The following is a 57,671-nucleotide window of genomic DNA, read 5'->3' on the forward strand; positions in this document are numbered from 1 at the left end:
TATCTTACATTTTTACAGTAGATGTCTTCAATGAGGGGATTGATATTCCTAAAGTAAACCAGGTCATTATGCTTAGAAATACGAAATCGAATATTATTTTTATTCAACAATTAGGACGTGGTTTGAGAAAGCATCACTCAAAAGAGTTTGTGACGGTAATTGATTTTATCGGAAATTATCAGAATAACTATATGATTCCCATGGCGCTAACAGGGGATAGTTCGCGTAATAAAAATAGTCTAAGACGTGATACGTTTGAATCGAATTTTATGTCTGGTGTTTCGTCGATTAATTTCGAAGCGATTGCGAAAGAACGTGTGTATAAATCAATAGATAAAGCGTCGTTAGACTCAATGGTAGAACTACGCAAATCGTTCGAAGAGTTAAAAAATAGATTAGGTAGAACGCCATATTTAGTAGATTTTCAACAAAGTGGGGTGTTAGAGCCTCTTGTTGCAGCAAAAAAATACGGTAGCTATTACGACTTCTTATTAAAAGTAAAAGAAGAGGTTCCAGTTTTAGACAGTCAAAGTTTGGCGTATTTAAAAATGGCATCGAATGAATTTCTACCGGGTCATCGTTTACATGAACAAGTTTTATTGACTCGCTTAATTGAAAAAGATGAACTGACTAATAGTGAAATAGTCGAGTTATTTAAATCAAAAGGAATAGCTTATGATGATAAAACAATTCGTTCTGTTAAGAGCGTGTTAGATGTTAGCTTCTTTGCAGGTTCGAATGCCTCTACTTATAAATCAAGTAGCTTTATAGAAGTAACCGAGGACGGTATTTGTTTAACAACCAGCTTTAAAGACTGCTACGAAAATACTTATTTTGCTAAGTTATTAACGGATATTTTTGAAACCGCACTGCTTAAAAATAACAGTTATCATACAGATAAACCGTTAACACTTCATGAAAAGTATACAAGAAAAGAAGTGTTAAAATTATTGAATTGGGAAAAAGAAATGGTACCATTGAATATCGGTGGTTACACTTATAAAGATGGAGAGTTCGTTATTTTTGTGACCTTGAAAAAAGGAGAAGAATTTAAAGGAGCTCAAGTTGCTTACCGAGACAGATTCTTAAGTTCAAGTAGAATGAAGTTATATTCTAAAACAGGTAGAAGCCTAACTTCTAATGAAGTTAAAATTTTACAATCTCCAGATGACTGGACGATTAGACTATTCATCCAAAAATCGAATGACGAAGGTAAGGATTTCTATTATATGGGAGAGGTCAAGCCAATAGCTGATTCTATTATAGAAGTCGAAGAGCCTATTGAAAGCGGTGAGGTTAAGAGTCTTGTTGAGTATGATGTTCAGTTAGTCGATGGTGTAGATGATTCCTTGTATCGTTATTTATTAAGTGGGGATGAGTAGATTTTGTGTGATAATCATTATAAATTGAATACTAAAGCTGCTAAATAGCTACAGAAAATATAATTTTTTGAAGTTATTTAGCAGCTTTTTGTTGTTTTAACAGAGCGTAGACCATAATAAAATTAATGATAAGAACACTAATAATAGATAAAGAGCTTAGGGTAATAAAAAGTTTGCTAATGGCAATGGGGTGTTGGCTTAAAATATCTTCTAAAGGGAAAATCAATTGACTCCCTATTATTATTTTTCTTAGTAAGAAAGAGGAAAGTAATAGACTTCCCGCATAAGTAATAGGCAAGAAAAAATACTCTTCTATAAAAAATTGGCAGGTGACGATAAGTGACGTTTCGCCTGTCAGTTGATTTATCTTTAAATTATTCTTTTGTACAAGGTATTTTTGGTAAGTCGAGACAGTAAATTGAAAAATTCCGAATAAACATAGACCTATAAATATGAATAGAAAGCCATAAGTTAGGCTAGATAATAGGGTATAGAGAAAAGGTTTAGTATCAACAGCTTGCAGATTGAGAGTAGTTTCGACTCTTTGTGAGTGGTAATTAAGAATAACGTTAAATAAAGAGAAACTGTAATAGGCTAGAATAGTGAATGTAAAATATAGAATCTGGCTAATACTTCCTCTCAAACTATTAATTTTATTTCGCTTGTGATGATTGAATGCATTAGAAATCAAATAGTAAAGTTTTATCATAAGGGTCACTTCCTTCTAAAGAAAGCGTATCATATTTCTAAATTAAGTACGTTACAAGGTAATATCAACTAACTTACAATTTACTTGTCTTAAAGTGTGAGGGACAAATTATGGCAAAGATTACTATAAATTTAGAACGTTATTTATTTGAAAGAGAGTTAGCAATTAATTATTTAATGTATGATTATGCTAAACAAGAGGCCTTAATTCCTGAAGGTAAAGTAACGATGTTGTCATCAAATGATGGTCCTTATTTCCCGTCACCAGGACGATTTTATTTTTATAATCAAGACGGTGAATTGTACTTAATGGATAAACCTGTTGAAGAATTTGAGGAGAAATTACCTAAGTTGTTGGCTAAATTACCAGCATCTTTAACATTTGATGTAGAAGACCTTGGTGGTACTATCGCCCTAGTTAAGCAGGCTCAGGAAAAAGGCTTTAGTATAAATGGTTATCATCAGAAACTTGTTGATACATGGGATGTTATTGATCCGATTAGCTTATCTGAGCATACATTTAAAAAAATAGAACTAGGTGAGAAACTTGATCCGATGAGTTATTTCACAGCTAGTCAAGATGAAAAACGTCTTACATTAGTGGATAGTTCAGGCAATAGACTCTTACGTGAATCAGATGAAAAGAAAACGCGATTTGCGCTAGAAAATTCATATTTTGAAGTGGTAGATTCAATGGGCCGATGTCAGTTGAAGCAAATTCCACTGGAAGACTTAGCAGCGGTTCTTTATAGCTTACTAAACGGTATGACTGTTTCAGAAGTGAAGGACATGTTTCTTAATCCTTATAATATGACACGTGATCAAGTAGAAGAGTGTCTGTTAGTATACGACCGTTACAGTATATCTGAAAAACGTAAAATTGAAAGTCTGTCTGATTTAAATGAATTAGATAAATTACCACTAGATAGAGAGTATCAAGAGTATTACGATGAATATAGTTATTGGTTGGTGGAAGAATGTATCCGTATTAGCCGCTCAATTGATTGGTGTAATGGACTTACCTCTTGTTTTTGCTGTATTGAATAGGGAAGAGCAAATAATTCCTATTGATAAAGGAGCAAGTAAGGTATCGGATAAATTGTTATCAGAAGCTTTGGATTTAGATCTCTTCCTATTTAGAGATGACCGTATTCAAACAAGGGTCTGTGATACATCTGAACTGGAATATGAAGAGGGGAAGATTGTGAATTTTATTTATAAAGAACGGAAAAATAAGATTAGTTTATCAACGTTCAGAGAAATACTCTTTACAGGGCTTAACCAAGAAACTTAGAAAGAAGAATTTAATGAGTTGACCTTTAGCCAAACTGTGGCCCGAATAGTGGTACTACAACTGGAAAATGTTTAAATAAAAAGTAGGCCTGTTAGTTAACTAACAGGCCTACTTTTTTGATTGGTGAAGGATTAGCTGTCATTAATCGTTTTATAAACTTTAAGTCCAGACTTAATTCCCACAACCATACCAATGATAGAAATAATTGCCATTGGAACATTAGAGAATGTTTGACTCCAGCTGCTGACATATAGGCGTCATTGGAAGTTTCAGGAATAATTAGATACGAAATACTATCAAAAATACTTGATAAATTAAAGAGTAGAACAATCGTGAAGATTAAGGCTAGAACTAACCAAAAAATAACAAAGAAAATTTTTTTCATCATGGAGCACCACACTTTCTTTGTATTTTTATTATACCATAATAAATATTTAATTAGATAATTTATTCAACTAAGCCAAATTGACTTTGTTTTTCGTTATATTTAGCAGTAATAAAATTAAGTAATAAATTGATGGAATCTTTTGATTCAGCATCAACTAGTAAAAAGAAAGAAGTATTAGTTTTTTTTTTGATGAGATAGTCACAAACAAATAGATCAGCCTCGTCCGAATTATTAGTGATCTGTACACTATCAGTTGAAAACAGACGAGAAATTAGTTTAATGATGTATTGTTTGCGTGAGGATTGATACTTAATATTAATAAATAATTTAAGAGTCTCACTTTTAAGTGGTAAGCAATTTTTGATATCAGTTGCAATATCATAACTATCTGTTTTTAACATGTCTCGTGTCAGAGGCATAAGGTGATCATCTTCTATTAAATCAGAAATGAAGTGATCGATGTCATTAGTAGAAAGTGAAATTTTCTTCTTGATAAAGTTTGGTGTGAAATCAAGTAGTTTTTCAAAATTATATTGGAAAAGATGAAAATTAATTACTTTTAATGCAATCAAATAAATAATATCTAATTTAAATTTAGAAAATGAACGACCCGAAGAATCAAATATCTCACAAGTTTTTTCAGAGATATAGATAATATCATTTAATATGGGATTGGTCGGATCAGATTTCTGACTCTCCAACAGTGCTAAGCTGATCAACGCGCGGTGTTCATCAGTATCTATCTGGTTAGATGACAATCGTGTCAGAAGGTTAATCGTCAGGTTAACTTGTTCAGAGGAAAACTCTTCAAGTGTATTATGGTTAACATCATTAATTTGTATAAATAGATTTAATAGTTGAATAAGATTATTATCGCTTATGTAGTCCCCTTTTGAATGATTATGAGCTAAGAGACACTTAGTTAAAATGTTAGATTTATTTTGTTCGAATTTATTTAGAAAGAAATTAAAAGGTATATTTAACTCGGAAACAACTTCAGGAGAAGGGGAAAAGAGTAAGATAAAACATTGTATTACATAATCAACATATAGTTTTTCTAGTAAAGGACCTGTGTAAAATAATTTCCCTTTTCGGGTGATTAATTTAACAGATGTAGGGGCTAAAAAGGTATTGATATTGGCCATTATTTTGGCCAGATAACTTTGAGAAATTCGAGCTTGTTCACTAACTTCATATTTATCTAAAACAGCATCATAAGACATAAGATTTAAAATTGTATAAAAAATTGATTTTTGGACGTAATCACTAGTGATATCAAATAATAAGTTGTTATAAATGTCTTCTTTTTTGCCCTCAAGTGCAACTCTACTTGTTTTTGAACGTATTTTTATATTTGTGTGACCTAAGTGTGAAAAACTTTCATTTAATTGTCTTAGATTGTGTTGGATGCTACTTTTTTTAACTAGGAGATGATTGTTAACAAAATTTAATGATGTGTCTAAGTTATATATGGTTGAACCTAAAATATCCAAGTTTTCAATTTCATTCTTTTTTAAAAATAAATGGAACATAATAACCTCCCTAAGATTTGATTTTACAAAATAACTAATAAATAGTATTAGTTATTTTGTTATTTTTTGTTGGTTAATAAATATTAAGTACCGTTTCTACTTCTATACCACACTAAACTAACAAAGAAAATAAAAATTGGAACTTTAGAGATGATTAAGATCCTGATTTTATCAGCTGAAATGTAGCTTATATGTGATATTTATTTGGAATAATGGGAATCAGAGTATTATCAAGAATATTTAAGTAAGTAAAAAATTATGATAATGGTGAACTGCACCGAAGTTATAGATATTCTCTATCTTCAGTGTTAAAGCCTGTTAAAAGTGTCATATTAAATAATATGTTAATAAATTGGAGATAAATACTTTAAATGATTTCTTTAAAATATTTTATCAATATATATATTAGACACAAGTGTTGTTAACTTTTTAATAGTTTGTTTTGATGTAATATCATTTAAATAAAATATATTTTTAGAAAAATTAGTATTTAAGTATTCATTCACTATTATTAAATCAGCTTCGGAAGGAAGTGAAACAAAATCAATCATGTTTTTATTAAAAATATTAGTTAACCTTCTTTTTATTAAAAATTTTTGGTGATCGTTAGAATGAAAGTGAAGATAAATACTAACTTTTGCTTTAATATCTGTTTTTAAAAGGGTATAACAAATCTCTCGGATAGAAGAAATATAAAATATGTATTCTGATTGAGTGATTGAGAAGTCTGAAAAAATTTGTTTTGTTTTATCACAAGTTAAAAATGTATCGATATCTCTTTGATATTTATTAGGGGAGTTTAATTCTTCTGAAATCTCAGTACAAACGTAATTAAATAGTAGATTAAAATCATATTTCAATAAAGTTGATAAAGTTATACGGATGGATAAAAAGTAAGTATAAATTTCAATGTTATCTGAAAGGTAAGTACTGTCCATCACGTATGGTTCAAAATAATTAGATAATTCTGATAATAGTTCATAAGAAAACATAGATTTGGATGTATTAGTATAACTAATAGAATTTAAAAAATTATTAGCATTAAATTTTTCTTCATCAAAAGGAGACGTAAGTAAATATAAAAGATTTAAAAATTTGTTAGCATTAATATTTTTATCTTCAAATGAATATGAAAAATAAGAGTTTAATAATTGATCTAATTGATTAATTTCTTCTTTGGAAAATAAAGGTATTTTTTTTGTTATCAAGGAGGAGTATTTTATATTATTTAATAAGAAAAAGTTCATATTTTTCTTAAAGTTGAGCTCTTTTTTATAAGGCTTGTATTTTTGATATCTCTCAATTAAGGAACGTGATGGGAATTTATATTGGAATTGATAGATATAAAAAACTGTATTTTGATAGCTACCACCCAATCTAATATTTCTGTTATGTTTTTCTAATTTAACTTTAAATTTAGAAAGATGATTATTTATTTTTTTCAATAGGGCAGCTAAATAGGTAGTTGAGATATTTAAATGCTCACATAAGCGGAATTCATGAGTGATTTCATCACAGATAATAGCCTGAACTAGTTGGAATTTAATGGAATGCTCTAAATAATAGTTATGAATTTTATCGCAAATAAAAAGAGGGTCTGTTTGTTTTTGTGTAGTGATAACATATTCTTTATGAATTTTTTCAATAGTTGTTTGGTCATCAAGTTCATTGATTAGACTAGATAAATTCGCAAGACTTCTGCGCATATTAGAATAAGGGGTATTAAAGCGGTTGCAAAGTGATTCCATCGTATTATTTTTACAAAGTACTAAAGAGGATGCGATACATAGGTTTAATAATTCATTATTTTTTAAATAAAATGAAAGCATAAGCAAATCTCCTTTGATGATTCTAGATGTTTTAATTGTGCTTAATTTTATAATAAATACAGGGTATTTATAAATCGATTTTTGTCAAAAAAAGGCTAAAAAAAAGTATGCGAAAATGTTATTTTTTCACAAAACTAGATTACTTTTTTTATAGACGTTTTTTATTTGATTTTACAATACTTTTGGTTAAAACGCACTTTTTTGACATTTTTCTTACAAAACTGTTTGTAACGTTTTATGTATTTGCTTCTAAAATTTGAGATATTTACGTTTTTCATAAACGTATATTAAAAAAGTCTAGATGTATTAAATTAGTAAATAATACTAAATTATATCCAGATGAATTTTAATATAAGTTAGTTGAAGGGCGGATAGGTAAATGCTAAATATTAATAAGAACAGTATTACGAAAGTGCTAATTGCTACAGTTTTATTAGGGACGGGTTCTACAGGGATTGCACAAAGAAGTTATAGTGAAACAAAGCATACGATTGCTGATGAGAGTAAGATTTCTAGCAATTTGTTTGATTATAATGTTTTTTTAAGTGGTTATCATTCAGCAGATTCAGCAGATATTGAAGGACCGTTAGCAGTTGTTAAGGATTCTAGTTTTGGAAAAGAGCTTGAAACATACAGCTATGCAGCGATGTTTTCAGAAAATGCTAATACTGTGGGAACACCTTTGGATTTCGACATTCAAAAAACTGCAATATTAATAGGAGGAAATATTAATAATTACTCTGATACGATTCAACCAGTAGTTGAATCAAGAAATTATAAATCAGAGAAGATAGGCTGGTTAGATTCAGATCATGCAAATGATAAGGGATATTTTAAAAAAGTAAGCATAAATGAAGTTCAAAAAAAATTACTGACTGAGGAATTTGAATCTTCAACTTTAACTAAAATGACAGCTGAAATGAAAAGTTTAACTAGTGATTTAGACAGTAAATCAGTAATGGGTAAGAAATCAGGGAAAACTTTAGGAGAATGGTCAGACGGTAAATTATTAGAATATGATTATTATCAGAGTGCTAGTGATTCTGATATTTTAGTTCTAAATATACCACCGAAAGAAATTGATGGTGAATTAGTCGCAGTTGTTCAGAGTTTCGGTTTTGACTACGAGTCAGTTATTGATAACGAAAGCATAAAAAATATTATTGTGACATCCCAGGATGAAGCAGGAAATAAAGCAGATAAAGTTATTTTCAAAGGTAATTATTTAGCGAATCATTCAGGGACGAATGCAGTATTGGAATTGACTGATGTTAAAGCATCTGAAAATGCTAAAAAGGTTATTTATAATTTTAGTAAAGCCAATCAAGTAAGTAATTTTTTTGATCGTTCTAGTCAAAATGCAGAAATAAAACCACCAAAAGATATTATTCAAATGGATAAAGGGGTATTGGATTCTGGAGATGAGCGTTATGGAAAATCTTATTTAAAACAATATGCGACAGCAAGTGGGACTAATGGATCAGCTGAATATGGTGGTGGGACAGCAGTTATTGGTAGTATAGTTGCTCCATTAGCTACAGTAGTTTTTTCATCAGGGAATATTAATGGGTATTTGTTTGCAACAGATTTACATCAAAGAAATCATATGGAAGTTCATAATTTTTGGAATCAATGGCCAAAAGAACCCACTGAGCCAAAATTTGGAACAATTGAAGTAATTAAGCACGACAGTGGGGATAAAGAAAAACTATTATCAGGAGCAGAGTTTGATGTTATTAATGAAGCAGGTGAAACAGTAGATCATATTGTTATTGGAAAAGATGGACATGGAAAAACAACAAAAGATCTAGATTTTGGAAAGTATACATTAGTAGAAACAAAGGCCCCCGAAGGGTACGAATTAGACGGAACGCCACATGAAGTGGATGTGACAGAAGGTAAAGAAACTAATGTGGTTACAGTAGAAATAGGAAATAGTCAATTACCAGGAGAGCCAATTATTCCAAGTTTACCAGGAAAAGGAACAATTGAAGTAATTAAGCACGACAGTGGGGATAAAGAAAAACTATTATCAGGAGCAGAGTTTGATGTTATTAATGAAGCAGGTGAAACAGTAGATCATATTGTTATTGGAAAAGATGGACATGGAAAAACAACAAAAGATCTAGATTTTGGAAAGTATACATTAGTAGAAACAAAGGCCCCCGAAGGGTACGAATTAGACGGAACGCCACATGAAGTGGATGTGACAGAAGGTAAAGAAACTAATGTGGTTACAGTAGAAATAGGAAATAGTCAATTACCAGGAGAGCCAACAGAGCCAACAGAGCCAATAAAACCAACAGAACCAATAAAACCAACAGAGCCAACAGAACCAATAAAACCAACAGAGCCAACAGAACCAATAAAACCAACAGAGCCAAAGAAGTCAAAGAGTACCCTAAAATTACAATTACCTCAAACTGGTGAAGTCCGTAATAATTTATTGGTTGGGATAGGCTTAGTTGCAGTAAGTGGTATTTGTATATTAGGATATTATAGAAATAAAAAATAAACTAATAAAGTTGGAATTAAGTATAAAAAAGTACTTTTTTATTTGAACTGTCCCTTAGGTAGAGACTAATATAAAAACACCCCCTTTGAATTCATATAAAATGAAGAAAAATGGGGTGTTTTTTGCTATGAAAAAAGTTGCTTATCGACTTGCAGTAAAAGAAGCGGTTATTTAAATAAAATTAGAATGGAAAATGACTCGTAAAATTAAGGATATTCTAAGCGTTAAGTTTTAGACTTAGGCTAAAATTGGATAGAAATGATATTGAAATGGAGAATCTTAGCTCACAAGAAGATTAGAACAAGAAAATAAGTATTTAAGACAGGAAATTGCTGTTAAAAAAAATACAAAGACTTGGAAAAGATGTGAAAAAAGAAACATTTGTTTAGTTAATCGCTTTATTTAAAACAAATTGTCTATCACATAGCGTTTGATTACTTTGATATAGCTCGGATCATCTATTATTGATGGACTAAAATTTGTAATCAAAAAGATGACTGAATGGAACAAAACAAAGACTTGTATAAAGAGACTCTTATTAAGAAGAGGGTTAATATGTCATTTGATAAGATATCAGCAAAAGATGCCGCATTTAAACAATTGAGAGAAAATATTTTGAAGAGTATAATAATTTTAAAAATTATGCACAACTATTAACAGACAAGGCAGGAAATGCAGAAAAAAATAGTGGTAAAGCAGTTTCTTATGCAAACTATTTAATTAGGTTAGTAATGATTTATGAAAAAAGTACTAAAAATAAAATAGAAAAATTAGTATGTATTGAAACGATGAGTGAATTAAAAAAATTTTTAAAATGTAATGAAGAAAGGTACATAGAATATAATATCTCCGAAGGAAGATTTCCTAATGGAGCTTTAGAATGTTATTATTCGTATGTATTTTATTTAATGAATGAATTAGAAGAAATGAAAGACGATAAACTCAACCATGAATTATCACAGAAAAGTAATTTAAGCGACATTAGCTCAAAGGGTTTAATAGATGGGCCAAGTCCAAAAAAAGAAAAAGAAAATAGTAGTATAGGCAAGGTATATCCTCGTAATAGCAGTGAGGCTATCCAAGCTAAGATAAAGAGTGACTGGTTATGCAAAGCAGACAGAAAACATTTAACTTTTAAAAGTTAAAATGGTAAAAATTATGTAGAAGCGCATCATCTAATCCCAATGTCAGCTCAAGATGATTTTGAAAATACTATCGATTTTGCAGATAATATCATCAGTTTGTGTCCAAATTGTCACAGAAAAATTCACTATGCGGATAAAGAAACACGTAGAGATCTTATTAAGAAATTATTTCTTAATAGAGAAGAAATATACAGTAAATATGAAATTACGATAACATTGAATAAACTATTTGAGTACTATAATATAGACAAAAGTAAAAAAGACTAGCCTAAAAGGGGGTAGTCTTTTTTTACGATTCCTTGAGAAATCTACTTAGTACACATCAAGAACTTTCCAACAAAGATTTTGAGACGCCTAATCCACATGCTGCAATAGCACCATTAACATCATGATAGTCTTTAACTACAACATTTAATGGGATTTCAGTACTAAGCAAGGCACTATTTTTATTTAATAGATCATTTACCAAGGTAATAAGCTGTGGCTCTTTAAATAACTCACCATGAAGTATGATTCTAGTAGTATCTAGCATAAGAGAAAGGTTATTTATAGTTATAGCTAGGTATTTAATAGCGTTATGAAGAATAGTAATAATGCCTTCATCTCCTAATTGATACGCTTTTAATATTTTTTCAATCGTTAATTCTTCTTTCGTTTCGCAGAGTTGTTTTAAGAAAGTTATGTTGAATTCTTCAAGTAGAAAGGCCAGTGATGTAGAAAGTAGGTTTAACAATAGGCTTCAAATAGTGCAAAATCATTTGTTTAAATCTATTATATTTGACAGTAGTAAAGCATTTTCTAATTTGAAATCTATCTGCAATAACGACCGTATTGCTATTTGTTTTGCTGATTTAGGCACGCCATCACAGTAAAGTTTGAGTGGAAACTCCAACGGACTACTGCGTAAAGATGTTTATCTATGAAAAAGATTTCAAAAAGAAATAACATCCAAAAAAATTTGAATTACCGAATACCGTTGGAAGCATTTTGAGTTTACGTAAACAAAGCTGATTTGTCTAGCTGAATTTGATAAATATTAATATAATAAAACCGATTTTTCTAAAAAGATAGTGGAACTATGATTAATCAACTAGTATAATGAGGAGTTAGTAGTAGACTCTTTATCGTGTGAATGTATCTTTTATCAATAGAATATATAGGTTTAGTTTTAATAAACTAGGTAATTATTATTTATATGGGATCGAATAAGGGATGTGTTTAAGATATTATTAGAAATAAAGGGTTAATAAAAGATATCAGGAGAATCAAATATGACGAGACAAGAAGGATATAGTAATAGAATGGATCGAAATAAATCTACAATTAATTTAGGAATAGTAGTTAGTGGAGTAGTGTTGTCAACCGTTATTTTTTTCACCCTACTTCTCTTTTCAGCAATGACTTATCAAAGAGTGAACGGCGTAAGTTGGGTTATTGGATTAATCGGAGCATACTTTATTTTTCAGAAAAAGATATCTCGGGATACAGCGATTAAACCAAGTAAATCAGCATTTAGGTGTTGGTTAGGCTTGTTAGTTTTACTTTGGGGAGTAGATTGGTGTGTGATGTTTGGAAGTGTTGCTCTAATTGGTGCAAATCCTATTGTTTCTAAAATGCTTTCTTTTTTGATAATGAGTATGATAGGGTATTGTTTATCGAAAATTTTTGAAAATAGTTCATTTCAAAAGAAAAAAGGGTTAGTCCCTCTTTATTATAGTATTTTATTTATTATGGTGGCAATTATTTCATTTTTTGCATTTTTCTTCGGAGACTATGCGTTAGTATATAACGGAGATGGGTACAGTCAGCATTATACATTGTTTAAAAATTTTAGAGAAGAATTATTAGCTCTAATTAGAACAGGTGCATTTCCACCTATGTGGGATTGGTCATACGGAATTGGTTCTAGTTGGTTTTCTAAGTATGTTTACTACAATTTAGGCGATGTTTTTAGTTACCTGTCAATATTATCTCCGACAAAATATTTAGCACAGTGGTTTAGTTTTCTAGTGCTATTTCGTGCCTACTTGGCCGGTTTAGCTTATTATAGCTACGCCAAAAGAAAGTTAACGAGTCGTACAGCACTGATTGTTACTTCACTAACATATGCATTCTCACCCCTTGTGATAATGAATATCACTCGTCATCCTTTTTTTATCAATGTCATGATTATTTTTCCTTTATTATTATTGGGAATAGACAAAGTAATGAAAGAGAAAAAGATAGCCTGGTTTATTATGGTGACTATATGGGCTATTGTTAATAATTTTTATTTTGCCTGGTTGTTAGCAATTGGTGGTTTTGTTTACCTTATATTAAACTATATTTATGTTTATAGATTTAAAGAATCTGTAGTCTCATTCTTCAAGCCATTCCTAATAGGTTTAGTATTGATTGTTGGTTTGATTTCCATTTATATCATTCCTGTTTTAATTAATGTTAAAATGATGAGTCGTGGTGAAGATATCTTTGCAAACGACATGATAACGTATAATTTACGTTATTATTTACGTTTACCTTTAGATTTGATTAATATGAATGGTGGCAGACCTTATCGTTTATTTGGTGGCTATAGTGTCGTATTTGTTCTGGCATTGGTTTACTTAATTCGAAGAAGAAAGAACTATAGCATTTTGTTGATGAGCCTAGTATTAGGTGGGGGGATTTTGATAAGTCCACCACTTGCTAGTGTAATGAGTGGTTTTGGTTCTCCTATTCATCGTTGGATGTTATTACTTAATTTACCAGTAGCCTTGGCTATAGGTTACTTAATTGAGAATATAAGAAAAATTGACGCAAGAGATATTTTAAGTTCTGTTTATATATATGGGCTAGCAATTGGTTTATCTGTAATTGGAGAAAATTTTAAGACAGCTAATTTTAATTTAACCATCCCCTTAGTATTTATAGCTATGAGTCTTATTCTGGTGTTTTGCAGCTATTCTAAGATTATTTCAGAGCAGAAAATTCGCTATTTATTAGCATTAGTAGTAATTCTTAATGTGTTTGTTAATGTCTGGTCATATCATTCAATAAAAAGTTTAGCTAGAATTGATAAATCAACTAATACGGTTGAATATTTAGAGTCGGGTATTAAGGAGTCATTCGCAGGGGCGGATCGTATGGTTAAGACTAGTCCGAGTGAGAGGCTACAACTTTCAAGTGAAAATCGCATTTCACCGGCCAAGTTATTTAAAGGGAATACTTCTAGCTTGTTGGGGGTACATCAGTTAAATTCATATAATAGTATTCAGAATAAATATATAAATGAGATGCTTGTTAATGATTTTGGAAATAAAAATTTCCCAACAGCTCCGTTTGTCGTTATTAAAGATAACCCCACATTATTACGTTTTATGGGTGTTAAGTACTATGTTTCCAAAAATAAAAGCTATATTCCAAGTGGTTACAAAAAAATGAATGAACTAGAAAATAATGTGATTTTATCTGAAACACAAATAGTTGTACCATTTGCTTACACTTCAGATAAAGTGATATCTGAAGAAAGAACTGGTGAGTTATCACAACCTGAAAGGTTAGCAGTGTTATTGGATAGCGTAGTGACATCTGATGCTTCCAAAATTAAAACTTACAGAGATCAAGCGAGTATTGAACGTGTCTCATATAAAATTAGAGATAATAAGACTAAAGAAATAGTAGAGACTACCAAAGATAACACCTATCATTTCCTAGCAGGACATAGTTATAGTGTGATTTTGGAACCAGGTTCTGTTGATAATAAAGAGGAATTATATGTTTCATTCAAATCTGCGACTCCAAATTTTGTTGAGGTGGAAGAACGCTTGAGTCGTAAAACTCATGATATTGAAATGAAGGCACTAGCTAAAGGGGAATTGGCTCCGAAGTTAACACCGTATGAACGTTTGAAATTTTATACAACTAATGCCTATATTTATGATGATAAAAAAATTAGATTCACAATTACAGGAAAAAAGCTGACTCAATTGATAGAAAGTGACGGAATAATATCTGGAAATGGCTATCGTAAAATTGTGGATCAAAGTTATTATTTGGGTAAAGGTAATAATAATAGTAAAGTTATCCAGCTTAAAAATAGTAGCGCAAATGATTTGATTATATCAAAATTGGAGTTTTTAAAAGATAATCAATCTCTTGGTCAAAAAGAAGAAAAAATAAAAGTTCTAGATAATAATAAATTGAGACACCTTAAGTTTTTAAAAAATCAAGTGAGCGGTACGATAAAAAATGAATCGGCTACACTATTAGCAACTAAAATTCCGTATCACCCTGGTTGGACAGCTACTGTGAATGGAAAAACAAAAGAGCTAAAACGTGTTAACTATGGCTTTGTAGGTTTGGATTTAAGTCCAGGTGAAAACAAAGTGGTATTTAGTTATAAGGAACCAGGGTTACTGTTGGGTACTGTGATTACCGTAGGAACGCTAGTATTGTTATTTATAATATTTATTTACAGTAAAATAAAAAAATTGATGATTGGTTATAAGAAAAATGAAAGAGGGTAAAATATGAAAAAGTTTATATTAGCTGTGTTGTCGGTAGTATTACTTCTACAATGTGCTTTAATAGTTATGCCAAAAGATAAACGAGATGTGATATTATCTAAATTAACCTTTAATTCAAGTCGTTCAAATGAGCTAGAACTTAAAGACTTGGAAGATGGGCGTTATATAATTTCTTCAAATAGACCTAAGGAAATATCTATTGAGGAAAAAAATGGTAAGTCATTCATTAGGCCATTTACCGTTTCAAAAGAAGGTTTTTTAACCTATTTAAATAGTAGTTTAGTTATTAAAGGAGAAGGAGTAAGTAACCTAAAGCTTAAACGTATAGAGAAAGTATCTGGATTTGAAAATGGAAAAAGTATCTTGCCAGGTGTTTATTTTACAAACCGTAATGAAATAACAACAAATGCATATAGAGTAAAAAATACAACTAGTCAACCTATTGAGATTTTTCAAGGTACTACAGAGGAAAATACGAAAGATACTATCTATCCGGGTGATACTGGATTAGTGAATATTAATAAAAAACGAATACAAATCTCTAGTGAGGATGCTGTGAAATTCAGTGAGGCCTATCCGAAAAATAGTAAAGAGCGGCTATTTTTACCAACGGCGTATGGGAATATTGATTTGATCCACCCTTCTGTTATCTTATTAGATGAGCCGTTCAATGGGTATAAATTTTGGATGGCAGCAACCCCATATTTGAAATCAGATATGTCTAGTGAAAATCCTCATATTTATGCGAGTAATGATGGGGTGACGTGGGATGTTCCAACAGGACTAGTAAATCCTATAGATCCAAAACCGGGGCAACCAAAAGATCGTTCAATTTATAATTCAGATACGCACCTTATTTATAATTATGAAAAAAATCGCTTAGAATGCTTTTATAGAGAGTATAATAATAAAGAAAAAATCAAAGCGACTATTAAATTACGAACATCAACAGATGGTGTTCATTGGTCGGAAGAATCAGACATTATAAAATTACCTGTAGGGTTATCTCAAGCCGTTGTATTAGAAGATGGCGTATATAAAATGTGGTATATTGATGGTAATTTTGATGTATGTTATATTGAATCAGTGGATGGTATGAAAACATGGAGTGAAGAACGAATTATTCCAATAGAGTACAAAGAAAAAAATGTTTATAGTTGGCATTTAGATGTTCAAAAAAATAAAGATGGTTCATATGGTATGTTAATATCTTCATTTAAATTTGAAAATAATAAGAAAGTTGATTTATACAATACAGGTGGAGCGAGACAGGAAATGGGTTTGTATTACGGTTCATCTAAAGACAACCAAAATTATTCTGAGTTTATAAAAGTTTTAGGACCTACAACAGGAACTAATAATTGGGACAATAGAGGATTGTATCGTAGTTGTTACGTAAGTAAAAATGATCAAGTAATAGTTTATTACTCTGGTATTAGAACTGATGGAGGGCGAGGCTTAGGTATTACTGTAGGGAAAGATATGACGCATTTAAAAGGAGTTAGTTTTTCTGATATAGTCGACTTGAGTTACTAATAGGTTCTTTATGTCAAATGCTGTGGATAGCTAAAATGTTATCTTCATAGTTAATAATTAGGCAGTTTTACCTAAAACGGTAAAGCTGCTTTTTTGTATGACATTAAAATTAATTATAATACGATATTTAAAGTTTAAAAAATTACGATAACCATAAGCTATCGGCTTGATGACCTTTATTTAATTAATACTACCTTCAAGAGGACCATTGGTATGAGCCGGATAGTCAAAGGTATGTTGAGTGCGTGATAAGTGACTTGAAAGCATTTTTAAAGAGGTCATCATATAAGACGAAACCAAAGGTTCCGACTCAAGTACACAGTCTTTAAATCCCTTAAAATCATTTTGTTTTGAATAGTATAGTAAGTGTTAATAACAGGTGTAGGTCTCTTTGAGAATAGGGTTTAAACTCAAAACATAATCAATGATTTCTGTTTCAGTTAATGGTTTATGAAAGAGAGGTTCGTAACGGTAAGTATTAAAATCGAGCCTATTGGAATCTTTTAAAAGTAATCGCCAATATTGCTTGAGTTTTTTATAATTCTTTTGATCCTTAGATTTTGAGGTTTTAAATTTGGTCACCACTTTAATTCGTGTTTGATTAAGAGAGCGTGAAATTAATTGAATTAAATGAAAGCGATCGATGATGATTTTAGCATTATAAAAAAGATCGCATGCCAGCATGAAATAAGCAGCATTCATATCAACAACAGTCGTTTTTACTGACGAATGAGCAGTTAAGAATAACGTAAACAATACTGACGTAATGTATTCAAACGTCTGTCTCGCAATATGGTGAGCATTAGAATCAGGCTTGAAGGATCGACCTAAGGCCGTTAAAACACGACTAATCGTTGTGGGTGAGACAAAATATCTCAAAGCTAAGTTTTTAAGAAGATGTGTATCTTTTAATTCAATAGTAATTGATTGTTTTACTTTATTAGCAATAAAACAATGTTTTTCTATCTCTGGAGAAGTTGCCAAAAAACTAGAAGAACAACATTTACAAAGAAACCATTGTTTCTTTAATTCTATAAAAGTGGGCATATGGGACTGACTAAGCGACTTAAGCTGAGAGGTTAAGTACCCATTCTTAACGATAGAATAATTAGAATTAGGTGCCTGACATTTTGGACAAGTATTAGTTTTATAGCTAAGTATGGCATGGTATAAAAGCGAAGAATGGCCTTTATAACTAAGCGTTTCGCAAAAACATTTTGAAAAAGTGATATTTTTATCTGTTAAATTAAGGCTAGTTCGGATACAATGATTATGAGACATATGGTTTTCTCCTGACTTGAATGGGTTTTAGCGATTTCATTCTAACTGGAAAACTCATATGTTTCTATTTTTTTGCACAAAAATAGGTGTGAATGATTTTCTCGTCCACACCAAAAATTATGCAGCCAAATAAAAAACTGCCGGTCCAAGAGGACTGGCAGTTTTTTATTTTTTAAAGATAAATAATTTACTGAAAATATAGTTAGCTACTAAAACAACAACATTAGCTAATACTTTAGCAAGTAAAGGGTTCATACTTAATAAACTGATACAGACGAACATAACAGCTAAGTCCATAAATAATGACAGCACTCTAAATCCAAAGAAAGAGCTGATTTCCTGTATGAGTTCAGAAAAGTTATTATGTTTGCTTTCGAATACATAGAGTTTATTAGAAATGTAAGCAAATAAAACAGCAAATACCCAAGCAATAATATTAGCAATCGTATAATTTAACCCGAGTGTAGAGTTGAATAAATAGAACGTTACAATATTTATGAGAGTCGTGATCCCACCCATAACGAGATACATCAAAATAGAATAATACTGTTCAGTCATAAAGTCGAAACTCATCAACCAGTTTTTTATTTTTTGCATGAGTCAGTATCCTTCTGGTCATCTTCCGCTGTAATATATTCTTGAATAAGATATGGAGGACGTTGTTTAACTTCCATAAATATTTTTCCAATATACTCCCCCATAACGCCTAAGAAAATTAGTTGTGTCCCACTTAGGAAGAGGATCAGAATAACAAGACTAGGGTATCCAGGTGTAGCATTGCCATACATAAGCGTTGTAATAAAAGTATATATCATATAGATAAAGGCAAAAAGAGCAATAACAATACCTGAGACTAGAGAGAAACGTAGAGGGGCTGTAGAATCAGAAATAATTCCATCAATCGCTAGTTTTACTAGTGATTTAAATTGCCATTTAGTCTCCCCAGCAAAGCGTTCATTTGCTTCAAAAGTGACTTCTTTTTTCTTAAATCCAATCCACATATAAATCCCTTTAGTGTAGCGTTGCGATTCTCGTAGTTTCTTTATACTATCGATACATTTTCTATCCAGTAATCTAAAATCACCTACAGCAGGTAAAACAGGAACAGTTGAAAACATGCCTAGAATTTTATAGTAGAGTTTTGAAAATCCTTTTTTTAGAAATGATTCGCCATGACGAGATACACGCTTACCATAAACATCTTGGTAACCATTTTCCCATTCTTTAATCATTTTTGGTACAGTACTTGGCGGATGCTGTAAATCTGCATCCATCATAATAATAGCGTCTCCTTTAGCGTAATCAAAACCGGCCAACATAGCAGGTTCTTTTCCAAAATTTCGGGATAAATCAACACATTTCACACGATTATCTTGTTGAGATAGTTCTCTAACGATTTCAAGTGATTGATCGATACTACCGTCGTTGACAAATAGAAATTCAAAATTATATGTTCCTTTATATGGTTCAGCAAGTTCTACTAATTTCTCGTGTAAAACTATTAAATTATCTTCTTCATTATACATTGGAATGCAAATGGTAATCATTTTCATAGTACGCACCTCATTTACTAAGTGTAATTTTATATACCTAAATTATCATATCTTATTTTTATGTTAAAGTCCATTTAATTGGAGATGACCTAATATTCATTTAGTAATTAAATAATTATTTAAATTTATAAGTAAGTTATTACTATAAGTTTTTCATGTTAGCAAAGAGAAATCATACAATAAAATGGGCGGATTTATTCTAAAAAAAGTCTAAGTGATTTTCTGATCAATAAAGATCATTTTTTGAGAGAGCTGTGTTCCATAACAAACTTTAATCTGTTCTATAAAAAAAATAGATAACTATTTATAGAGGGTGGAGAAATAAAAAGGTGTGTTATATAAAAAAGAGATAGTGAAAAAGTGTGGGAAATAAAAAAATGCTCAGTATAACACGATTAAAAAACAATTATGTATTCTTATTATTTTCTCATTGAAAGTTCATCTAAAATACATTAAAAAAACAAAAATTGTGTTAGTTTAGAGATAAGGAACACGTGAAAGCGTTTTCTTTTGTGAAAATAATAAAGTTTAAAGAGGAGGCAGTTTTTATGTTATTTGAAGAAATGGTTAACAGAGATTATGAGCAAGTGGTATTTTGTCACGATAAGAGTTCAGGTTTGAAAGCAATTATAGCGATTCACGACACAACTTTAGGACCAGCACTTGGTGGATGCCGTATGTGGCCATATGAAACTGAAGAAGAAGCCTTAACAGATGCTTTAAGATTAGCCCGTGGAATGACATATAAAAACGCAGCAGCAGGTTTAAACATCGGGGGAGCTAAAACAGTTATTATTGGCGATCCTAAAAAAGACAAAAGTGAAGCGTTATTCCGTGCATTAGGTCGTTATATCGAAGGCTTAAATGGTCGTTATATTACAGCTGAAGATGTTAACACTACAGTAGAGGACATGAACTACATGCTCGAAGAAACAAATTATGTAACAGGTAGTAGTAGTGCAGCAGGTGGTTCTGGAAACCCTAGTCCAAAAACAGCATTAGGTGTTTACTATGCGATGAAAGCAACTGCTAAAGAAGTTTACGGTTCTGATTCATTAGAAGGCAAAACAGTTTCAGTACAAGGAGTAGGAAATGTATCTTACAGTTTATGCGAAATGTTACATGAAGAAGGAGCTAAATTAATCGTAACAGATATCAACCAAGAATCGATTGACCGTGCTGTAAATAATCTAGGTGCGACAGCTGTAGGGATCGATGAAATTTACGGCGTTGAAGCGGATATCTTCTGTCCATGTGCTCTAGGTGGAATTTTAAATGATGATACTATTCCACAATTAAAAGTTAAAGCAGTTTGTGGTAGTTCTAATAACCAATTACTTGATATTGAAAAACATGGTAAAGCAATTGAAGAAGCAGGTATTGTTTACGCACCAGATTATATTGTTAACTCAGGTGGTGTTATCAACGTAGCAGAAGAATTAAGTGGCTATGACGAAGCGAAAGCAGATCGTAAGATCAAAGAAGTTTATAACCAAATGACGAAAGTATTCGAAATTGCTAAAAATGAAAAAATTACAACAGCGATGGCAGCAGATCATTTAGCTGAAAGTCGTATCGAAGAAATGATGCGTGTTCGTAGTACATTTTTACAAACTGAAAAATCATCAATTACTAAGCGTTAATTAATAAATTTGAAAAGAATTATCTTCAGTTTGTGTTTAAAGCATACCTTGGAGGTAATTCTTTTCTTCTAATTAAAAACAATGACTTTAGAAAAGGTGTTGATAAAAATGAAGACAGATAAAAAAGCGATAGTGGCAGTAGCCGGAGCGAGTCAGAGTTTCGTTGATAAAGTTGTGAGACAAGCTGTTGATGACGGTTTATGTGACTTTATTTTATTTAGTAAGGAGTCATTGGAAGTTGAAATGGACGAAGTAACAGCAATGGTTTGTTTAGATGATCAAGATATGGTGACGGAGGCAGTAAAAGCCGTAGTTGATAAGCGTGCGACGGTCTTGATGAAAGGGTCGGTTCAAACATCAACCATTTTAAGAGAAGTCTTGAAGAAAGAAAATGGTTTGAGAAAAGAAGGCGTATTGTCTCAAGCTTCAGTAATCGAGATTAAAGAAACGGGACGTCGTTTTATTTTGACGGACCCTGCGTTAAACATTCAACCAGATGTTGCTCAAAAAGTAGCTATCACAAAAAATGCGATAGAAGTAGCGCATAAAATGGGACTTGTATCTCCTAAGGTTGCTTTATTAAGCTCAGTGGAAGTGTTTAATCCAAAAATGCCTTCATCAGCAGATGCTCATGAGGTGCATATTTATTTTGAAAATAATTCAGTAGAAGCAGTTGTTGAGGGGCCGATATCATTTGATATTGCGACATGTAAAGATGCGGCATCTGTTAAAGGCTACGAAGGTAAAATAAAAGGCGATGCGGATGTGTTAGTCGTACCGTCTATCGATGGTGGAAACTTCTTGTACAAGGTGTTCAGTCACTTTGTTCCTGCCACAGTTAGTGGTGTGATTGTAGGGGCTGCAGTTCCAATTGCTCTTTCATCAAGAAGTGATAGTACTGAAACTAAAATGGCTTCACTAAAATTAGCCATTCAAACAAGTTAAAGAAAAGAAAGCGAGGCGGCATATGAATTTTGAAACATTAGTCATTAATCCTGGGTCTACTTCTACAAAGGTAGCAGTTTATCGTGGGGATGAGAAGTTATTCCAAGAAGAGTTAAGTCATCCGATGGCGGAGATTGAAACGTATAAAAGTATCAGTGATCAATTCGACTTTAGAACGAAAGCTATTTTAAAAGTGATTCAGGATAATGACTATGACTTAACAAATTTATCAGCAGTTGTCGGTCGTGGCGGGTTACTTAGACCTATTGAGAGTGGCACATATGATGTGACTGAGAAGTTAAAAGAAGACTTACGTATTGGTGTTTCAGGTCAACATGCTTGTAATTTAGGTGGGTTGATTGCGGATGAGATAGCTCAGCAATATGATATCCCAGCTTATATCGTCGATCCAGTAGTAGTAGATGAATTAAAAGCGGTTGCTAGAGTGTCTGGAACAGAGGTTGTAGAGCGTACGAGCGTGTTCCATGCACTTAATCATAAAGCAGTCGGACGTATTGCTGCGAAGGAACAAGGAACAACTTACGATAAGAGAAACTATGTGATTGCTCATCTTGGTGGTGGCGTGTCAGTTGCAGCTCATGAGCAAGGAAAAGTCATAGATGTGAATAATGCTTTAGGCGGTGAAGGTCCATTCAGTGCAGAGCGTGCGGGAGGCTTACCTTTATACGATTTCATGCAAGCGACTAAAGACTGGCCAGAAGATAAGATTTACAAAACACTTATTGGTAAGGGTGGACTTGTATCTTACTTGGGCACAAATGATTTGCGTGAAGTTGAAAAAGCAATTGCTAGTGGTGACGATAAGGCGCAACTTATTTTCGAAGCGATGGCTTATCAAGTTGGCAAGGAGATTGGCGCAAATGCAGCGTCACTTAAAGGGAAAATTGATGGAGTGGTATTAACAGGTGGTCTATCAAGAAGTGAGAAATTTGTAAAAGAAATTTCTGCTTATATCGATTGGATTGCACCGATTATTGTAGTACCAGGTGAAGATGAAATGGGCGCTTTAAACCAAGGAGCTCAACGTGTCTTAGCTAAAATAGAAGATGTGAAACACTACTAAGAGGAGGAATTGTTTTGGCTCAAGAATATGATTTAGTGATTTTAGGCGGTGGAACAGGCGGCTATGTTGCAGCGATACAGGCAGCTAAAAAGGGAAAAAAAGTTGCAGTTGTAGAAAAATCTAAAGTGGGTGGAACATGCCTACATAGAGGTTGTATTCCGAGTAAAGCACTCCTACGCTCAGCAGAAGTGTTTCAAACGGTTAAAAAAGCAGCTGAATTTGGTGTCGAACTTTCGGGTGATGCAGCGATTAATTTCTTGAAAGCTCAAGAAAGAAAACAATCGATTGTGGATCAATTAGAGAAAGGCATCCATCAGTTATTTAAAATGGGTAAAATTGATTTATATGAAGGAACAGGGACTATCTTAGGCCCGTCAATCTTCTCACCTATGGCAGGAACAATTTCAATTTCTCATGAAGATGGATCTGAAAATGACATGATTATTCCTAAAAATCTAATCATCTCAACAGGTTCAAGACCTCGTCCATTACCTAATCTACCATTCGATGAAGAGGTTGTCTTATCATCAGACGGCGCACTTAAAATGGAAGAATTGCCTAAATCAATGGTTATTGTTGGTGGTGGCGTTATCGGTATGGAGTGGGCTTCATTATTAACTGATTTTGGGGTTAAAGTAACAGTCCTAGAGTTTGCTGACCGTGTGGTTGCTATGGAAGACAAAGAGATTTCAAAAGAGTTAACAACACTCTTTAAGAAAAAAGGGGTAGAGATTGTTACAGGAGCGGAAGTTTTGCCTGATACGTTCAAGAAAACTAAAAAAGGGATGACTATCCAGGCAACTGTAAAAGGCGAAGCTCAAACTTTTGAAGCGGAAAAATTATTGGTATCTGTTGGTCGCCAGGCCAATGTTGAAAATATTGGGCTTGAAAATACAAATATTGTTCTTGAAAAAGGCTTTATTAAAGTTAATGACCAATTCCAAACAAAAGAAAGTCATATTTATGCGATTGGCGATTGTATCCCAACGTTGCAATTAGCACATGTGGCTATGCACGAAGGAACATTAGCTGTTAAGAGTATTTGTGGCGAAAAAGTGGAGCCAATTAATTATGAATTAGTTCCAAGATGTATCTATACTTCACCAGAGATTGCGTGTGTCGGGGTATCTGAGGATAGGGCTAAAGAAAATGGCCATAAAGTTAAGAAAGGCAAATTTGTCTTTAAAGGAATTGGGAAGGCTTTAGTTTTCGGAGAGTCAGATGGTTTTGTGAAGGTGATTGCTGATAAAGAAACCGATGATGTTTTAGGAGTGGCAATGATTGGACCTCACGTAACAGACATGATTAGTGAAGCAGCTCTTGCTCAAGTATTAGATGCAACACCGTGGGAAATTGGTGAAACCATTCATCCGCATCCAACATTATCAGAAGCATTAACAGAAGCGGCATTAGCAGTAGATGGGAATCGAATTCACGGTTAGTAAGTAAAAAACTATTATCAGGAGGGAATACAATGGCTTTAAAAGAGACAGGTTTATCTAAAGAAGAACTACAAAGTATTTACCGAACAGCGTTATTAACAAGAAGAGTGGATGAACGCATCTGGTTGTTAAACCGTGCAGGTAAAATACCTTTCCATATTTCAGGTCAGGGTCAAGAAATCGCTCAAGTAGGAGCAGCGTTTGCTTTTGATTTAGACAAAGATTACTGCTTACCGTATTATCGTGATTTAGCAATGGTACTAAGCTTCGGGATGACAGCTAAAGATATTATGTTATCTGTTTTCGCTAAGGCGGAGGACCCAAACTCAGGTGGTCGTCAAATGCCATCGCATTACGGTCAACGTAAAAATAGAATTGTGACACAAAGTTCTCCTGTTACGACACAATTTCCACATGCAGCTGGGATTGGATTAGCAGCGAAAATGGCTGGAGATGATAGCGTGTCATACACATCATGTGGTGAAGGCTCATCAAACCAGGGCGATTTCCATGAAGGGATTAACTTCGCTAGTGTTCACAAATTACCAGTTGTATTTGTTATTCATAACAACCACTATGCCATCAGTGTGCCAGCTGATAAGCAATTCGCGGCTAAAAAATTATCAGATCGTGCGATTGGCTATGGTATTCCAGGTGTTCAGGTAGATGGACATAACTTTGCTGAGGTGTACTTAGCTTTCAAAGAAGCGACAGACCGTGCAAGAAGAGGGGAAGGTCCAACTTTAATCGAAACCCTTTCTTACCGCTTTACACCCCATTCATCAGATGATGATGATCGTGTGTACCGTTCACGTGAAGAAGTGGCAGATGCTAAAGAAAAAGACCCAATTGAAATCTTCAAGAAAGAATTAATTGCAGAAGGCTTTATGAAAGAAGAAGACGTTGACGTGATGGAAAAAGAAATCGCGAAAGAAATCAACGAAGCAACGGATTATGCTGAGAATGCACCGTATGCGACACCGGAATCATCATTTAAATATGTTTATGAAGAAAGTGGGGAGGAATAAGTCATGGCAGTGATTTCATATATTGAGGCAATTAAGCTGGCTCTTCGCGAAGAGATGGAAAGAGATGAAAAAGTATTTATTTTAGGTGAAGACGTAGGTCAAAAAGGTGGCGTATTTAAAGCGACTGAGGGCTTACATGCAGACTTTGGTGAAGATCGTGTGTTAGATGCACCACTTGCTGAATCTGCGATTGTCGGAGTTGGGGTTGGGGCAGCGATGTATGGCTACCGTCCAATTTCAGAAATTCAGTTTGCTGATTTCATTATGCCGGCTGTTAACCAAATTATTTCAGAAGCTTCTCGTATTCGTTACCGTTCTAATAACGATTGGAGCTGTCCAATGGTAATCAGAGCACCTTTCGGAGGCGGAATTCACGGTGGGTTATACCATTCACAATCAGTTGAAAAAGTATTCTTTGGCCAACCAGGACTTAAAATTGTTATCCCGTCAAATCCATACGATGCAAAAGGACTATTAAAATCAGCAATTCGTGATAATGACCCTGTTTTATTCTTCGAACATAAGAAAGCCTACCGTTTACTTAAAGGAGAAGTTCCTGAAACAGATTACACTGTGCCGATTGGAAAAGCTAACGTGGTACGTGAGGGATCTGATATTACAGTGATTACTTATGGTTTAGCTGTAGAATTCGCTAAAGAAGCAGCGGAACGATTAGCAGCAGATGGTTTCGATGTTCATATCTTAGATTTAAGAACAATCTATCCATTAGATAAAGAAGGTATTATCGAAGCGGCTAAGAAAACAGGTAAAGTGTTATTAGTTACAGAAGATAATCTAGAAGGTAGCATCATTGGTGAAGTGAGTGCCATTATTTCAGAACATTGTTTATTCGATTTAGATGCACCAATTGCAAGGCTTGCAGGACCAGATATTCCAGCTATGCCATTCGCTATTACAATGGAGAAAAACTTTACCATTGACCCAGATAAAGTAGAAGTAGCGATGCGCGAATTAGCTGAATTTTAGATAGGTGTAACTAAACTATATAATTAAGGAGTGAAGTAGAGTGGCACTTGAACAAATTACAATGCCTAAATTAGGTGAGAGTGTAACAGATGGAAGTATTAGTTCTTGGTTGGTAAAACCAGGTCAACAGGTTGAAAAATATGAAGCACTAGCAGAAGTGTTAACAGATAAAGTAGTAGCTGAAATCCCGTCATCATTCACAGGAACAATTAAGGAAATCTTAGTGTCAGAAGATGAAACGGTAGATGTGGGTACAGTAATTTGTACCATTGAAACAGATGGTGCAGGTTCAGAACCTGTGGCAGAAGCGCCAGTTCAAGAGGAAAAAGCACCTGCTGTAGAAGCACCAAAACAAGAAAAAGCAGCAGCGAAACCTGCAGCTAAGCAGTCTGGCTCTGGTATGCGCTTCTCACCAGCTGTATTAAGACTAGCTGGCGAGCATGATATTGATTTAGCTCAAGTAACAGGTAGTGGTTCAGGTGGTCGTATTACACGTAAAGATATTTTAGCTGTAATCGAAAATGGTGGTACGCCACAAGCTGCACCAGCAGTAGCAGCTCCAGTTGAGCAACCTGTAGCACAAGTACAAGCACCAGCTGCGGCAGCGGCGCCTGTAGCAAGTAGTCCAGCTCCAGCAGTCGTTGCAAGTGGTAATGTTGTTGAGATACCAGTAAGTGGTGTCAGAAAAGCAATCGCTAAGCATATGGTTGAAAGTAAACAAACAATTCCGCATGCTTGGATGATGGCAGAGGTAGATGCGACAAACCTTGTAAACTATAGAGACAGTATTAAGGCTCAATTCAAAAAAAACGAAGGTTACAATGTAACGTACTTTGCTTTCTTTGTAAAAGCAGTAGCTCAAGCCTTGAAAGAATTCCCACTATTAAACAGTAGCTGGGCAGGCGATAAGATTATTCAAAATAAAGACATTAATATTTCAATTGCGATTGCAGCAAATGACTTATTATATGTTCCTGTTATTAAAAATGCTGATGAAAAATCAATCAAAGGCATTGCTAGAGAAATTAATGATTTAGCAGCAAAAGCTAAAATTGGTAAGTTAGCACCATCTGATATGGAAGGTGGCACTTTTACAGTTAATAGTACAGGATCATTTGGTTCGGTTCAGTCTATGGGAATTATTAATCATCCGCAAGCCGCTATTTTACAAGTTGAATCTATTATTAAGCGTCCAGCAGTAGTTGATAATATGATTGGGATTAGAGATATGGTAAACTTATGCCTATCTATCGACCATCGCGTATTAGATGGCATGATGGCAGGCGCATTCTTGAAGACGGTGCAAGAATCAATAGAGAAAATCTCTAAAGATACAACATCAGTTTATTAAAGATAGTCGATAGAAGAAAGAGAGACCCTCTTTCTTCTATTTATTAGGAAGTTTCATTTATGGTCTGTTTAATTGTGAAAGATAGCAAGTTAAATTGGAGGGATATTATGTCTAAAAAAGTACCGACGTCTTATGTTATAATCTTAGGTTTAATGCTGTTTGCAATGTATTTTGGTGCAGGTAATTTGATTTTTCCAGCAATAATTGGTCAGCAGTCAGGAACTAATATTACGTCAGCGATGGCAGGTTTTTTCTTAACAGGGGTAGGGTTACCGCTATTAAGTTTCCTAACACTCGTTGCAACCGGTAAAGATAATATTCAAGAATTAGCTAGTCGAGTCACACCCTGGTTTGGCGTAGCCTTTGCTGTTGTTTTATATCTAGCAATTGGCCCATTTTTTGCCATTCCTCGTGCAGGAACAGTTGCCTTTGAAATTGGGATTAAACCCTTTAGTAGTAGTTTAGGTGAATCTACAACATTATTAATTTTTTCAGCTATATTTTTCACGATTGCCTGTCTATTAGCTGTTTTTCCGGCAAAGGTAGTCGATATTGTAGGGAAGTATTTAACACCGTTAAAAATCACTTTAATTGGTATTTTAATTGTCGTAGCAGTGGCGTTTCCTATGGGGAAAATCTATGAACCGCAAGATCAATTTGTAGATGCAGCATTTGTTACAGGCTTTAAAGAAGGGTACTTAACCCTGGATGCGATGGCATCATTTGCTTTTGGTATTATTATTATTGATGCAGTAAGATTAAAAGGTGCGACTGATAAGAAACATGTTATGGCAGCGTGTGGTAAAGCGATTGGGATTGCGGCCGTTCTGCTAGTAGTTATGTATTCAGCACTGTCGTATATGAGTGCAACAAGTGTGTCTAAGATTGGTTATCAAGAAAATGGTGGCGAGGTCTTGGCAAAAGTATCAAATTATTACTTTGGTATTTATGGTAATGTGTTACTAGGTCTAATGATTTCTGTAGCATGTATGACAACATGTATTGGCTTGTTATCAGCCTGTGCACAGTATTTTAGCCGTCTTTATCCAAAAATCAGTTATCAATATTATGTAATTGGAATGGCTATCTTTAGTTTCTTGGTATCTAACATGGGGCTTACTGGTCTAATTAAGTTTTCAGAGCCTATCCTAAATGCTATTTATCCTTTAGCAATCAGCATGGTATTCTTATTGCTATCAAATAAATGGTTTAGAGGAAATCGTCGAGTGTATCAAATGGTTATCTTATTTACATTCTGTATTAGTATTTTTGATGGGTTTGATACAGCAGGAATTAATATTTTAAATATTTCTAGCTTCCTAAGTAAGTATCTACCGTTATACGAAATGGGATTAGGATGGATTATCCCAGCTATCGTAGGGGCTGTTGTAGGTAATATTTGGGCAATGATGGAACGAAAAAATAGTCCTGAAAAAGTAATGGAATTTGAATAAACGAAGGGCGTAATCCAAAAGGGTTACGCTTTTTTTATTTAGGCAATAAAATACTGATTAAAAATAAGATAAAGTTGTATAATAAAAATGTATAAATAAAGGGGGATTTAGATATGTGCACCAGTATTAGAATTATAAGTAAAGAAGGAAAGGTTATTTTTGGGCGGACTCAAGAATACATGTTGCCACTACCTTATGTGGGAGTAAATGTTCCTAAAGGCACGTATTTAACAAATACAATGACACCAATAGAGTTTAAGCATCAAGCAGTAGGCGTATGTTATGACGGTGAGCCATTTGGAGTAGAAGGTATTCTATTTGCTGATGGTATGAATAGTGCTGGAATTGGGGCGAGTATGCAGTACTTTAGTGACTATTGTGTTTACGGTAAGGAAGAAGTGATAGTGGCACAAGGAAAAAAAGCATACCGTGGTGAGGAGTTTGTTACATGGGTTCTTGCAACAATAGGTTCGATTGATGAGCTTATTGAGAAATTAGAAACAGAAATAGACTTATGTGATAAATTAAATAATTTAGGGAAATCAGACCCTCTACACTTTAATGTGACAGATAGCTATGGTCGCTCTGTTGTGATTGAACATACCAGTGAAACAGGTGGATTTGATATTCATGAAAATGAAGTGGGAACAATGACCAATCATCCAACGTATGATTGGCATTTAACTAATCTGTCAAATTATGCTGGCATGCAAACGCCTCTTTTGAAAGAGGTTGTTTTAGGGAAGGCTACAGTTCCGTCTGCAGGAAAAGGGTCAGGCATGTTCGGATTACCAGGTGACTTCACGTCTGCTAGTCGTTTTGTAAGAGCGACGTACTTAAATAATTTATCAAATACGGTGACGCATGATAAAGGGATAGATAAATTCTTCCATATTATGAATCAGTTTGATATTCCAGACGGTGTATTTGATTTACAGGATGGAACAGATTATGTGTATCACACTCAATACACAAGTGCCTATGATCTCGCTAATAAAGAAATGTATGTGTCTATGAACGGTAATCGTCAATTACAAAAAATTGAGATGGTGGAAGTAGAGTGTTTGAAAAAATATAAATTTAAAATGACACAGTCTATTGATGTTATAAGTAACTAATTGTCAGGTTTTGTTTCTCGCTTATTTTTGCTATACTTATAGAGATAGAAATAGGGAGGGGACTGTTAGTATGAGAGAAGAATTCCAATGTCAGCACTGCTATACCAAGCTAGTGAAGATTTATGGTGAAGATTTCCCAAAGAAAGAACGTGCAGTTTATAATTGTCCAGCGTGTTCTAAACAGTTATATACAAAACGAACAACTGAAAATATTAAAATTCGTTTAAACGAAAAATAAAAAACATCTTGCCTAGGCAAGATGTTTTTTTATTAAGGAAGAAGTGTCAAGTTCTTATTAGGTGAGACAGTATTAGAAAGTGGATTCCCACTTGTTAAAGCAATTTCGAGATGGGGTAACTTATCAAGAGGATCTAATAGTGTAACCGCATTTCCTCTAAAATTAAGAAATTTCAGTTTTTTTAAGTTAACTAAAGGATCGAGTTTGGTAACGCTGGTATTAGTTAACTGAAGGCTTTCCATGTTTGGTGCATTATTTATGATAAAGGCAGGTTCTATAACGCCTGTTCCAGTATCCTGGTTTGATATGATAACTTTTTTTAAATTTTTAAAAGCAGTATCGGTGCCGTTGAGTGACTGCAGGTTGTAAAATGCTAATTCACTGACTTCAGAAAAATGAGAGAGTTGCTCTGAAAGTTTCCCTAGTTCTCTAATTCCACTATCTGGAAAGTCGACTGTTAATTTTTTTATTGTAGGATAGTTACCAAAGTCAGCGTATCTAAAGTCGCCAGATAGTATCATTTCTTCAAGGTTTTTCATATCAGGGACAATTTGATTGGTTGGGAAACCTTGGACGTTTGTTATATTAATTTCTTTAATTTGATTTAGTGGAATAGGTTCTAGTGAATCAGTTGCATAATGTTGTAGTTTAGAAAGTAGGGCTACTTCTGCTTGGATTCTGTTATTGATTGGTCCAAAGTGTAAGTTTAAATCAACTAAATTAGTTAATTTTGTAACATGAAATGGATTACGTTCTAAGTTTAGAGTGAGTTTAGTTAAAGATGTTTTATCTTCAATAGGTTGCCAGTTACGAATGCTATTGTTCTCGATAGTTAGGTCTGTTAGCTTTGGCAACTGCCCAATAATCGTGCTGTTGTTAAATTTTTCGTCATCTATTTTTAAGGTCGTGAGATTAGTTAAAGGGGATAAAAAGGTCCAGTCTTTAATTGAACCTCCCTCAATTTTAAGTGACTCTATGGAATTTCCTTTGCTTAACCAGTCTATATTTTTAAAATTACTAGATAAGTTAAGTGATAATCTTTTTAGTGGTAGCTCTGCTATAGCGCCTAGTTTGGCTGAATTTTCTATGTCGGTTGCGTGTAAGCTTACTGAAAGGCTATCTAATTTTTTGAAAGAATTAGCGAGTGTTGTAATATCTTCTTCATTGTTTAAATTGATATCTAAGCCACGAATATTAGTAGGGTCGTAGAGTCCTTCTAACAAGTCTTTTACACTATCGTCACTGGTACCTCTAAGATAAGTGAGCTTAGTGAGTGGTTTATAGATAGTGGAACTATTATAGCCGTATATATCTTTATTATAGGTTACGTTAGAATTATGATTTAAATCGAGAAACTCAACATTTTTTAGAAGCTGAAGGTCTTCTTTCTCTAAGGGAAGTTCGGCTTCAGAAAATTCATAAAGGTGTGAGTCCTTGAAATAACTATCAAGATCTGAGGGACTTCCAGAAAACGAGTACTCAATTTTATAGTTTTTGTCAAAGGGTGTGCGTTGTACAACCCTAAACGCTTTTATATCAGCCAACGATTTCTTCTCAACTGTAGTAAAAAAAGCTTCGAATTCTTTCATAGCGGGAGATTGTATGGTAGTTCTGACAGGGATATTCTTTTGTTTTGGTTTATGTTCTGTCGTTTCTTTTAAATCATAGGAAGAAGTCGGTTCTTCTGAGAGTATGGTATTAAAAATAAATACGGCTGCTAATATTAATAGGATAATAGAGCCAATCACAGTGAACTTATTGTTAGGACTACTCTTTTTTTTAGGGGTGTTAGCATTATAATTTTCAATATTGATAGTGGTGTTATTTTCAAAACGGTAATAGGTGTCACAGTACTCACATTTATAAATGTCTTTTTCAACATGTGATAATTTACCTGAACAGTTACTACAGGATAATTTTATTAAGCTCATGAGTGTCTCGCTTTCATCGGTTATTCTCTACTTATTATAGTCAACTGTACGTTTAAATAATAGCCCTTAAAAAATAAAAAATTGAGAGTATAGGGTTAGGTAATGTTTTTAAATGAAAAAATTCACATTCTAACTTGAAATAGTTGGTTATATTTACTATCATTGATAGGTATGGCGTAGCTAGTCTAAGGCTATGTTAAGAAATAAAGAGGTGACGAGTTAGTTGAAAATAGGAATGCGAACAATAAAAACGGGTATTAGTGTCTTTTTTTGTATAGTCATTAGTTTTTTATTCAATAGAGATACATATGTCGTAGCTGCAATTACAGCGATTTTTACACTGAGAGAAGATATGGAAAATACAATTCGGTATGGCAGACATCGTGTTGTCGGAAATATAGTGGGTGCCTTAACGTCACTTGTAGTGATTACTATTTTTAAGATTTTTGGTGATTCAGAATTGGTCCAAGTAATCGCTATTCCAATTGTGATTATTTTAATGATTGCGACATTGTCGAATATAAAATGCCATGAAGGAACAGTCGGAGCGAGTGCCACACTTCTAACTATTTTATTTATGATTCCTAATACGGAGTCATATAGTTATGCTTTAGCAAGAGTAGTGGACGGATTTATTGGGATGTTTATCGCGTTAGCAGTTAATCATATCCTGCCAAATAGAAAAATGCATTTAGAAGCAATCGACAAAGAAACGATGGAAATAGTTGAAGATGATATAGAAGAATCTAATGGAGAAAAGGTTACGGGTTAGACCGCGGCCTTTTTTTAGTCCCTTCGACTGAGGTGTTTTATTAAAAATAAGGTATAATAATAGTAACAGATTTTTAAAAGGATGTGAGAGTATGCTAAAAAAATTACTTTGGATAGGACTAGCTATGCTGATGTTAGCTGCTGCTTTTGGGGCAGGTGCTTACGGAACAAGAGTGTATTTAGAGCGTGAAAATGCGAAATCAGATAGACAGGAAGAATCATCGATAGTTGAGCGTTTATCTGCAGAAATCGCAGAATTAGCTACTTATAACGAAATGCCATTAGAAGCAGATAAATTACCACTTTCAGTAGAGGTATTATCGAAAAAAGTAGATCGTATTCGTTCTGATGTTGATAAATTAAGTGACGGACAAATTAAAAAAGAGTCTCTTCAATTAAGTCTAGAAAAAATTAAATCGGAATATGAAGCAAAGGTTACTGAGGCAGAAGAAGTGAAAAGACAACAAGATGAACAACGAGAGCTTGAAGCAACGAAACAAGCCGAGGCATTGAAAGAAGCCGAAGAAAAAAGAAAACTAGCAGAGCGAGAGTTAGAAGAAGCGAAGAAACGTGAGCAAGAATATAAGAGCCAAGTCAAAGAGACTGAACGAACAATGGAAACAGAAAAAAAAGAAAGTGGCAAATCTAAAGAGGATGAACCTTTCTTTAAACTTCCAAAACTATTTACTAAAGGGCAAGCGAAAGACAAGGCTGAAGAGTGGTATGAGAAAGAACATCCTAATGCTTCTGATAGTAGAGTGACAAGTAGGGTCTTTGATAAGGAAACAGACGATAAAGGGGCATTCTGGAAGGTCAGAGGTGAAGCGAAAGAAGGCCGACGAGGAAGAGTAAAAACGGTATTTGAGGTAAAAGTCTATGATGATGGCCAAATAGTATCAATTGATTAAGAAGAGAGTCATCTCTTCTTTTTTTACAGAAAGAAAAAACGAACAATATAAAACAAAGTTTAAATATTGTTTGGTTTTCTATTGATTAAATAACAGTTTTGCTAGATAATAGGGACAACAAATGACAACTTAACTTATATAACGCTGAAATAAGGTCGGCAGTCTCTACCCAGTACCGTAAATACTGGACTATAAGTAAAAAATAGTGTGGGAAAGACACCTTTTTTTGCTTATGCAGAAAAAGGTGTCTTTGTTTTTAGGTTAAGTAAAAAAGCTATAGGAGGAATAAGATTGAAAACAGAGTTAAGAAAAGGACAAGAGGCAGTTTTAGGGTTGCAACATTTACTCGCGATGTATGCAGGAGCGGTAGCAGTACCGTTATTAATTGGAACGGGTCTTAATTTTAACGCTGAACAAATGACGTATTTAATTTCGATTGATATTTTCATGTGTGGAGTGGCAACACTATTGCAGTTGGTCGTGACAAAGTATTTTGGAATTGGCTTACCTGTTGTGTTGGGGTGTGCGATTCAGACAGTAGCGCCGCTCATCATGATCGGAAATAGTAAAGGAATTGGAGCGATTTATGGTTCGATTATTGCGTCAGGTATCATTGTTGTACTTATTTCAGGAGTATTCTCTAAGATAAAAAAATTATTTCCACCGATTGTAACGGGAACGATTATTACAGTGATTGGGCTGACACTTATTCCTGTCGCGATGGAAAAAATGGGAGGTGGCAGTAGTAGCTCACCTGATTTTGGTTCAAGTAAGTCTTTACTTCTCGCTTTTATTACAATTGCCTGTATCGTAGTGATTCAAGTATGGGGACGAGGGTTTTTGAAATCTATTTCGGTCCTTGTTGGTTTACTAGTAGGAACGATTTTAGCAGGTCTAATGGGTGGGATTGATGTTAGTCCAGTTGGAACAGCACCATTATTTCATTTGCCGCAGCCTTTCTATTTTGGAAAACCAACATTTGATCTAAGTTCAATAGTATTGATGGTCATTATTTCTATCGTTAGTATGGTAGAGTCGACTGGGGTTTACTTTGCACTAGGTGATATTGTCGGCAAAAAAGTTGGTGAGGAAGAATTGAAAAAAGGCTACCGAGCAGAAGGGCTTGCAGCCATCTTAGGTGGAGTCTTTAATACTTTTCCTTATACTGGTTTTTCTCAGAATGTGGGATTAGTTCAGCTATCTGGAATAAAAAATAGACGTCCCATTTTTTATTCAGCCTTCTTTTTAATTATTCTAGGATTATTTCCAAAGGTTGGAGCCTTAGCTCAAATTATTCCAGAACCTGTATTAGGTGGTGGGATGTTAGTGATGTTTGGGATGGTTGCCATTCAGGGGATTAAGATGCTAACGCAAGTTGAGTTTAATAACGAAAAAAATCTTGTGATTATGGCAATTTCTATTGGGTTTGGTTTAGGTTTTAATAGTATGCCTCAGTTGTTTCAATCTTTACCAGTGATGGTTCAACTCTTTACTAGTAACGGGATAGTGATGAGTAGTGTGACGGCAGTTGTGCTTAATTTAGCCATTAATGGCTTAGAAAAATAACATTAGACAAAGAGAGTGGTTTAGCTGCTCTCTTTTTTTATTTTTAAAAAGGGCTTTACAAAAACAAGTGTACTATATATACTAGTACACGAGATACAGTTAAAGAGGAGGTGCCTTATGTTAATCAATAAAACGAGTCCGAAGCCATTTTATGAGCAAGTGGTATTGGGGATTAAAGAAGATATTCTACAAGGGATTCTTCAACCAGGCGATAAGTTGTTGTCGGTTAGGGAAATGGCAAATTTTTTAATGGTCAATCCGAATACTGTAAGTAAAGCCTATAAAACATTAGAGGCAGACGGTGCAATCGTTACAGTTAGAGGGAAAGGAACATTTGTTAATGAATTAGAAAAAGAGTTCCGTAACGAAAAAGAAATCGAAAAAGTGAAAAAGCAATTTCAATCGTTAGTGATTGAGGCCAGTTATTTAAACATTTCAAAAGAGGAATTATCAGGTTGGTTAAACGAAACGCATGAGGGGTTAGGAGGAGCAGACAATGAAAGTTAAGCAACTAAAAAAAGCGATTGACAGTAAAGTCATCATCGAAGGGGTTAATTTTGAACTCAATCGCGGTGAGATTGTGGGGCTAGTCGGTCGAAATGGAACAGGGAAGACGACCTTATTTAGAACATTAGCAGACCACTATCAAGCTGATGAGGGGAGTATTGTCATCAACGGTAAGAGTTTAGTAGAAGCGCGTCAAAATTATGAGGAGATTTTTTATAGTGATACTGAAATGACATTTTTAAGTGGGCTGACGCCAGATAAAATGGTGCTATTTTATAAAGAGTTGTATCCGCGATTCGATAAAGAAAAATTTGTTGGATTGGTAGAGAAGCATCAGTTGCCTCGTAATAAGCCATTTAGAAAATATTCAAAAGGAATGAAAGGGCTACTCCTAATCATCCTTGCCGTTTCTAGTGGTGCTAATTACATTTTATTAGACGAACCATTCGATGGACTGGATATCTTGATTAAAAAACAAGCCATTCAACTTGTCTTAAATGAAGTTAGCTTAAACAATCGTGGGATTTTAATTTCATCTCATAACTTAATTGAGTTAGAACAAATTGTTGACCGAGTGTTATTGATGAAAGATAAGACGATTGTCAAAGCCTATCATTTAGAAGATATGCGTGAAGAAGCTGTGAAGTTACAGCTTGTGTTCAGAGGTGAGAGCATTCCTGAGATTGTCAAAGAAACAGGCGAAATTTTAGAGGTTCGTGGTCGTGTTATTGTTGCGTTATTTACTAATTATAATGAAGCTATCGACGTGGAGTTGAAGAGTTTAGAGCCGCTTGTGATGGAGCAATTGCCAGTGAGTCTTGAAGATTTATTTACTGCAAATTTAGCCGATGAGTTGATGATTGATCAGCCGCGTGCGTTGGTATAGGGGGGATAAGAGATGACAAAATCATTAAATAAATTATTAGTTCAACGGTACTGGAAATATTTATTGCTTGTAGTTGTTGTGATTTCAGGTCTAGCGTTTATGGATACTTTTTCAGGGATAAAAACTTGGCAAGCAACCAAACAAAACCAATCAAGCCCAGAGGCAAGAGAGTATTTTGAAGAGAGGCTTAAAGACGGCTATGAGAGATCTCCGGGAAAGATAAGTTATTACGATTTTAAATCAGGAGAGGAAAAGAATACCGATAACTTTGAAGAGTATAACAAGGCAGAGTTACAGTTTACTATTAGAAGTTATAATACAGAAGAATATGCAGTAAATGAGTTTTATAGTGAGAGTAGCTTTTATCTAGTCATTATCGTGATGGTAGTTGGTTTTTTAAGTTTCTTTTTAGATTTAAAAACACATTTTAATACGTTATTATTTAGTTCTCGTTTCACTAGAAAAGACATTTTTATCCGTAAGAAAGTATTGATAAGTGGGACACTCTTAATCACATTATTGCTGACTAAATTAATCAGTGTTTGGGTATTGAAATTAGCTATTCCAAGTGAACATTTCTTAGTTGATATGGGTCCAATGACTGTGTCTGTAGTGACAAGTACGATTACCCTTATGGCAGTTTATGAAATCTTTGCTTTTGCAGGGATGATTATGGGTGAGTGGGTTACTGCTATTGGAACGTTGATAGCCTTTTGGTTTTCATTACCTATGGCAAGTGAAGCAATTGACCGTTTAGTTATAATAGTTAAACATTACATTTTAGGTTATTCAACGAGAGAGATAGACCAAGGTTCATGGTTAGGGGATGGATTTGTAACATTTCTAAACGATAGCCCGTTTGAGTTGAAAAATGTTATTTTATTATTAGTTGTTAGTGTTATTCTTATCATTAGCGCAGCTTATTTATACAGCAAGGTTGGTTTAGAGAACACTAACGAATATTTAATATTTAATGGTTTGAAGCGCCCTATTCAGTGGGTGATGATGAGTTATATTACGATTATTGTAGCAACTCTGGGTATTACCGATCATTTATACGTCAGTAATATTGACTTTAGTTTGATTGGCTTCATATTAAAGGTAGCCTTTGGTTTAGTGTTATCTTATTTACTTTCTCAAGGACTGATTTATCGTAAGTTCAAATTTGGGACTAAGTCTATAGATTTAACACGTAAATAAAAAAGCTAGTTCCCTTCAGGGAACTAGCTTTTTGTTTCTATTCTGGTAACTCAGAGCAGAACGAACATCCTTACACCTTTTTCTCGGGTTCTGAAATTCTACTCTTTCGGTTACTTCAAAAAGAATAGATTGAAGGAGCCAATCTTTCTTTTTTCCAGTAACTCAGAGCAAAGCAAATTTCTTCACACCTTTTTCTCGGGGTCTGAAATTCTGCTCTTTCGGTTACTTCAAAAAGAATAGATTGAAGGAGCCAATCTTTCTTTTTTCCAGTAACTCAGAGCAAAGCAAATTTCTTCACACCTTTTTCTCGGGGTCTGAAAAATTGATGTCATAAAACTTCAGTTCATCCACGAATTGAAAGAGCCAATTAGGGGATGAACTTCCAGTTTTTAACATCATCCCACGTTTCCTCACACCTTTTTCTTAGCTTTTTCGGTGTTGGCGAAGTGGAGTTTGGCGTGTTTGCTTAGGAGTTCCATGCCGCCTCGTTTTAGGATTTTAGCGGCGACGCTGTCGGATTTTGTGCCGGCTCCTGATGGGACGGTCATGCCTAGTTCTTTGCTGGCTTTGTCTAGCTCATCTAGGAAGCTTGCGCGGCAAATGATTGAGGCTGCGGCTACTGATAAGTGATGATGTTCGCCTTTTGTTGCAAAGTATAGGTTGTCTTTAACTTGGACTTTTTCACGGGATAAATGCTTACGATAATTCCCTTCTGGTGTGAATTGGTCAATCAAGATACCTTGTGGAACAGTTGGAGCGATATCTTCTAATAGAAGAGCAATCGCTTGGTTATGTAAAGCGACTTTCATACGAACTGCATTATACTCCGGTTGAATTTGATTATATTTTTCAGGGGTAACAACAAGTTCTCTGTAAGGTAAAACTAGTTTGATACCTTTGGCAATCTCGCGAATTTGGGTGTCAGTCAATTCTTTAGAATCTTTAACCCCAAGTTCTTTAAGTAATGGCATTTGGCTAGCCTCGACGTACGTGGCACAGACAACAACTGGACCGAAGTAACTGCCGTTTCCGACTTCATCACTGCCGGCTGCTGACCATGTTGCAAAATCTTTTGGTAAGGTACTACTAGTTGTTGAACTACTTGTTTTTTTTGCTTCAAGGGCATTTCCCCATTTAGCAGATTCTTCCTCGGCACCAGCACCCTGGAACATTACTTTTCCAGAATTATAGCCGGTGATAGTAAGAGCGCCGACTTTTGCTGAAAATAGAGAATAAGGTGGTGTTTTTGCCTTTAGTTGTGGTTGATAATGGTCCGCCATTTCTTTTAATTTAGCGGGGGTTACTTTAATAACGCAAGAATTTGCCATAATAATCATCCGTTCTTATTTTAAATTTTAGTTATTGTTTTTCTTATATAACTAGTACGCATTAACAGTGTATACAATTTTAAAATGAAACTCAATGATGTTAAGGGATAATTGATTGTAAATTGAAATAAACTCCCTTATAATAGAGTATGATTTTAAATTGATGTAATAGCAGGTAACACTTGAAAATGAACACAGGTTATTATTGACGGTGGAGGGTATTCAAATGGCTCAAAATAAAAAACGTTATAAAGCAGTTATTGGTGATAGAGCATACACAATCATTGGCAAAGAGAGCAAAGCGCACATGGATATTGTGACAGCCTTAGCAAATAATCAACTACGTGATATTTTAAATATGTCTGATACTACAACGATGGAGCAAGCTGCTATTTTATTAGCTGTAAATGCTTTATCAGATCAAGTAAAAAAAGAATCGCAAGTTATTGAAATGGAGAAAGAAATTCAAGAATTAAATGAAGCAATTGAATTTTTAGAATTGGAAAAATCTGAATTATCTAATCAAGATGAAAAAATTGAAGCGTTAGAGTCGCGTCTTAAGCGTTATGAAGATTTAGAATCTGAGGCGAAAAAGGCTCTCTTAACGACAGGGCAAGAAGTTGAAGACTTATCGCCAATGGAGGCGCAACATATTTTAAATCAACAAGTAAAAGAAAAAATTCAAAAAAATGCTGACGTATTGTCAGAGAATGATAAATCATAGAGAGAAAAGGTTGAGACTATGTTAACAATTGTAATTATGTTGACTTTGGCTATTGCTTTTTATACTGGAGCTAGACGTGGTCTGGTTTTACAAGCTGTTTTGACGGCTGGGTATATTATAACGATGTTTGTAGCCAAAGCTAAGTACCCTGTAATAGCTAAGAAAATAGAGCTTTTAATTCCCTATCCAGCACCAACCCCACAAAGTGAATTGCATTATTTTGCTGGAGAGTCTCTTTTTAAATTAGACCAAGCTTTCTACGGTGCAATGGGTTTTTTAATCATTATTATGATTGGATGGGCCATAATGCGTTTCGTTGGACTGCTTTGTCATCAATTAACTTTCTTTCCAACAACGATGGAGTTAAATGTGTACGGTGGTGGCTTTTTAAGTTTTATAGTCGCATACCTAGCGCTATTTATGTGCTTGATGATAGCAGCTATGATACCATTAGATGGGATCCAAAAAATGATTGAAGAAAGTACGATTTCAAGGTTTATTATTGAAAATACACCTTATTTTTCAAAAACAGTACTCGATTGGGTCAATCAAATTATTTACTAATACCAATAAAAAAGCTGAACGATTGACGTTCGGCTTTTATTTTAGAGAAAGACATAATTAGAACTAGAAATGGAAGTGATGGATGATGAATCCTAAAATTATAAAAACTTTAGAGTTTGAAAAGATAAAACAACTCTTAACTGAGTTTTCAGTTACGGCAGCAGGCCAAGAAGAAATCGAAAGCTTAGCGCCAATTACAGATAGAGAAACGATAGAAAAATGGTTACTTGAAACAGAAGACGGAATGAAAATCTTACGTTTACGTGGCGGTATTCCCTTACCAAAATTAGAAAATATTAGACCGCACATGAAGCGTATAGAGATGGGCGCTAATCTTAATGGATTAGAATTAGCCAACGTGGGACGTGTTCTTCAAACAACAGCAGAACTTATTCGTTTCTTTGACGACTTAGCAGATGCTGAAATTGAGTTGCACCGCTTGTATGATTGGGTAGGACAAATGCAAACTGTACCAGCTCTTTCGCAACGTATTCGTGAGTCTGTAGAAGAAGATGGACGTATTACGGATGAAGCTTCTCCAGAGCTTAAAGGCGTCAGAACAGCGATTCGTCGCAGTGAGCAAACCATTCGCGAGCAGTTAGATGGCTTGATACGCGGTAAGAATGCTAAATATTTAAGTGATAGTCTAGTCACAATGCGTAACGATCGTTATGTTATTCCTGTTAAACATGAATACCGTGGTGTATTTGGTGGTGTGGTTCATGACCAAAGTTCATCTGGTCAAACGTTATTTATTGAGCCTAAGCAAGTAGTGGAGCTTAATAATAAATTAAGACAGCATCAAATTGCAGAACGCCAAGAAATTGAGCGGATTTTAGCAGAATTATCAGCGGAATTAGAACCTCATCGTATTGAGATTTTACATAATGCTTATGTTTTAGGGAAGTTAGATTTTATTGCCTCTAAAGCAGCGTTTGGTAAAAAATATAAAGCGACTATTCCAACAATTAGTGATGAGAATCATGTGGCTTTGAAATCAGCTCGTCATCCATTGATTGATGCGGATAAAGTAGTAGCAAATGATATTCACATTGGAGAAGATTACCAAGCAATTTTAATTACAGGACCGAATACGGGTGGTAAAACAATTACACTTAAAACTCTGGGCTTGTTACAGTTGATGGGACAATCAGGTTTACCGATAACGGTTGAAGAAGAGAGTGTTATTGGAGTCTTTGATAATATTTATGCTGATATCGGAGATGAACAGTCTATCGAACAGAGCTTGAGTACCTTTTCATCACATATGACCAATATTGTGTCGATTTTAGCAGAAGTAGATGAGAAAAGTTTAGTGTTATTTGATGAGCTAGGAGCCGGAACAGACCCTCAAGAAGGAGCAGCCCTTGCGATTTCTATTTTAGATGCAGTAGGTGCTAAAGGCGCGTATGTGATGGCAACAACACATTACCCTGAATTAAAAGTATATGGCTATAATCGTCCAGGTACGATTAATGCGAGTATGGAATTTGATGTGGATACACTGAGTCCGACTTATAAATTATTAATTGGTGTACCTGGCCGAAGTAATGCCTTTGAAATTTCAAAACGTCTAGGCTTAGATGATATGGTCATTGAGTCAGCGAAACAAATTATTGATGGGGATAGCCAAGATTTAAATGATATGATTGCTGATTTAGAAAATCGTCGTAAGATGGCAGAAACAGAATACATGGAAGTTCGCCATCATGTGTCAGAGGCGGAACGCTTACATGCTGAATTAGAGAATGCTTATGGTTATTTCTTTGAAGAACAAGACAAAGAGCTAAGTGCGGCAAAACAAAAAGCGAATGAAATTGTTAAAGAAGCGGAAGAAAAAGCGGAACGAATTATCGCAGACTTACGTGAAAAACAAAAAGCGATTGGTAAAGCAAATGTTAAAGAGCATGAGTTAATTGAGGCGAAAGGTCAACTTTCAAATCTTTATCATGAAGAAGACCATCTGAAGAAAAATAAAGTGCTTCAAAAAGCAAAAGAACAAAAAAATCTTCACGAGGGTGACGATGTAAAAGTTGAATCTTATGGGCAACGTGGAACTTTGATTAAATCAATGGGTAAAGGGCAATGGCAAGTACAAATGGGTATCTTGAAAATGACCTTAGATGAATCTGATTTAACCTTAATCAAACCTGAAAAAGTGAAACCGCAACGTATGATTTCGACGGTTAAAGGAGCAAGTAGTAGTCGAGTGACGAGTCAACTTGACCTTCGTGGTAAGCGGTACGAAGAAGCTCTTAGAGAAGTTGACCAGTATTTAGATGCAGCTGTTTTAGCTGGTCATGGTCAAGTGACGATTGTTCACGGAAATGGTACAGGAGCGCTTCGTACAGGGATTACAGATTTCCTAAAAAGTCACCACAGCGTGAAAAAATTTGGTCTGGCTCCTCATAATCAAGGTGGAACTGGTGCCACGATTGTTCAGTTTAAATAATCTAGGATTGCAAACAAATTATTAGAGAAATAAAAAATCCTCTGTTATAATACAAAGTGTAAAGAATAAAACAGATATCCAGGAGGAATGTAACATGGCAAAAACATTTACAGATAGTAACTTTGAAGCAGAAACAAGTAATGGCTTAGCGTTAGTTGACTTTTGGGCACCATGGTGTGGTCCTTGTCGTATGCAAGGTCCAATCATTGATGAATTAGCTGAAGAAATGACAGACGTTTCTATTGGTAAAATTAACGTTGATGAAAACCCATCAGTAGCAGCGAATTTTGGTGTACAAAGTATCCCAACTCTTCTTATCAAAAAAGATGGTCAAGTTGTCGAAACATTAGTAGGTGTTCACCGTAAAGAACAATTAAAAGAAATTTTAGCAAAACACGCTTAATTTTAAAGAGCCTCGTAGCCGATTTCGGTTACGAGGCTCTTTTTTTTTGAGTAATTTAGTTGACCAAACTATGTCTTAATGTTAACCTTATACAAAAGTTAGGTAAACCTAAAAAGATTGTTAAAGGGAGATTGAAAGTATGAATAGACAGGGTGTATTAAATAAAGAGAAGCAGTCTAGTGACACGAATAAAAATATCAGAGTAACTGATTTGACAGTGGATTATCAAGGGAAAACAGCTCTAGATTCAGTGTCGTTAACGATTAAAAAAAATGCAATCACAGGAATTATCGGTCCAAATGGTGCAGGAAAGTCGACTTTTATTAAAGGAGTAATGGGATTAGTCCCAACTGTTTCAGGAAAAAGTTTATTAGGGAATGATAATTTGTTAGATCACAAGCATGATATTGCTTATGTAGAGCAACGAAGTATGATTGATTTAAGTTTCCCAATAACAGTGGAGGAAGTTGTGTTACTGGGGACATATCCTAAGTTAGGGTTATTCCATCGACCTAAAAAGAATGAGTATGAAAAAGTGATAGCGTGTTTGGAGTTAGTGAAAATGACAGAATTTAGAACAAGACAGATTGGAGAATTATCAGGAGGGCAATTACAACGGGTTTTTATAGCTAGAGCACTGGCCCAGGAAGCTTCTATTATTTTCTTAGATGAGCCCTTTGTTGGGATTGATATGAGTAGTGAGCGTGTCATTGTTGATATCTTGAAGGAACTGAAAACACTAGGAAAAACAATAGTGATTGTCCATCATGATTTGCATAAAGTAACAGAATATTTTGATGAGTTAATTATATTGAATAAGCAACTCATCGGATATGGTCCGGTTAAGGACGTATTTAACACGACAACAATTCAAAAAGCTTATGGTGATACTTTAGGCGATATCAGAATAAAAGGAGTTGAATAAGATGGTAGCCAATTTTATAGATGGTTTGATGAGATATGAATTTTTACAAAATGCTTTAATTACCTGTTTAATTGTGGGACTAATCTCGGGTGTCATTGGGTGCTTTATTGTACTAAGAGGGATGTCTTTAATGGGGGATGCGATATCTCATGCGGTACTACCAGGTGTCGCGATTTCTTATATGATGGGTATTAATTATATTATCGGTGCCTCAGTCTTTGGGATTGCAACAGCAGGTCTAATAGGACTAGTGACACAAAAAAGTAAATTGAAAAATGATACGGCGATAGGGATAGTTTTTAGTTCGTTCTTTGCACTAGGAGTTATTCTTATATCATTAGCTGAAAGCTCGACCGATTTGTATCATATCTTGTTTGGGAATGTATTAGCGGTAAGGCATAGTGATATTGTCATGACAGCAGGGGTAGCATTAGTTGTCTTTATCTTTATCATTATTTTTTATAAAGAGTTACTTGTTAGTTCTTTTGATCCAACGATGGCGAAGGCATATGGTTTAAATACACAATTGATCCACTACTTATTGATGTTTGGTTTAACTTTAGTTGCGGTAACCTCACTTCAAACAATTGGCACGATTCTAGTAGTAGCCTTATTAGTAACACCAGCTGCTACAGCGTATCTCCTGACCAATAAGTTATCTCATATGATTATGATTTCAGCTGGGGTCAGTACGTTAAGTTCAGTTATTGGCTTATTCTTTAGTTACAGTTACAACTTGGCATCGGGAGCAGCTATTGTCTTGACAGCGGTCTGTTTCTTCGCTATTGCATTTTTATTTTCACCAAAACAAGGCATTTTAAATAAGAGAAAAGAGGTTACGATTAATGAAGAAATTTAAATATATTATGATGGCAGGACTTGCGGTAGTTCTTTTAGCAGGGTGTGGTCAAACAAAAACAAAAGAAAAAAAAAAGGAAGCTAAGACCGATACAGTTGCTCTTCATGTAGTGGCAACAAATTCAATTTTAGCAGATATGATTGAAAAAGTAGGACAGGATAAGCTGGATGTGCATAGTATCGTACCAGTTGGGACTGACCCTCATGAATACGAGCCGTTACCAGAAGATATCTCGAAAGCAACGGATTCAGATGTGATTTTCTTTAATGGCTTGAACTTGGAAACAGGTGGTAATGGTTGGTTCTCTAAATTAATGGAAACAAGCCATAAAAAAGAAGATCAAGATTTTTTCTCCGTAAGTAAAGAAGTAGAGCCTATGTATTTAAAAGGTAAAGGACAAGAATCAGAACAAGATCCTCATGCCTGGCTAGATATAAAAAATGGTATTAAGTATATCAATGCGATTGAAGAAGTCCTAGTCCAAAAAGATCCTGAGAATGAGAAGTTTTATAAAGAGAACGCTAAAGACTATACAGATAAATTACAAAAACTACATGATGAGTCTACAGATAAGTTCTCTGCATTACCCAAAGAAAAAGCATTACTTGTTACTAGTGAAGGGGCATTTAAATACTTTTCAAAAGCATATGGGTTAGAAGCAGCTTATATTTGGGAAATTAATACAGAGAGCCAAGGGACACCTGATCAGATGAAAGGGATTATCGATAAAATCAATGAAACAAAAGTATCCTCATTATTTGTTGAGACAAGTGTTGATCCTCGTAGTATGGAGAGTGTGTCTAAGGAAACGGGTATTCCAATTTATAAAACGATTTTCACTGATTCTTTAGCGAAAAAAGGTGAAGTTGGAGAGAGTTATTATAGTATGATGGATTATAATTTAAAAACAATCTATGAAGGACTATCAAAATAATTAGTGAGCATGTTATTTGTAATTATTACAATCAAGGGGTATGATGGATATATAAATAAGAAGGAGGAATTAGTTTATGAGTTATGAAAAAACGCAAGGTGTTTTAAACCAATTAGTAGCAGATTTGAGTCAATTTTCAGTGATTATCCATCAGACACATTGGTACATGCGAGGAACTGATTTCCTAACGCTTCACCCACAAATGGATGAGTTCATGGATGGGATTAATGGTCAATTAGATGAAGTAGCGGAACGCTTGATTACAATCGGTGGCGCGCCTTATTCAACATTGAAAGAATTTGCTGAACATACGAAATTAGAAGATGAAATAGGTTCTTACGATAAAGATATGACATCTCGTATCGAGCGTTTAGTAGAAGGATACCGTTATTTACAAGGCTTACTTGCAACAGGTATTGAAGTAGCAGGTGACGAAGGTGATAACGTAACAGAAGATATGTTTATCGATATGAAAGGGTCAATCGAAAAAACAATTTGGATGTTAACAGCTAAATTAGGTCAAGCACCTGGAATTTAATAAAATAAAAAACGCACATCACTGTGCGTTTTTTTATTGTCCTAATTCACTATCGCGTTTGATAGTAGCATCTAATCCTTTGATAACAGTAGAGATAAATTTTTCATCTTCTAATGCGACTAGACCAGCAACTGTTGTCCCACCTGGCGAGCAGACTTTATCAATCATGTCCCAAGGTGTATCTTCAACGTTAAGCAAAGTTTCAGCACTTCCTAAAACAGTTTCGGCAGCTATTTTTGTGGCGATATCTTTTGGTAGGCCGTTTTTGACGCCAGCTCGTGATAAAGCATCAATGAATAGATACGTGTAGGCAGGAGAGCAGCCTGCTATTGAAGTGAAATTAGCGAAATCTTTTTCTTCTATGCGGTAGGTTGAGCCGACAGATTGGAATATCTTTTCCACGGCAAGTAAATCATCTTCTGAGACGAATAAATTAGAACAAAGAGCAGAGACCCCTTTTCGAATCGTAACATTCATATTAGGCATAACTCTGATAATTCTTTGAGCAGAGTGCTCTGAGATAAGGTTAGCCAAGTTATCTAATGTTAAACCTGCTGCAATCGATACGACTATCGGTTGCTTTTCTACTAAGACAGGTTCAAGTTCAGCTAGAACACCTTCAAATTTATTGGGTTTGACTGCTAAGATTAGACAATCTACTTCATTAACAAGGCTCGTGTTATCGGTGGAAGCAGAGACTCCCAATTGTTGTGCTTTTTGTTGAGCTCGCTCATACGTAGAGGCCGTTAAAAAGATGTTTGAGGCTTCAAAAGAACCGCTAGCTAACATTCCTTTGATGATGGCTTGTGCCATGTTTCCAGCACCTATAAATCCGATTTTCATGTATTTTCCTTCTTTCGATAAGTTTCTTAGTTGTATCTTACTCGTTATTTTAAAAGTGTGCAATGCTTCGTTAGTAGAACAGTGGAAAAAAAGCGTATAATAAGCTAACATAGTGAGGGACCAACTATACAAGTTGGCACTAAATTTCTAACGATATGTATTTAGAAAAGAACTGAAACGAGTGTGACGAATGAAAAATATAATGAAACAATTAGGTAACCTACTAAAGAAGCATAGTGGCTTGTTAAAAGTCTTATTTTTATTTTCAATATTAGTTTTTGTAGTTAATCAACTGACAGGTATCCTGCAAGGGATGACGTGGGCAGATTTGAAAGGTATTTTATTTGCTCAAAGAAAACGAACGCTGCTCGCGATGACGGTAGTGGGGTTAGTCAGTGTGACACCGATGTTGTTATATGACTGGGTGACGGTTGAGATATTAGAAGAAAAAGGACGGTCGCGGTTAGATCGTAAGAAACTATTTTTTTCCGCGTGGACAACGAATACTTTAAATAATTTAGCTGGATTTGGTGGAGTACTAGGTGCCACGCTACGAGGCAAATTTTATGGTGGTGAGGTAGAAACTAAAAAGGTTGTTTCTTCCGTTTCTAAAGTAGCTGTTTTTATGTTAAGTGGCTTGTCGCTCTTGTGTTTAGGTACTTTGATTGATGTGACGTTTATTCGACCAGACAATCCTTTTAGAAATTATTCTATCTGGTTACTGGCAGGGAGTTTTGTAACACCCGGACTGTCTGTTTTTATTTATCTTAATCGAAATAAATTGTTCCAGGACTTCCCTTTGAAGCGGGTCCTTAAACTGATGATTGCTTCCTTAGGTCAGTGGTCGGGAGCTTTGATGATGTTTTTAACCGTAGGTAAGTTATTACAAGTAGATATCCCACTTAGTACGATTTATCCGTTATTTATTGCGGCTAATTTTATTGGGATGATTTCAATGGTACCTGGTGGAATGGGGACTTTTGATGTTTTGATGATTATGGGATTAGGAAACTTAGGTGTTTCTAAAGAGTTTGCTTTAGCGTGGCTATTATTTTATAGAATCTTCTATTATATTGTGCCGTTCTTTACAGGGATTTATTCATTAATTCATTTAACCGGCGCGAAGATGAATGACTTTTTTGATAATATACCAAAATTAGTGGTTCAACGAACGGCTCATTTAGTTTTAGTAGGTATGGTGTATTTCGCTGGTATCATGATGGTGCTACTTGCAACTATTCCAAATTTATCCAATTTGAGTTGGATTATTGAAAAGTTACTGCCATTTTCATTTCATTTCTTAGATCAAACGTTGAATATGCTTATAGGATTTATGTTATTAGGCCTAGCGCGTGGCGTATCAAATCGTGTTAAAAAAGCTTATTTTCCAACCTTGATGATTTTGCTATTCTGCATTGTTAATACGATTTCTAGAACTTTTTCATGGAAACTCGTTATATTTTATGCCTTTTTATGTGGCTGTCTTTACTTGGCTCGACATGAGTTTTATCGTAAACAACTTATTTTTACATGGGAATCGTTAGTGTTTGATACTTTCTTATATGGTAGCTTGTTTATCTTATACTCTGTTGTGGGGTATTACTCAAGTGACCGAACAAATCATGGTGATTTACCATCAAAATTCTTATTGTTCCCCTCGGAAGATGTTTGGTTAGCTGGATTTGCAGGAGTTATTCTTGCAGCGGCGACTATTGTTATGCTTTATGATTATCTAAGTAGTTCTGAACGTCCAGGTGTTTTTTATAATGAAGAGCAAGTATCCGAAATGTTAACAAAGTACCCTGGAACCGATTATAGTCATTTAGTTCATTTGAGAGATAAGCGTCATTTTTATTATCAAGAAAATACTATTGATAAAGTTATGTTTACCTTTGAAGTTCAGGGGAGTAAATTATTTGTTTTAGGTGATCCCGTTGGGGATGAGAGACTATACACTAAAGCGAGTTTAGCATTTGGTGATGAGGCAGATATTTTAGGTTATCAACCTGTTTTCTATGGTGTGACGGATAGTTATGCCTTGTTGCTTCATGATATAGGGTATGAATTTATAAAATTAGGTGAATATGGCAGTATTGATTTAGAACAACAAGATCAAGAAAGTGTGACGCAAGGGGAACAACATAATCAGTTGATTGAATCTGGTTATCGTTTTGAGTACAAAGTACCGCCTTATAGTGAGGAGTTGTTAGATGAACTGACTGAGTTGTCTGATAAATGGAGTCAACATCAGCCAGAACGCTATTTTTCAGTTGGTCGTTTTAACTCGTACTATATTCAGCAAGGTGATTTAGGTCTTGTGTTTAATCAAGAGGATAAAATAGTAGGTTTTATAACAGTCAAGCCAGGAAAATCAGAAGATGAAGTAGGGTATGATTTAATTCGTATGACAGATGATGTTCCTGAGGAAATAAAAGGATTTATGTTGATGAGTCTTGCAGAAGAGTGTCGTAATCGGGGTGTTGATATAGTGACGATTGGATTAGCTCCACTTGCAAATGTTGGAGAATCGAGAAGTGCTTTCTTTAAAGAGCGTGTGATAAATATTTTTTATAAGTATAGTAATCCATTATATGCGTTTAAAGATAATCATTTGTTTAAAGAAGAGTTCGCAACGAATTGGCATCCGCGTTACTTATCATACAAGAAAAACAATAATTTGTTACTTTTAATGATGCAGTTAACACTAGTGATTGTAGGTCGAAAATCAAAACGAACACGTCCAATCGAAAGTTTTTATTTAGCAGATTAGATTGAATTAATTTTTATATCAAGGAAAGAGGATAAACTATGAAAAATTGGGTTAAAGGATTAGTAGGGTTAGTAGTTGTAGCGAGTATTTTAGTGGGATGTGCTCCTGAAGAGAAAAAAGAAGAGTCTAAAGAAGACGGTGTCAAAAAGGTTCGCCTTGGTGTTATGCCATCAACAGATAATATCCCTTTCCTAGTCGCACATAAAGAAGAATTTGATAAAAAGAACGGTGTTGAAATTGAATTAGAAATGTTTAAAAGTGCACCCGATAGAGATGCTGCTTTTCAAGCTGGGAAAGTAGATGGTGTTATTTCAGATTTAGTAGGTCTAGCTATTTACCTTGAAGGTGGTATGGATGTTAAAACAGTAGCAGCGCCGTACGATCAATTTGATTTATTAAGTGGCGACAAGACGATAAAATCAGTAGAAGACTTGAGAGAGAAAGAAGTTGTCTTTTCTAAATTAACAGGAACGGCTTATGCAGTAGATATGATGTTAAAAGATAAAGGCTTATTGATGTCTGATATTAAAGTGACAGAAATTCCGCAAGTACCTGCTCGTTTAGAGTTATTGAAAAATAATAAAGCAGCAGCGGCTATTTTACCAGAACCATTCATTACAATGGGGAAAACTAAAGGCATGCATGTTGTAAGTTCAACTCGTGATTTAGGTATTAATCCATTTGCAATCGTATTTGGTTCCGACTTTATTAAAAATGAGAAGTCATCAATTCAAGGGATGTTTGATGCTTATAATGAAGGCTCAGCTTATATTGCTAAAAATGAGCCATCTGAATTTTTAGATATCTTTATTAAAGATGTAGGGTTCCCCTCAGATTTGAAAGATAAAATTGAAGTTCCTGATTTTGGGAAAATCGAACCAGTTAAAGAATCAGATGTGACGTCAGCTTTAGAATGGTCTAGAAATGCAGGTCTACTATCGAAAAATATTAAACCGAAAGAAGTTATGAGCAATGTCTACTTCAAATAAATCTCTTGTTTTAAAGAATATTGGGGTCGAAATAAAAGATCAACAGATTTTAGATGACGTAACAGTTCGATTAGAAGAAGGGCATATATATACGATTATTGGTCCCTCTGGAGTAGGGAAGACAAGCTTATTAAAAGTAGTGGCGGGTCTGTTACCTTTTTCAGATGGATCGATAACTTTAGGAGAAAATGAGTTTAATCCAAAAGAACATATCATAGGATTAGTCCCTCAAAATTATGGTCTGTTACCCTGGCAAACTGCTTTTGAGTCAGTTAACAGTGCCTATAAAATTAGTCACAATAAAAAGAAAATAACTGCGGAAGAAGAAGAGTTATTAACTCAGTTATTTTCTGATATGGCATTAATTGATCATAAGGATAAGTACCCTAGTCAGTTAAGTGGTGGACAGCAACAACGTGTGTCTATCGCGAGAGCTTTTGCAACGGGTGGAGATTTTTTATTAATGGATGAACCCTTTTCTGCATTAGATTCATTTAGTAGAGAAAAGGCCCAACACCTCTTTTTAAGACGATGGTTGAAAGGACCTAAGACTACTTTATTTATTACTCATGACGTCGAAGAAGCTGTTTTTTTAGGTCAAACTATTTTATTAATGGGAAATAGAGAAGGTCAGAGTATAGAAGTAATAGAAAATTCATTGTTTGATCCACATGCAACAAGTTTAGAGATTAAAAAACAAGAAGATTTTTATCCTTTAGTAGAACGATTGCGAAAGGAATTGCATAGTCATGACAATTAAAAAACGTGTACGAGGGCTAGTAGTAGCTGTTATTATACTTCATATTATTTGGTGGGGAGCAAGTTTACTCTTAAATAAAGAAATTCTTCCGGGACCACTTAAAGTTTATGAGACTTTTCCAAAATTAATAGAAAATCAATTAGGGTGGCATATTTTAGTGAGTTTAAGACGAATGGCAATTGGCATGGGGAGTGCGTTAATGCTAGGAGGTATCGTAGGAATCTTAATGGGGAGATTTTCAAAAGTAAATCACTTCCTAGATCCTATTATTTATTTAACATACCCAATCCCTAAATTAGCTCTTCTACCGATGATTATGCTTTTATTTGGTTTGGGGGAACTTTCAAAAATATTATTAATTATCCTGATTGTATTTCCACAAGTGGTGTTATCGGTGAGAGATGCCATACTTCAGATACCGAAACCGTTGTATGATGTTTATGAGTGTATGAATGCTTCGCGTTGGTCTATTTTTAAACTCGTCACATTTCCTGCTAGTTTAGGAGCGTTATTAAGTACAAGTAGAGTGTCACTGGGTACAGCGATATCTGTTTTATTTTTCACTGAAAATTATGGAACAGAGTACGGTATGGGTCATATTATAATGGATGCGTGGTTAAGAATGGATTATCCGCAGATGTACGGTGCGATTTTAACATTAAGTCTAGTCGGATTTTTATTATTTAGCTTGATTGATATGATGGGAAGGCTTTTAAAAAAAGGTTAAAAAACAGAGCTAAGCTCTGTTTTTTTTCTATGTGTACATTACTGTTATTTTGGATGAAATATGGTAAGATAACCGTGATTATGTTAAGAAAAAGATATGGAGCTTGATGAGATGAAAGTGATGGTTAAAAAAAGGTTGCTAGGTATAACATTGCTAGTTACGCCAATGGTTCTAAGTGGTTGTCAGGTTTTTACTAAGGTAGAAAAAGTAGTTAAGCAAGAGTCTAAACAAGGGAAGAAAAAAGAAATTGAAGAGAATTCAGACATAGAATACGATACGGTATCATTTGACGTGAGGTTATCAGACGAAGAGATTATGTTGCTTCATAGTCCGAATGACTACAGTACGTTATATAAAGTGGGTAGTGTAAAATCACCTTTTGAATTAGATGAGGTTGTAAAGGTAACGGAACAAGCTAAAACGGAAGATGCGATTTATTATAAATTGGCAGAGTCAGTCTGGGTCAACAAAGAGGATGTCACGCTTGCGGATAATAGTATGGCTAAAGTCCAATCTTTATTGGATGCTGATTATGACGACCCCGATATTGGTGTTTTTGTAAAATCGTTAACAACAGAAAAAGAAGCAGGAATTCATGCGGATGAGGTTTTTACGGCAGCAAGTACAGGTAAATTGCCTATTATTTATTACACTCAAAAAATGATTTCAGATAAAAAAATTGACCCAGAAAAGACATTCAAAAATGACACGAGTAAAATTAATGAAATGGACTTATCCTATCAACAAGAAGGGGCCGGAGTGCTTCAAGATAAACCAGAAGGTGCGAGTTATTCTGTTGATCAAGTGTTGAGATGGACGATAGAATATTCTGATAATCAAGGAACAAATTTTTTAGGGTACTATGTTGGCAATGAATACGATAAAGAGATGAGAGATACCGTAAGTGGGGTTATAGGTCGAACGTGGAAGACTCCATTTGAAGTCACAGCAAAAGAAAATGGGCGTCTGATGGAGGAAATTCATAAATTGGGAGGTCGTGCGATTGAATATATGAAGAATACGGAATATGATGATGAGCGTATTGCTAAGTATTTACCTGTTGATGTCGCTCATAAGATTGGTGATGTGGAGGGGTATGAACACGATATTGCTGTTGTTTATGCTAAAGAGCCTTATGTTTTATCTGTCATGACGAAAAATGATATGGGTTATGAAAAAATTGCAAAATTATCGAAAGAGATATATGACTTATTAGGGCCATAAAGGAAAAGAGGACTGAGAAACATGTTAGACACGCTATTTGGATTATTATTTTTTGTGGGATTAGTTTTATTTTGGCGTTACCGATTAACGGACCAACGCAAGCGTAATCTGAGTTTATTATTAATTATTATAACGTTGGTATTTATTATCTTTTTTAGAGATAATTCTAAAGAGAAACAACGAAAAAAAGAGCATCAAGCTGCCTTTCACGTGGAACAAGTTAACGTTTTCTAATCATTTGATTAGGAAATGTTTTTTTTAGTTTAAATAATAGTAGCGTTTAAAAAAAATATGGTACACTATTTTCGTAATGAAGCAAGCAGATAGTTGAAAATAAAAGAATAGCTATAAGGAGTAACCAGATGAAAAAGCAATTATTCGATATAACTGAAAAAAAGATTAAAGGTGACAAGATTGGTATTTTCTTTGGAACAGTGAGCCCACTTCACCAAGGACATTACTCAGAAATTATCCGTGCGAAGCGTGAAAATGATGGATGTATTGTTGTGGTAAGTGGTTATACAGGTGATCGTGGTGAAAATGCTGGGATGAATTTGACGCAACGCGGTCGTTCAGCACGTGAAATATTTTCTGAGGACAATACGGTTTCTGTTACGTATGTTAATGAAGATCATATTCCTCCAATGCCGAAGGGTTGGATTCCTTGGTTAGAGTTAGTTATGACTGAAGTTAAAAAATTGACAGTTAATCCAGAGGCATCATATGTTTGGTATACAGGTGAATTGGAGTACAAAGAGAAGCTGAACGAGTTAAGACCTCAAGACGAAGTCGTTCTAGTTGATCGTCAGTTGTTGCCGATTAGCGGGACAGCTATTCGTGAAAATCCATTGAAAAATTGGGATTATATTATGCCGCCGTTTAGAAAATATTTTTCAAAAAACTATCTAGTGATAGGCAGTCCATCTACTGGAAAAACATCATTAGTTAGGGACTTAGCTCGCCGATTTAATGCACCGTATACACGAGAAGCGGCTAGAACATATGAGCCACTATTTAATGTTCGTGACAATGAGTTGTTGATTCAAGATTTATTAGGTATGGGTATCGCACAATTTGAAGATAACCGTGAAGCTATTAGAAGTGCTGGGAATAGGGGAGTTGTCTTTTTTGATACAGATATTTCGACAACAGAAGTGTATACACAACTCTATGCGCCAGATGACTATGAAAGTGTTCGACAGACATTTGAAATTTATGCGAAACGTCAAAAGTTTGAAAAAATATTTGTTATTCCACCAATTACTGAGTATGTAAATGATGGATTTAGGGATATGTCGACAGCTGATGAAGAGGAACGTATGGCGATGCACGATTCTTTTATGGCCATTATTGAAAAATACGGGTGGTCGGATAAAGTTATTTTATTAGATGATCCAACGTATATGGGCAGATACGAGCAAGCTTGCGAAGTAGTGGAAACTCTTTTAAATGAATTAAAATAATTTTTTAAAATAGAGCATCTCATTAGCAGAAAAGGCTTTCATCGTTTATGATAAGAGTATTAAACTAGGAGGCGATTGAGATGACAGAATTTACTGATTCATACAAAGAATTAAAGGATAATTCACTTCTAATGGCGAAACACTGTCCGGATGTAGCTAAAGCATTCAAAGGGTTACATGGTGAGGCTGTGAAAGACGATGTCTTGGATAAAAAGACTAAAGAATTTATTGCGCTGGGTATTGCTATTGGTGTGAGATGTGAAGGATGTATTTTATCACACGTTAAAACAGCGATTTCGTTGGGTGCTACAATGGAAGAAATAGCTGAGGTAGTTAATATTGCAATCTTGATGGGTGGTGGCCCTTCTACTGTATATGGTGGTAAGGCACTGGCTATAGCAGAATCTCTAGTTAAGTAACAACTAACCCTTTGTTTACAAAGGGTTTTTAATTTGTCTTTTTTTTTGCATAAAATTAAATTTTTAGGACAATTATTAAATAAACGCTCTTTATACGAAAAATGAATTATGTTACTATTAACTCTATTCGTTATTAGGAGGAAAAAAATGAACAAAAAGCAAATCACGACATTATTTTTATTATTTTTAGGTTACAGTATCGTTTATTTAGACAAACAGTCTATGGCATTCTCATTAATCCCTTTTACAGATCAATATGGATTTAATGAAACTGATAAAGGGTTGATTGTCTCAACTTTTTATTTAGGAATAGGTTTAATGCAGATACCAATGGGGTTCTTATTAAATAAATTAAATACAAAATGGGTGATTGTAGGCTCATTAATTATTATTGGTATAACAGCTTTACTATTTAGTAGTATTTCAGGATCACTATGGCTATTCTTAGCTGTTCGTTTTATTTCAGGTATGTTTGGACATACGGCTTATCCACCAGCTTCAACTTTAGCAGTTAATAAAGTAATACCAGAAGATAAGAAAAGTTTTGCACAGTCTATTCTACTCTCATCATTAGGTGTCGCTGCTTTAGTTGGTCCACTTGCTTTTGCTTCATTAGCAGAAGTGAAATGGCAAGCTATATACTGGATTGTAGCCGGAGTAGCTTTGATAGCAGCATTTGGTTTTGCTGTCTTCATGCCAAAAATTGAAGGGAAAAAAGAAGAAGAGTCAGAGCCTGATTTACCGATTCGCTCAATTTTAAATAATCCAAACTTATGGTTAATGGCTATAGGTGCGGCGTGTGTTAACTTTGTGGTTATAGGTGCGGCTAATTTAATGCCAACTTATTTAGCAGTTAATAAAGAATTGGACATGGTATCTTTAGGTGTTTTAGCAGCCTTAGCAGGTATATTCTTACTAGTAGGTGGGATTGGAAGTTCATTTGTTATTAATAAATGGTTCAAAGGCCGAGAAGGTCATTTTATAGGAGTGAGTATGATTTTAGGTGTGTTAGTCATCTGTTT

51 protein-coding genes, 1 pseudogene and 1 riboswitch (2 of these 53 running past the window's edge) are annotated in these 57,671 nt (G+C 34.5%); of the genes and pseudogenes, 41 read left to right on the forward strand and 11 right to left on the reverse strand.

Features of this window, described 5'->3' with window-relative positions:
• A protein-coding gene (locus CBF31_RS08820) for a DEAD/DEAH box helicase (protein WP_415674428.1) crosses the window boundary here: on the forward strand, positions 1-1,382 show its 3' end. 1,513 nt of this gene lie to the left of the window's left edge; 1,382 of the gene's 2,895 nt are visible here — the last part of the coding sequence; its start codon lies beyond the left edge, outside the window; it ends in the stop codon at positions 1,380-1,382.
• A 73-nt stretch (positions 1,383-1,455) separates the two neighbouring features.
• Here CBF31_RS08820 and CBF31_RS08825 read toward each other — a convergent pair whose 3' ends face one another.
• Complete coding sequence (locus CBF31_RS08825) at positions 1,456-2,091, reverse strand: hypothetical protein (protein ID WP_126832148.1); 636 nt, start codon at positions 2,089-2,091, stop codon at positions 1,456-1,458.
• 110 nt (positions 2,092-2,201) lie between these two features.
• Here CBF31_RS08825 and CBF31_RS08830 point away from each other — a divergent pair, with 110 nt between their 5' ends.
• Together CBF31_RS08830 and CBF31_RS08835 are read left to right on the forward strand one after the other, a co-directional pair.
• On the forward strand, positions 2,202-3,137 hold the full coding sequence (locus CBF31_RS08830) for a hypothetical protein (protein WP_126832150.1): 936 nt from the start codon (positions 2,202-2,204) through the stop codon (positions 3,135-3,137).
• Positions 3,103-3,384, forward strand: a complete 282-nt coding sequence (locus CBF31_RS08835) for a hypothetical protein (RefSeq protein WP_126832152.1) — start codon at positions 3,103-3,105, stop codon at positions 3,382-3,384. The genes CBF31_RS08830 and CBF31_RS08835 overlap by 35 nt, the downstream gene beginning before the upstream one ends.
• 91 nt (positions 3,385-3,475) lie before the next feature.
• On the opposite strand, the gene CBF31_RS08840 is transcribed toward CBF31_RS08835, so the two are convergent.
• The 3 genes from CBF31_RS08840 to CBF31_RS08850 form a co-directional block, all read right to left on the reverse strand.
• Positions 3,476-3,772, reverse strand: coding sequence for a hypothetical protein (locus CBF31_RS08840; RefSeq protein ID WP_126832154.1), 297 nt, complete (start codon positions 3,770-3,772; stop codon positions 3,476-3,478).
• 59 nt (positions 3,773-3,831) lie between these two features.
• Positions 3,832-5,304 carry a helix-turn-helix domain-containing protein gene (locus CBF31_RS08845; RefSeq protein WP_126832156.1) on the reverse strand — a complete coding sequence of 491 codons (1,473 nt, stop codon included), beginning with the start codon at positions 5,302-5,304 and terminating at the stop codon, positions 3,832-3,834.
• A gap of 380 nt (positions 5,305-5,684) precedes the next feature.
• On the reverse strand, positions 5,685-7,133 hold the full coding sequence (locus tag CBF31_RS08850; protein ID WP_126832158.1) for a helix-turn-helix domain-containing protein: 1,449 nt from the start codon (positions 7,131-7,133) through the stop codon (positions 5,685-5,687).
• 379 nt (positions 7,134-7,512) lie between these two features.
• On the opposite strand from CBF31_RS08850, the gene CBF31_RS08855 reads away from it, so the two are divergent.
• The 3 genes and pseudogenes from CBF31_RS08855 to CBF31_RS11295 form a co-directional block, all read left to right on the forward strand.
• A complete protein-coding gene (locus CBF31_RS08855; RefSeq protein ID WP_126832160.1) occupies positions 7,513-9,648 on the forward strand; it encodes a SpaA isopeptide-forming pilin-related protein in 2,136 nt (711 codons plus the stop codon).
• A 731-nt stretch (positions 9,649-10,379) separates the two neighbouring features.
• Positions 10,380-10,793 (forward strand): hypothetical protein, encoded by a 414-nt coding sequence (locus CBF31_RS08860; protein ID WP_126832162.1) that lies wholly within the window; start codon positions 10,380-10,382, stop codon positions 10,791-10,793.
• A gap of 21 nt (positions 10,794-10,814) precedes the next feature.
• A pseudogene (locus CBF31_RS11295) lies at positions 10,815-11,060 on the forward strand (HNH endonuclease); the annotation flags it as partial.
• 55 nt (positions 11,061-11,115) lie between these two features.
• Here CBF31_RS11295 and CBF31_RS08870 read toward each other — a convergent pair.
• Positions 11,116-11,526: an ROK family protein gene (locus CBF31_RS08870; RefSeq protein WP_126832166.1), complete on the reverse strand. Its 411-nt coding sequence runs from the start codon at positions 11,524-11,526 to the stop codon at positions 11,116-11,118.
• A gap of 538 nt (positions 11,527-12,064) precedes the next feature.
• Between CBF31_RS08870 and CBF31_RS08875 the strand changes: the two genes are divergently transcribed.
• Together CBF31_RS08875 and CBF31_RS08880 are read left to right on the forward strand one after the other, a co-directional pair.
• Positions 12,065-15,298, forward strand: a complete 3,234-nt coding sequence (locus tag CBF31_RS08875; RefSeq protein ID WP_126832168.1) for a YfhO family protein — start codon at positions 12,065-12,067, stop codon at positions 15,296-15,298.
• Positions 15,299-15,301: 3 nt separating this feature from the next.
• Positions 15,302-16,834 carry a hypothetical protein gene (locus CBF31_RS08880; RefSeq protein WP_126832170.1) on the forward strand — a complete coding sequence of 511 codons (1,533 nt, stop codon included), beginning with the start codon at positions 15,302-15,304 and terminating at the stop codon, positions 16,832-16,834.
• A gap of 369 nt (positions 16,835-17,203) precedes the next feature.
• Here CBF31_RS08880 and CBF31_RS08885 read toward each other — a convergent pair whose 3' ends face one another.
• The 3 genes from CBF31_RS08885 to CBF31_RS08895 all read right to left on the reverse strand — a co-directional run bounded on the left by CBF31_RS08885 (position 17,204) and on the right by CBF31_RS08895 (position 19,668).
• Positions 17,204-18,115 carry a transposase gene (locus CBF31_RS08885; RefSeq protein WP_126832172.1) on the reverse strand — a complete coding sequence of 304 codons (912 nt, stop codon included), beginning with the start codon at positions 18,113-18,115 and terminating at the stop codon, positions 17,204-17,206.
• A 165-nt stretch (positions 18,116-18,280) separates the two neighbouring features.
• Positions 18,281-18,712, reverse strand: a complete 432-nt coding sequence (locus CBF31_RS08890; protein ID WP_126832174.1) for a GtrA family protein — start codon at positions 18,710-18,712, stop codon at positions 18,281-18,283.
• Positions 18,700-19,668 (reverse strand): glycosyltransferase family 2 protein, encoded by a 969-nt coding sequence (locus tag CBF31_RS08895; RefSeq protein WP_126832176.1) that lies wholly within the window; start codon positions 19,666-19,668, stop codon positions 18,700-18,702. Before CBF31_RS08895 ends, CBF31_RS08890 begins: the two co-directional genes overlap by 13 nt.
• A 548-nt stretch (positions 19,669-20,216) precedes the next feature.
• Between CBF31_RS08895 and CBF31_RS08900 the strand changes: the two genes are divergently transcribed.
• From CBF31_RS08900 to CBF31_RS11035, 10 genes are all read left to right on the forward strand, one after another.
• Entirely contained in the window at positions 20,217-21,311 is a 1,095-nt protein-coding gene (locus CBF31_RS08900) for a Glu/Leu/Phe/Val dehydrogenase dimerization domain-containing protein (protein WP_126832178.1), read from the forward strand.
• A gap of 108 nt (positions 21,312-21,419) precedes the next feature.
• Positions 21,420-22,256, forward strand: a complete 837-nt coding sequence (locus CBF31_RS08905; protein ID WP_170167919.1) for a phosphate acyltransferase — start codon at positions 21,420-21,422, stop codon at positions 22,254-22,256.
• 22 nt (positions 22,257-22,278) lie between these two features.
• Positions 22,279-23,340 (forward strand): butyrate kinase, encoded by a 1,062-nt coding sequence (gene buk / locus CBF31_RS08910; RefSeq protein WP_126832182.1) that lies wholly within the window; start codon positions 22,279-22,281, stop codon positions 23,338-23,340.
• A 14-nt stretch (positions 23,341-23,354) separates the two neighbouring features.
• Positions 23,355-24,782 carry a dihydrolipoyl dehydrogenase gene (gene lpdA / locus CBF31_RS08915; RefSeq protein WP_126832184.1) on the forward strand — a complete coding sequence of 476 codons (1,428 nt, stop codon included), beginning with the start codon at positions 23,355-23,357 and terminating at the stop codon, positions 24,780-24,782.
• 32 nt (positions 24,783-24,814) lie between these two features.
• Positions 24,815-25,810, forward strand: a complete 996-nt coding sequence (locus CBF31_RS08920; RefSeq protein WP_126832186.1) for a thiamine pyrophosphate-dependent dehydrogenase E1 component subunit alpha — start codon at positions 24,815-24,817, stop codon at positions 25,808-25,810.
• Positions 25,811-25,813: 3 nt separating this feature from the next.
• Positions 25,814-26,797: an alpha-ketoacid dehydrogenase subunit beta gene (locus tag CBF31_RS08925; RefSeq protein WP_126832188.1), complete on the forward strand. Its 984-nt coding sequence runs from the start codon at positions 25,814-25,816 to the stop codon at positions 26,795-26,797.
• Between the two features lie 40 nt (positions 26,798-26,837).
• Positions 26,838-28,148: a dihydrolipoamide acetyltransferase family protein gene (locus tag CBF31_RS08930; protein ID WP_126832190.1), complete on the forward strand. Its 1,311-nt coding sequence runs from the start codon at positions 26,838-26,840 to the stop codon at positions 28,146-28,148.
• Between the two features lie 107 nt (positions 28,149-28,255).
• Positions 28,256-29,602, forward strand: coding sequence for a branched-chain amino acid transport system II carrier protein (brnQ, locus tag CBF31_RS08935; RefSeq protein WP_126832192.1), 1,347 nt, complete (start codon positions 28,256-28,258; stop codon positions 29,600-29,602).
• A gap of 113 nt (positions 29,603-29,715) precedes the next feature.
• Positions 29,716-30,720, forward strand: a complete 1,005-nt coding sequence (locus CBF31_RS08940; protein ID WP_126832194.1) for a linear amide C-N hydrolase — start codon at positions 29,716-29,718, stop codon at positions 30,718-30,720.
• A gap of 70 nt (positions 30,721-30,790) precedes the next feature.
• Complete coding sequence (locus tag CBF31_RS11035) at positions 30,791-30,958, forward strand: hypothetical protein (protein WP_170167920.1); 168 nt, start codon at positions 30,791-30,793, stop codon at positions 30,956-30,958.
• Positions 30,959-30,990: 32 nt separating this feature from the next.
• On the opposite strand, the gene CBF31_RS08945 is transcribed toward CBF31_RS11035, so the two are convergent.
• Positions 30,991-32,889 carry a leucine-rich repeat domain-containing protein gene (locus tag CBF31_RS08945; protein WP_126832196.1) on the reverse strand — a complete coding sequence of 633 codons (1,899 nt, stop codon included), beginning with the start codon at positions 32,887-32,889 and terminating at the stop codon, positions 30,991-30,993.
• A gap of 235 nt (positions 32,890-33,124) precedes the next feature.
• Here CBF31_RS08945 and CBF31_RS08950 point away from each other — a divergent pair, with 235 nt between their 5' ends.
• The 6 genes from CBF31_RS08950 (at position 33,125) to CBF31_RS08975 (ending at position 38,727) form a co-directional block, all read left to right on the forward strand.
• On the forward strand, positions 33,125-33,661 hold the full coding sequence (locus CBF31_RS08950; RefSeq protein WP_126832274.1) for an FUSC family protein: 537 nt from the start codon (positions 33,125-33,127) through the stop codon (positions 33,659-33,661).
• Between the two features lie 91 nt (positions 33,662-33,752).
• Positions 33,753-34,568 carry a hypothetical protein gene (locus CBF31_RS08955; RefSeq protein WP_126832199.1) on the forward strand — a complete coding sequence of 272 codons (816 nt, stop codon included), beginning with the start codon at positions 33,753-33,755 and terminating at the stop codon, positions 34,566-34,568.
• 114 nt (positions 34,569-34,682) lie between these two features.
• Positions 34,683-34,780: riboswitch (purine riboswitch) on the forward strand.
• Between the two features lie 79 nt (positions 34,781-34,859).
• Entirely contained in the window at positions 34,860-36,134 is a 1,275-nt protein-coding gene (locus tag CBF31_RS08960; protein ID WP_126832201.1) for a nucleobase:cation symporter-2 family protein, read from the forward strand.
• A 117-nt stretch (positions 36,135-36,251) separates the two neighbouring features.
• On the forward strand, positions 36,252-36,641 hold the full coding sequence (locus CBF31_RS08965; protein ID WP_126832203.1) for a GntR family transcriptional regulator: 390 nt from the start codon (positions 36,252-36,254) through the stop codon (positions 36,639-36,641).
• Positions 36,631-37,527, forward strand: coding sequence for an ATP-binding cassette domain-containing protein (locus CBF31_RS08970; RefSeq protein WP_126832205.1), 897 nt, complete (start codon positions 36,631-36,633; stop codon positions 37,525-37,527). Before CBF31_RS08965 ends, CBF31_RS08970 begins: the two co-directional genes overlap by 11 nt.
• 12 nt (positions 37,528-37,539) lie before the next feature.
• On the forward strand, positions 37,540-38,727 hold the full coding sequence (locus CBF31_RS08975) for a hypothetical protein (RefSeq protein WP_126832207.1): 1,188 nt from the start codon (positions 37,540-37,542) through the stop codon (positions 38,725-38,727).
• A 410-nt stretch (positions 38,728-39,137) separates the two neighbouring features.
• Here CBF31_RS08975 and rnhC read toward each other — a convergent pair whose 3' ends face one another.
• Positions 39,138-40,055 carry a ribonuclease HIII gene (rnhC, locus tag CBF31_RS08980; protein ID WP_126832209.1) on the reverse strand — a complete coding sequence of 306 codons (918 nt, stop codon included), beginning with the start codon at positions 40,053-40,055 and terminating at the stop codon, positions 39,138-39,140.
• Between the two features lie 226 nt (positions 40,056-40,281).
• Here rnhC and CBF31_RS08985 point away from each other — a divergent pair, with 226 nt between their 5' ends.
• The 8 genes from CBF31_RS08985 to CBF31_RS09020 all read left to right on the forward strand — a co-directional run bounded on the left by CBF31_RS08985 (position 40,282) and on the right by CBF31_RS09020 (position 47,454).
• Complete coding sequence (locus CBF31_RS08985) at positions 40,282-40,779, forward strand: cell division protein ZapA (RefSeq protein WP_126832211.1); 498 nt, start codon at positions 40,282-40,284, stop codon at positions 40,777-40,779.
• Between the two features lie 18 nt (positions 40,780-40,797).
• Positions 40,798-41,343: a CvpA family protein gene (locus CBF31_RS08990; protein WP_126832213.1), complete on the forward strand. Its 546-nt coding sequence runs from the start codon at positions 40,798-40,800 to the stop codon at positions 41,341-41,343.
• Positions 41,344-41,428: 85 nt separating this feature from the next.
• The gene (locus tag CBF31_RS08995; RefSeq protein ID WP_126832277.1) at positions 41,429-43,795 is read left to right on the forward strand and encodes an endonuclease MutS2; all 2,367 of its coding nucleotides are present in this window, start codon (positions 41,429-41,431) and stop codon (positions 43,793-43,795) included.
• A 94-nt stretch (positions 43,796-43,889) separates the two neighbouring features.
• Positions 43,890-44,198, forward strand: coding sequence for a thioredoxin (gene trxA / locus CBF31_RS09000; RefSeq protein WP_126832215.1), 309 nt, complete (start codon positions 43,890-43,892; stop codon positions 44,196-44,198).
• A 139-nt stretch (positions 44,199-44,337) separates the two neighbouring features.
• Positions 44,338-45,123, forward strand: a complete 786-nt coding sequence (locus tag CBF31_RS09005) for a metal ABC transporter ATP-binding protein (RefSeq protein WP_126832218.1) — start codon at positions 44,338-44,340, stop codon at positions 45,121-45,123.
• Between the two features lies 1 nt (position 45,124).
• Positions 45,125-45,982 carry a metal ABC transporter permease gene (locus CBF31_RS09010; protein WP_126832220.1) on the forward strand — a complete coding sequence of 286 codons (858 nt, stop codon included), beginning with the start codon at positions 45,125-45,127 and terminating at the stop codon, positions 45,980-45,982.
• Positions 45,969-46,916: an Mn/Fe ABC transporter substrate-binding lipoprotein EfaA gene (gene efaA, locus CBF31_RS09015; RefSeq protein WP_126832222.1), complete on the forward strand. Its 948-nt coding sequence runs from the start codon at positions 45,969-45,971 to the stop codon at positions 46,914-46,916. Before CBF31_RS09010 ends, efaA begins: the two co-directional genes overlap by 14 nt.
• A 76-nt stretch (positions 46,917-46,992) precedes the next feature.
• A complete protein-coding gene (locus tag CBF31_RS09020) occupies positions 46,993-47,454 on the forward strand; it encodes a Dps family protein (RefSeq protein ID WP_126832224.1) in 462 nt (153 codons plus the stop codon).
• A 33-nt stretch (positions 47,455-47,487) separates the two neighbouring features.
• On the opposite strand, the gene proC is transcribed toward CBF31_RS09020, so the two are convergent.
• Positions 47,488-48,297, reverse strand: a complete 810-nt coding sequence (proC, locus tag CBF31_RS09025) for a pyrroline-5-carboxylate reductase (protein ID WP_126832226.1) — start codon at positions 48,295-48,297, stop codon at positions 47,488-47,490.
• Between the two features lie 190 nt (positions 48,298-48,487).
• Here proC and mprF point away from each other — a divergent pair, with 190 nt between their 5' ends.
• From mprF to CBF31_RS09070, 9 genes are all read left to right on the forward strand, one after another.
• Positions 48,488-51,067, forward strand: coding sequence for a bifunctional lysylphosphatidylglycerol flippase/synthetase MprF (gene mprF, locus CBF31_RS09030; RefSeq protein WP_126832228.1), 2,580 nt, complete (start codon positions 48,488-48,490; stop codon positions 51,065-51,067).
• 38 nt (positions 51,068-51,105) lie between these two features.
• Positions 51,106-52,056, forward strand: a complete 951-nt coding sequence (locus CBF31_RS09035; protein ID WP_126832230.1) for an ABC transporter substrate-binding protein — start codon at positions 51,106-51,108, stop codon at positions 52,054-52,056.
• Positions 52,040-52,816 carry an ABC transporter ATP-binding protein gene (locus tag CBF31_RS09040; RefSeq protein ID WP_126832232.1) on the forward strand — a complete coding sequence of 259 codons (777 nt, stop codon included), beginning with the start codon at positions 52,040-52,042 and terminating at the stop codon, positions 52,814-52,816. Before CBF31_RS09035 ends, CBF31_RS09040 begins: the two co-directional genes overlap by 17 nt.
• A complete protein-coding gene (locus CBF31_RS09045) occupies positions 52,806-53,543 on the forward strand; it encodes an ABC transporter permease (protein ID WP_126832234.1) in 738 nt (245 codons plus the stop codon). Before CBF31_RS09040 ends, CBF31_RS09045 begins: the two co-directional genes overlap by 11 nt.
• Positions 53,544-53,654: 111 nt before the next feature.
• Positions 53,655-54,767 carry a serine hydrolase gene (locus tag CBF31_RS09050; protein ID WP_170167921.1) on the forward strand — a complete coding sequence of 371 codons (1,113 nt, stop codon included), beginning with the start codon at positions 53,655-53,657 and terminating at the stop codon, positions 54,765-54,767.
• Between the two features lie 21 nt (positions 54,768-54,788).
• Entirely contained in the window at positions 54,789-55,001 is a 213-nt protein-coding gene (locus CBF31_RS09055; RefSeq protein ID WP_126832238.1) for a hypothetical protein, read from the forward strand.
• A gap of 128 nt (positions 55,002-55,129) precedes the next feature.
• Positions 55,130-56,230 carry an AAA family ATPase gene (locus tag CBF31_RS09060; protein ID WP_126832240.1) on the forward strand — a complete coding sequence of 367 codons (1,101 nt, stop codon included), beginning with the start codon at positions 55,130-55,132 and terminating at the stop codon, positions 56,228-56,230.
• 80 nt (positions 56,231-56,310) lie between these two features.
• Positions 56,311-56,649: a carboxymuconolactone decarboxylase family protein gene (locus CBF31_RS09065; protein ID WP_126832242.1), complete on the forward strand. Its 339-nt coding sequence runs from the start codon at positions 56,311-56,313 to the stop codon at positions 56,647-56,649.
• 147 nt (positions 56,650-56,796) lie between these two features.
• Positions 56,797-57,671, forward strand: the 5' portion of a protein-coding gene (locus CBF31_RS09070; RefSeq protein WP_170167922.1) for an MFS transporter. 385 nt of this gene lie beyond the right edge of the window; only the first 875 of its 1,260 coding nucleotides appear in the window; it begins with the start codon at positions 56,797-56,799; the stop codon falls past the right edge of the window.

This window comes from Vagococcus fessus (assembly GCF_003987565.1).
Classification (GTDB): Bacteria; Bacillota; Bacilli; order Lactobacillales; family Vagococcaceae; genus Vagococcus_D; species Vagococcus_D fessus.

Excerpts from the sequence above, each read along its gene's own strand:
- CBF31_RS08825 (WP_126832148.1), bottom strand. The coding sequence starts at position 2,091 with ATGATAAAACTTTACTATTTGATTTCTAATGCATTCAATCATCACAAG.
- CBF31_RS08830 (WP_126832150.1), top strand. The coding sequence starts at position 2,202 with ATGGCAAAGATTACTATAAATTTAGAACGTTATTTATTTGAAAGAGAG.
- CBF31_RS08835 (WP_126832152.1), top strand. The coding sequence starts at position 3,103 with ATGGACTTACCTCTTGTTTTTGCTGTATTGAATAGGGAAGAGCAAATA.
- CBF31_RS08840 (WP_126832154.1), bottom strand. The coding sequence starts at position 3,772 with ATGATGAAAAAAATTTTCTTTGTTATTTTTTGGTTAGTTCTAGCCTTA.
- CBF31_RS08845 (WP_126832156.1), bottom strand. The coding sequence starts at position 5,304 with ATGTTCCATTTATTTTTAAAAAAGAATGAAATTGAAAACTTGGATATT.
- CBF31_RS08850 (WP_126832158.1), bottom strand. The coding sequence starts at position 7,133 with ATGCTTTCATTTTATTTAAAAAATAATGAATTATTAAACCTATGTATC.
- CBF31_RS08855 (WP_126832160.1), top strand. The coding sequence starts at position 7,513 with ATGCTAAATATTAATAAGAACAGTATTACGAAAGTGCTAATTGCTACA.
- CBF31_RS08860 (WP_126832162.1), top strand. The coding sequence starts at position 10,380 with ATGATTTATGAAAAAAGTACTAAAAATAAAATAGAAAAATTAGTATGT.
- CBF31_RS08875 (WP_126832168.1), top strand. The coding sequence starts at position 12,065 with ATGACGAGACAAGAAGGATATAGTAATAGAATGGATCGAAATAAATCT.
- CBF31_RS08880 (WP_126832170.1), top strand. The coding sequence starts at position 15,302 with ATGAAAAAGTTTATATTAGCTGTGTTGTCGGTAGTATTACTTCTACAA.
- CBF31_RS08885 (WP_126832172.1), bottom strand. The coding sequence starts at position 18,115 with ATGTCTCATAATCATTGTATCCGAACTAGCCTTAATTTAACAGATAAA.
- CBF31_RS08890 (WP_126832174.1), bottom strand. The coding sequence starts at position 18,712 with ATGCAAAAAATAAAAAACTGGTTGATGAGTTTCGACTTTATGACTGAA.
- CBF31_RS08895 (WP_126832176.1), bottom strand. The coding sequence starts at position 19,668 with ATGAAAATGATTACCATTTGCATTCCAATGTATAATGAAGAAGATAAT.
- CBF31_RS08900 (WP_126832178.1), top strand. The coding sequence starts at position 20,217 with ATGTTATTTGAAGAAATGGTTAACAGAGATTATGAGCAAGTGGTATTT.
- CBF31_RS08905 (WP_170167919.1), top strand. The coding sequence starts at position 21,420 with ATGAAGACAGATAAAAAAGCGATAGTGGCAGTAGCCGGAGCGAGTCAG.
- buk (WP_126832182.1), top strand. The coding sequence starts at position 22,279 with ATGAATTTTGAAACATTAGTCATTAATCCTGGGTCTACTTCTACAAAG.
- CBF31_RS08920 (WP_126832186.1), top strand. The coding sequence starts at position 24,815 with ATGGCTTTAAAAGAGACAGGTTTATCTAAAGAAGAACTACAAAGTATT.
- CBF31_RS08925 (WP_126832188.1), top strand. The coding sequence starts at position 25,814 with ATGGCAGTGATTTCATATATTGAGGCAATTAAGCTGGCTCTTCGCGAA.
- brnQ (WP_126832192.1), top strand. The coding sequence starts at position 28,256 with ATGTCTAAAAAAGTACCGACGTCTTATGTTATAATCTTAGGTTTAATG.
- CBF31_RS08940 (WP_126832194.1), top strand. The coding sequence starts at position 29,716 with ATGTGCACCAGTATTAGAATTATAAGTAAAGAAGGAAAGGTTATTTTT.
- CBF31_RS11035 (WP_170167920.1), top strand. The coding sequence starts at position 30,791 with ATGAGAGAAGAATTCCAATGTCAGCACTGCTATACCAAGCTAGTGAAG.
- CBF31_RS08945 (WP_126832196.1), bottom strand. The coding sequence starts at position 32,889 with ATGAGCTTAATAAAATTATCCTGTAGTAACTGTTCAGGTAAATTATCA.
- CBF31_RS08950 (WP_126832274.1), top strand. The coding sequence starts at position 33,125 with ATGCGAACAATAAAAACGGGTATTAGTGTCTTTTTTTGTATAGTCATT.
- CBF31_RS08955 (WP_126832199.1), top strand. The coding sequence starts at position 33,753 with ATGCTAAAAAAATTACTTTGGATAGGACTAGCTATGCTGATGTTAGCT.
- CBF31_RS08965 (WP_126832203.1), top strand. The coding sequence starts at position 36,252 with ATGTTAATCAATAAAACGAGTCCGAAGCCATTTTATGAGCAAGTGGTA.
- CBF31_RS08970 (WP_126832205.1), top strand. The coding sequence starts at position 36,631 with ATGAAAGTTAAGCAACTAAAAAAAGCGATTGACAGTAAAGTCATCATC.
- CBF31_RS08975 (WP_126832207.1), top strand. The coding sequence starts at position 37,540 with ATGACAAAATCATTAAATAAATTATTAGTTCAACGGTACTGGAAATAT.
- rnhC (WP_126832209.1), bottom strand. The coding sequence starts at position 40,055 with ATGGCAAATTCTTGCGTTATTAAAGTAACCCCCGCTAAATTAAAAGAA.
- CBF31_RS08985 (WP_126832211.1), top strand. The coding sequence starts at position 40,282 with ATGGCTCAAAATAAAAAACGTTATAAAGCAGTTATTGGTGATAGAGCA.
- CBF31_RS08990 (WP_126832213.1), top strand. The coding sequence starts at position 40,798 with ATGTTAACAATTGTAATTATGTTGACTTTGGCTATTGCTTTTTATACT.
- CBF31_RS08995 (WP_126832277.1), top strand. The coding sequence starts at position 41,429 with ATGAATCCTAAAATTATAAAAACTTTAGAGTTTGAAAAGATAAAACAA.
- trxA (WP_126832215.1), top strand. The coding sequence starts at position 43,890 with ATGGCAAAAACATTTACAGATAGTAACTTTGAAGCAGAAACAAGTAAT.
- CBF31_RS09005 (WP_126832218.1), top strand. The coding sequence starts at position 44,338 with ATGAATAGACAGGGTGTATTAAATAAAGAGAAGCAGTCTAGTGACACG.
- CBF31_RS09010 (WP_126832220.1), top strand. The coding sequence starts at position 45,125 with ATGGTAGCCAATTTTATAGATGGTTTGATGAGATATGAATTTTTACAA.
- efaA (WP_126832222.1), top strand. The coding sequence starts at position 45,969 with ATGAAGAAATTTAAATATATTATGATGGCAGGACTTGCGGTAGTTCTT.
- CBF31_RS09020 (WP_126832224.1), top strand. The coding sequence starts at position 46,993 with ATGAGTTATGAAAAAACGCAAGGTGTTTTAAACCAATTAGTAGCAGAT.
- proC (WP_126832226.1), bottom strand. The coding sequence starts at position 48,297 with ATGAAAATCGGATTTATAGGTGCTGGAAACATGGCACAAGCCATCATC.
- mprF (WP_126832228.1), top strand. The coding sequence starts at position 48,488 with ATGAAAAATATAATGAAACAATTAGGTAACCTACTAAAGAAGCATAGT.
- CBF31_RS09035 (WP_126832230.1), top strand. The coding sequence starts at position 51,106 with ATGAAAAATTGGGTTAAAGGATTAGTAGGGTTAGTAGTTGTAGCGAGT.
- CBF31_RS09040 (WP_126832232.1), top strand. The coding sequence starts at position 52,040 with ATGTCTACTTCAAATAAATCTCTTGTTTTAAAGAATATTGGGGTCGAA.
- CBF31_RS09045 (WP_126832234.1), top strand. The coding sequence starts at position 52,806 with ATGACAATTAAAAAACGTGTACGAGGGCTAGTAGTAGCTGTTATTATA.
- CBF31_RS09050 (WP_170167921.1), top strand. The coding sequence starts at position 53,655 with ATGAAAGTGATGGTTAAAAAAAGGTTGCTAGGTATAACATTGCTAGTT.
- CBF31_RS09055 (WP_126832238.1), top strand. The coding sequence starts at position 54,789 with ATGTTAGACACGCTATTTGGATTATTATTTTTTGTGGGATTAGTTTTA.
- CBF31_RS09060 (WP_126832240.1), top strand. The coding sequence starts at position 55,130 with ATGAAAAAGCAATTATTCGATATAACTGAAAAAAAGATTAAAGGTGAC.
- CBF31_RS09065 (WP_126832242.1), top strand. The coding sequence starts at position 56,311 with ATGACAGAATTTACTGATTCATACAAAGAATTAAAGGATAATTCACTT.